A 55,368-nucleotide genomic window follows, 5' to 3' on the forward strand; every position below is an offset into this window, starting at 1 on the left:
AGACCGAGATCCTCACCGCCGCGCTCAACCGAGGCGACGAAGCCCTAAAGCTCGCCCTCGACCGCGCGCTGTCCCGCTCGGCCGCCAGCGACCCTTCCGGCTCCGAGGTGGTCACCGGCCGGGGCCGGAGAGTGTTGACGCGTGCGGAGGTCCGGGGCCTTGCGGGTTCTTACCGGTGCAGCGCCGGTCGTCAGGTGAGGGGGACGCGCCAGGTCAGCCGGGTCCCGTCCCTCAGGGAGGTCCGGCCTCGCGTGTTGCGCGGACCACCGTGTTCGCCCTTACCGGACAGGTCGACGCCGTCGTCCCGGATAGGGTCTGTTCTCCGTAACCCGGGGCCGGCAGATCGCCGGCCGCTTCAAGATGATCACTATGGCTGCGTTCCCCTTGATCCAGTCCTGCCCTGGCCTATGGTGGCGATCATGAGTCTGTGTTCCTCCGATGAGGACTTGCCCGTCCTGGCTCCAGAAGTCGAGCGGAAAGAAGCGTTCGATCTCGCCGGTTACGTTCAGCGGGCCAAGAGCGGTCCTTGTTTCATCTGCGCCATTCTGGCGGGCGCCCCCGGTTACGACTTTGAACAGATCGTCTTCGAGGATGAGCACCACATCGCCTTCCTGGACCGCTACCCCACGATGCCCGGCAAGGTCCTGGTGGCTCCTAAGGCACATGTCGAGCACGTGGTCCGTGACCTCAAGGAGGAGGCATATCTACAGTTGATGCGGACGGTTCGCCGGATCGCTCTGGTTGTTGAGGCGGTTGTTCCCTCCGAGCGCACCTATCTGCTTTCGCTGGGCAGTCAGCAGGGCAACAGCCACCTTCACTGGCACATCGCCCCGCTGCCGCCCGGAACTCCTTACGCGGAGCAGCAGTATCATGCCCTGATGACCGAGAACGGTGTGATCCCCTGGTCGGCACAGCGGGCCTTCGATCTCGCTGAACGTCTCCGCGCGGCCTTGGCCGAGGCCGGCGGAGACGAGTGACCTTCACCAGACACCTGGGAGGCTCCTGACTGGGATGACCACGCGTCCGTGTTGCGTCGTATTCTGCCCCGGTTCGCTACGGCCCTGGTCGGCGGCTTCGTCGAGCCTCTCCTCGGCACGGGGAAGGTTGGACATTGTTTCGGGCGCGGTCAGTGGCGGCGGTGGCCTGCCGACTCGCGATCTTCACAAGCGCTCTTGGGTCCCGGGCCGGACTACCTATCGGGATCCCTTGAAGCCGAACCCGACCGTCCTGGAGAAGTCGTCATGACCATGCCTGAGCACATCGCGACCTGGCGCGACGCTCGCTACGACATGCCCGTCAGTCAGCAGCTGGAGCGCTACAACGAGTTGGCCGCCAAGCACGCGTCGGCTCGCGCCCGGATTGAGCTGGTGGCCCGAGGAATCTATGATCCCGCCCGGCATGGAGCCGATGACCGTCCTGCGCTCACCGTGGCCGAGCACATCGAGTTGCTGGCGCTGGCGGAGTGCATCGCACGCACCGTGCGCCATCCCGCCAACGTCCACCACGCGTTGCTGGCCGGGGTCACCTGGGCCGATATCGCCCGCATTGTCGACTCCGACGAGCTCACCGTTCGGCGGGACTACCAGCAGTGGGCTGACGACCAACATGACCTCAACCGGCACTCCCCCAACCTCGGCATGACCGCCGACGAGCACGTTGCTGCGACCGCCAGAGCTGCGGAGGGGATCAGAGGCACCTTCTGAGCAAACACCGTCGATGGCCCGGATTCGATGAGACGACCTGGGGCGGCAGGTGATTCGGCTTATCGGAACATGGTTGAAAACGGCGTCGATGTGGTGCTGGAGACGGCTGCGAACGAACTGGCGGGCTTCCCGGAATGGTGAACCGATCTGGCGGCTCTCATCACGGGGACGCGTGGTGAACGACATCCGTGCGCGGCCGCTCCCCCGCCGTGGCCACGGCGTGCGATGAACCCGCAGGCCCGCCTCCGGCGCGTGGTGTCACCATCCTGGCGGCTGTACGGATTTTTCCCCTCCCCTTGCCCGGAGGAGACGGCGGTTCGCGCCTGACACCAGAGGTATGCACTCTATAGAGTGAACGTATGCACATTAAGGATAAGCGGACCAGCTTCTCCCACACCAAGGAGCAGGCGGACCAGCTCAAAGAGGCCGCTGACGAGTACGGCGTCACCGTATCCGCCTATATCGGCGAAGCCGTCACCGAGAAACTCCAGCGTGACCGCCGCATGACCGCCTGGCGGCAACTCGTCGGCCACGACCTCGACGACTCCCCCGGCGACGTCCTCGCCCGTGTCCGCACCATGTTCGACCGGATCGAGGAGAGCCACCGTCTGTGAGGTTCTTCGACACCGGCCTCGTCCTGGACCACTCGGCCCTCAACGACTGGCTGAGCAAGGACATCGAGATTGAAGTGATCATCGGCGAGGCCGTCCGTCGCGGGTACCCGATTGTCGTGTCCGCCGTCGCGGCCGCCGAGGCCTCCCGCCAGGCGCTCACCGTTCCGGCTCGCGAGCGTCTGCACGGCCTTCTCTACATGATCGCCCAGCACGTTGACGTGCTCGACGCCGACGATGCCCTCATCATCGGCGGCATGGCGGCCGAGCGCGAGGCCGTCTCCCTTGCCGCCGCCCACACCGCCCACTCGGCCTCCACGCGGGTCACCGCGATCGGCAATGTCACCGACTGGCGCATCATCGCCCGTGACGCGCAGCCCTATCGGCGGTTGTGTCCGCGCATCCCGGTCAACTGGCCATAGCGGGCGAGGGAAGGTGGCGAGACGGCTCAAGGCTCCGCTCCCCCGATTCCTCCGGTGACCATTCGGGCTCCTGGCCCGATCCCTGCTGCGGACGCGCTGCGGGCGCTCGGCGAAAGGCCGCGTGGTCGATGCCGGGCCCGGTCTTCTTTGAGGGGCGGCCCGGGCGCGGGCATTCGTTTACCGTGGGGGATGGACATGATCGGTGATCTGGTGGGCAGGACGGGCGTGCGCGGGGCGGTGGTTTTCCGCGTCGCCGTTTCGCGGCCTCGTCCCTACCGGTGCCGGTGCGAGGTGAGTGGCCGTTTCAGGGCGGTCCGGGCGCGAAAGGGGTGTCGTCGGGATCATGCGGCCGGCTGATCTGAATCGTCTCAGTGTGGGTGAGTGCGCCGACCGTTATGTGGAGCTGGTGCGGGCCAGGACCCTGACCGGTGCGTTGTCGATGTCGACGGCGGAGGTGTACGCGCGTGATGTAACCACCTTTGTGCAGTTGGTGGGCGAGGAGGTGGTTTTGGATGATCTGACGGGTGAGGAGGTGGATGCCGTTCTGCTGGCCTTCGCGCGCAAGCCGGACGGGCGGCGGCGCTCGCAGCCGGAGGCCGTCTCGGGGGCGTTGCAGTCCGCCTCCTCCCAGGCGCGGTTTCGGCGGTCGGTGTCGGCGTTGTTCAAGCACGCGGTGCTGGTCGGGTGGGTGCAGGTCAATCCGATGGCGATGGCGACGGTCACGGCCAAGGAGCGCGGGGGGCTGCGGCCGGAGCGGCGTGCACTGACCCGTGAGCAGGCGCAGGGGCTGATCGGTGCGGCGCGTGACCTGGGCGGCGGGCCTCAGGGGGTGGCGGCGAAGGAGGCGGCGGGCTCGGGGCGCAGGCGTCGTCGTGATCAGAACACCGAGTTGCGCGACGGGCTGATCGTGCTGATGCTGTCGACGATGGGGCCGCGGGTCTCGGAGCTGGTGCGGGCCAATGTGGAGGACTTCTACACCAACGACGGGGTGCGTTACTGGCGGATCTTCGGTAAGGGCGGTAAGACGCGGGACGTGCCGTTGCCCGGTGATGTGGCGCTGGTGCTGGAGGCCTATCTGGCGCGGGGGCGGATCGCCTCCCCCGACAAGGCGTTGCTGCTGTCGTGGCGGGGCCGGCGTCTGGCGCGCGGGGACGTGCAGGCGGTGATCGACCGGGTGCAGCGGGGGGTGGATCCCGATCGGCGTCGTTCGGTGACGCCGCACGGGTTGCGGCACACCACGGCCACTCATCTGCTGGCCGACGCGGTGGACATGGACGCGGTGCGGCGGGTTCTGGGACACAGTGATCTGGCGACGCTGGGGCGTTACCGCGATGAGCTGCCCGGGGAGCTGGAGGTGGCGATGCGCTCGCATCCGTTGCTGCGCGGCCCGGCCGTCCGCGGCACGGGTGCGTCGGGATCGATCTCCGCCGAGGGGGTGCAAAGGTCCGGGCCCGCGGCGTCGGCATAGCCGGCGCCGGGCGGGGTTGTTTTCCGTTGCCGCCGGTGGTGGCGGGGTCAGGCGGCGCGTTCGCCGGCGCACACCTCGGCCAGGACGTCCAGGGAGACCTCGAGGGCGGTGGCGAGCGCGGCGATGGTGAAGAAGGCCGGGGTGGGGATGCGGCCTGTCTCGATCTTGCGGAGGGTTTCGGCGGACAGGCCCGCGGCGGCGGCGACCTCGGTCATGCTGCGGGTGCCGCGTGCCTGGCGCAGGAGCGTGCCCAGGCGGTGGCCTCGTTCGCGGTCAAGTTCGGTCAGCGGGGGTCGCACCATGCGCATGATCCTAGCAAGCGTGATAATAATACCGCTACAGGTGTTGGGGGATGCAGGAGCGTGACGCATGGTGGAGATCAAGACCGTGGCCGAGCTGGACGCGATGCGCGAGGCCGGCCGGGTGGTGGCGCTGGCGCTGGAGGCGGTGCGCGAGCACGCGCGGGTGGGTGTCAGCCTGCTGGAGCTGGACGAGGTGGCCGCGGCCGTCATCTCCGGCGCGGGAGCCAAGTCGGCGTTCCTGGGCTACAAGCCCGGTTTCGCGCCGACTCCGTTTCCCGCGGTGATCTGCGCCTCGGTCAACGACGTGATCGTGCACGGCATCCCCGGCGGCTACCGGCTGCGCCCCGGTGACCTGCTGAGCGTCGACTGCGGTGTCTACCTGGACGGGTGGGCCGGGGATGCGGCGATCAGCTTCGTCGTCGGCCCGCCCCGTCCCGGTGACCTGGAGTTGATCGCGGTGACCGGTGCCGCGCTGGGGGCCGCGATCGCCGCGTGCGTGCCGGGCGGGCGCCTGGGTGACATCGGCCACGCGGTGCACGCGGCGGGGCGGGCGGCCGGGTACGGCATCCCCGAGGACTTCGGCGGTCACGGCATCGGCCGGGCCATGCACGAGGACCCGCACGTGCCCAACCGGGGACGTGCCGGGCGGGGTCTGGTGCTGCGGCCCGGCCTGGTGCTCGCGATCGAGCCGATGTTCGTCGCCGGGGGCGGTGACGGCTACCTGACCGCCCCCGACGGCTGGGCGCTGTCCAGCGTCGACGGCAGCCGGGCCGCGCACGTGGAGCACACGGTGGCCGTCACCGCCGACGGGCCGCGCGTGCTGACCCTGCCCTGAGGGCGCGGGCGTACGGCGTCGATGTCTGATCGATGTCGGCGGGGCCGGGCGGGCCCTCAGGGCAGGCCGGCGGCTCCCCCACCGGTTGCCGTGGCGAGCGGGAGAGTCCGCCGGGGTCGCCTTCGGTTGACCGGCAAGGCCGTCATCGACGTGACCTCGCCGCCGGCCTGCCCCTGCCCGGCGCCCTGCCCGGCGTGGCGCAGGCGAGGCTCAGCGGGCGGGTACGGCGGAGAACTCCCCGAGCCCGTCTTCCAGGTCTTCGAGGGAGGCGGTCCGCTGGTCGAACTGGGTGCGATACAGCTGCGCGTAGCGGCCGCCGGCGGCCAGCAGTTCGGTGTGCGTGCCGCGCTCGGCGACGCGCCCGTTCTCGACGACCAGGATCAGGTCCGCGGTGCGGACCGTCGACAGCCGGTGGGCGATGACCAGTGCGGTCCGCCCGGCCAGCGCCTCGGCCAGGGCCTCTTGCACCGCGGCCTCGGAGGTGGAGTCCAGGTGCGCGGTGGCCTCGTCCAGCACCACCAGCCGCGGCCGGGCCAGCAGCAGCCTGGCGATGGTCAGCCGCTGGCGCTCACCGCCGGAGAGGCGGTAGCCGCGCTCGCCGACCACGGTGTCCAGGCCTTCGGGCAGCGCCGCGACCAGGTCGGCCAGCCGGGCGCGCCGCAGCACATCCCACAGTTCCTCGGGTGCGGCGTCCGGCCGGGCCAGCAGCAGGTTGGCCCGGATCGAGTCGTGAAACAGGTGCCCGTCCTGGGTCACCATGCCCAGTGTCCGGCGGATCGAGGCCGCCGACAGCTCGCGCACGTCCACCCCCGACAGCCGTACCGCGCCGCTGTCGACGTCGTACAGGCGGGCCAGCAGCTGCGCGATGGTCGACTTGCCGGCTCCGGAGGATCCCACCAGCGCGACCAGCTGCCCGGCCTCGGCGCGGAAGGACACCTCGTGCAGCACCGCCTCGCCGCCGCGCGCGTCCAGGGCGGCGACCTCCTCCAGCGAGGCCAGCGACACCTTCTCGGCCGACGGGTAGGCGAAACCGACCTGGTCGAACTCCACGCTCACCGGCCCCTCGGGCACCGCCTTGGCGTCCGGCCTGTCGGTGATGAGGGGTTTCAGGTCGAGGATCTCGAAGACCCGCTCGAAGCTGACCAGGGCGCTCATCACCTCCACCCGGGCGCCGGCCAGCGCCGTCAGCGGCGCGTACAGGCGGGTCAGCAGCAATGCCAGCGCCACCACCGCGCCCGGCTCCAGCTGCCGGCTCAGCGCGTAGAAGCCGCCCAGGCCGTACACCAGGGCCAGTGCCAGCGCCGAGACCAGGGTGAGGGCGGTGACGAACACCGAGCGCACCATCGCGGTGCGTACCCCGATGTCACGTACCCGCCGTGCCCGTGCCAGGAACTCGGCCGACTCCCTCTCGGGGCGGCCGAACAGCTTGACCAAGGTGGCGCCGGGCGCGGAGAAGCGCTCGGTCATCTGCGTGCTCATCGCCGCGTTGTGGTCGGCGGCCTCGCGTTCCAGCCGTGCCAGCCGGGCGCCGACGCGCCGGGCCGGCAGCACGAACACCGGCAGCAGCACCAGTGCCAGCGCGGTCAGCTGCCAGGAGATGCCGATCATCACCGCCAGGGTCAGGGTGAGGGTGACCAGGTTGCCCACGACCCCCGACAGGGTGTCGCTGAAGGCGCGCTGGGCGCCGATGACGTCGCTGTTCAACCGGCTGACCAGTGCGCCGGTGCGGGTGCGGGTGAAGAAGGCGACCGGCATGCGCTGCACGTGGTCGAAGACGGCGCCGCGCAGCCGCAGGATCAGTCCCTCGCCGATGTTCGCCGACATCCATCTGGTCACCAGGCCCAGCGCCGCCTCGGCCAGCGCGATCACCGCGATCAGCCCGGCGAGTCCTGTCACGACGCCCACCGCGGCGCCGGTGACGATCGCGTCGATCACCTGCCCGGCCAGCACCGGGGTGGCCACCGCCAGCACCGCCGAGACGACGCTCAGCAGCAGGAACCAGGCCAGCAGGGCGCGGTGCGGGCGGGCGAAGGCGGCGATGCGCCGCAACGTGGCGGCCGAGAACGGCCGCCGGTCGCGCTGGGCGTTCATCGCGCCGTACAGCGAATGCCAGGCGGCCATTTCCATGCTCATCACACACCACCATGTTTCCTGGGTTCCCGGGTTCCTGGTTTCCCGCGTTTCCTGCGCTCTTGGGGTGAGAGCACCGGTGCGGTCACGGCACGACCCTAAAAGCTGAACTTAAGTTGAGGTCAAGGGCCGTGGTGTTCCGGGCGCTTTCGGCGACGCCTGTGCTCCCCCGGCGCACCGACCGGCCCTGCGCCCCCCTAGGCTGAAGACCGTTGTCCGATCCGCCCGGATATCCCCTTTCCGGATCACCCTTTTTGGGAGAGGTGTACTTCGCTGTGCCGACTCTGCCGCTCACCCTGCGTCTGTTCCGTTACGTGGCGTTCGCCGAGGCGTGTTCGTGGACGGGGTTGCTCATCGGCATGTACTTCAAGTACGTGGCCGCCACCGGTGATCTCGGGGTGAAGATCTTCGGGCCGGTGCACGGCGCCCTGTTCGTGCTCTACCTGGTCGCGCTGCTGGTCGCCGCCCGCCAGGCCCGCTGGAGCCTGGGCACACTCCTCGTCGGCCTGGTGTGCGCGGTGCCGCCACTGGCCACGCTGTGGTTCGAGCGGCGGATGTTCGCCCGCCGCGAACCGGCCACCGTCTGACCCCTCCCGCCTGACCTCACAGGTCCAGGATGGCGCGGGTGGCCGCCCGGCAGCGCCGCGGATCGGCCAGCAGGTCGACGCAGTCGCCGAACTGGTCGATCGCCCCCACCGCAGGCAGCGCCCGCACCCGGGCGTCGGTGATGGCGCCGCTGAGGGCGTCGGCGAACCGGCCGGCGTCGATGACCTGGAAGGGCCGCCGGTGATACGCCCGCAGGCTCCCCTCCAGCGCCGGGCCCACCCCCATCCGGTTGTGCAGGGCCGCCACCCGCCGGTAGACCGCCCCCAGGTGCTCCTCGCGCTCGTGCCACCCGGTGGCCGACACCGCCGCCGACAGGGCCTCTGCCGGCTCGGCCGTACCCGACAGGCGCGCAAAGGCGCTGCCCAGCCATTTGGCGTACGGCGGGTAGCGGCGGCGCAGCAGCAGCACCAGGCGCATCAGATCGCGGGCCAGATCGGCGGTGACCAGCGCCGAGCCCAGGTCGTCGCCGACCTCCCCGCACCGCCCGGGGAAGGCCTCCTGCTGAGCCAGGCGCCTCCACTGCCCGGCCAGCACGTAGCGCTCCAGATCCGGCGGGTACCAGCGCAGCGCGGCACGGACGCGTTCCAGGACATCCAGGCCGTCGTGGAAGACCTCCCCGCAGGTGACCTCCGCCAGTTTCTGCCAGGGGGTCGACAGCCAGTCCAGCATGCTCACCCCCCGCAGCGGGTCGAAGCCGAGCCGCCCGGTGAACCAGGCCGCCGCCTCACCGACCTGCACACCGTGCCCACCGGCACCGGTCACGGCGGTGGGATAGCCGCGGAAAACCTCCGGCAGCCCGCCGGTGACGGCGCGGCGGACCTGCTCGATCCGGTGCTCCTCGACGAAGAGGACCACCCGGGGACCCCAGTCATGGTCGGTGGAGCGTTCGGTGTCGAACGCCAACACCTCGGAACCGGCGCCGATCAGCGCGGCACTGTGCGGCACCTCGGCCACGATCGGCCGCACGACCTGGATGTAGAAAGTACGAGAAAGCTCCAGACCAGGTATGAAACCAGACATCATTTCGTCCACTCTGCCTGCCCAGACCTCGGCCCGCACCAGGTTTTCCCGCCCCTGCCCGGGGATCGGGTTCAGGCGCCGTCCCAGGCACCGCCCAGGGCCGCGGCGGCCAGCGGGCGAAGGCGCAGGCCCAGCCGCCCGTACAGGGCGAGCGCGGTGTGGTTGGCGGTGTCGACCATCAGCGCGGCGCGGCCGTGCGAGGTAAGCAGGTCGCCCAGCGCCAGGCGGCACACCGCCTCGCCGTACCCGGCGCCGCGGCGGCGCGCGGCGGTGGCGACCCCGGCGACGAAGCCCACCTGCGGGCAGGACCAGGCGTCGGCGGCCACCGCGACCAGGTCGCCGTCCTCGTCGCGCACACCCGCCCAGCGGCGTACGCCGGCCACCCCTGGCGCCGCCCACGAGGAGGGCGCCGCGGCCGCGAGCAGGGCGCTCACCTCGCCCTCCTCCTTCGGGGCCAGCCACCGCGCCCGCCCCGGTCCCGCGTTGAGAACGGGGCTGAGCCGGCGGGTGTCCATCCACTCGAAGGTGCCCAGCAGGCGCAGCCTCGATGAGCGGGCGACCACCTGCCCTACCAGTGCCCGGGTGCCCACCACCCGGTAGGAGGGGCCGACCCGCCCCAGCACCCACTCCACCAGCGCGGCCACCTGCTCGGGCTCGCCGCACACCGTCAGGCGGTCGCGGCGGTTGAGATCGGGACAGGCCACCGCGACCGCCTCCCCCAGCGCCCAGGCCCGCACGCCCTGCACCATCCCCTGGGCACCCCACAGCACGAGCGGGTCGCCGGCGCAGGCGGCGGCCACCTCGGCCACCTCGCGCAGCACCCTCGGCGCGCGGCTCAGAGGATCGCCCCGGGCCGGTAGGCGGCCGCCTGCGGGTAGCGGGTCACGACCTCCTCCACGCGGGCCACGACCGCCGCCACCTGGGAGGTGGCCGCGCCGGTGAAGGAGATCGGCTCGCCCAGCAGGCCCTCCAGCGCCGCCCGGTCCAGCGGGAAGCGCTCGTCGGCCGCCAGGCGGGCGAGCAGTTCGTTGCCGCCGGCGCCCTCGCGCATGGCCAGCGCCGAGGCCACCGCGTGCTCCTTGATCAACTCATGGGCGCTCTCGCGGCCCAGCCCGGCCCGCACCGCGGCCATCAGCATCTTCGTGGTGGACAGGAACGGCAGGTAGCGCTCCAGTTCGGCGGCGATCACCGCGGGGAAGGCGCCGAACTCCCCCAGCACCGTCAACATGGTCTCCACCAGCCCGTCGAACGCGAAGAACGCGTCCGGCAGCGCCACCCGGCGCACCACCGAACACGAGACGTCGCCCTCGTTCCACTGGTCGCCCGCCAGTTCCCCGGCCATCGACGCATACCCGCGCAGGATCACCGTCAGCCCGTTGACCCGCTCACACGAGCGGGTGTTCATCTTGTGCGGCATCGCCGAAGAACCGACCTGCCCCTGGGCGAACCCCTCGGTGACCAGCTCGTGCCCGGCCATCAGCCGGATCGTCTTGGCCAGCGAAGAGGGCGCCGCGGCCAGCTGCACCAGCGCGGTGAGCGCCTCGTAGTCCAGCGAGCGCGGATACACCTGTCCCACGCTGGTCAGCCGGTGGGCGAACCCCAGGTGCGCGGCCACCTCGTCCTCCAGCGCGGCCAGCTTGGCCGCGTCCCCGCCCAGCAGGTCCAGCATGTCCTGGGCGGTGCCGACCGGCCCCTTGACGCCGCGCAGCGGGTAGCGGCCGATCAACTCCTCCAGCCGGGCGAACGCCACCAGCAGCTCGTCGGCGGCCGAGGCGAAACGCTTGCCCAGCGTCGTGGACTGCGCGGCCACGTTGTGCGAGCGCCCGGCCATCACCAGCGGTGAGTGCTCGGCCGCCAGCGCCGCCAGTCCCGCCAGCAGCGCCACGCACCGGTCTCGCACCAGCACCAGGCTGTCGCGGATCTGCAGTTGCTCGACGTTCTCGGTCAGGTCCCTGGACGTCATGCCCTTGTGCACCTGCTCGTGCCCGGCCAGCGCGTTGAACTCCTCGATGCGGGCCTTGACGTCATGGCGGGTGACCCGCTCGCGGGCGGCGATCGACTCCAGGTCGACGTGCTCGACGACCTTCTCGTAGTCGCCCACCGCCTCGGGCGGGACATCCACCCCCAGCCGTGCCTGCGCGGCCAGCACGGCCAGCCACAGGCGCCGCTCGGCCACCACCTTGTACTCAGAAGACCACAGGCGGGCCAGCTGCGGTGAGGCGTAGCGGGCGGCAAGGACATTGGGGATACGCGGCTTGGCAGTCACGTTGCGTCAGTATATTCCGCCCGCCCGGCCCGCCCCGCCCAGGGGTTCGAGCCGGGCGGGGCGGGCGGGTCAGGAACGGAAAAGCCGGTCATCGCGCGGTAGGTACCGCGTGATGACCGGCTCACCGGGCTTGCCCCGGAACCTACCCCAGGACTTACTGCCTGGCCGGCGCCAGCTCGTCCTTGTCGTAGACCTTCAGATCCGGCCGCGGGCTCCCTTCCTTGGGGGTACGCCGCAGCCGCTCCTTGAGCCGCTCCACCATCACGTACAGGGTCGGCACCAGCACCAGCGTCAACAACGTCGACGACAGCAGCCCGCCGATCACCACGATCGCCAGCGGCTGGGAGATGAACCCGCCCGAACCGGTCAGTCCCAGTGCCATCGGAATCAACGCGAAGATCGTCGCCACCGCGGTCATCAGGATCGGCCGCAGCCGTCGCCGGCCCCCCTCGATCACCGCCTCCACGATGCCCATGCCCTGCTCGCGGTACTGGTTGATCAGGTCGATCAGCACGATCGCGTTGGTCACCACGATGCCGATCAGCATCAGCATGCCGATCAGGGCCGGCACGCCCAGCGGCGTGCCCGTGGCCAGCAGCAGCCCGATCGCGCCGGTCGCCGCGAACGGCACCGACACCAGCAGGATCAGCGGCTGCACGAAGCTCCGGAACGTCGCCACCATGATCATGAAGACGATCGCGATCGCCGCGAGCATCGCCAGCCCCAGCTGCCCGAACGCCTCGGCCTGGTCGGCGCTGACCCCGCCCACGGTGAAGCTCGCCCCCGCAGGCATCGTCAGCTTGTCCAGCTTCGCGGTCAGCTCGGTGGTCACAGCGCCCAGGTCGCTGCCGACGGCCGTGCCCGACACCGTCGCACTGCGCGCACCGTCGATCCGGGTCACCTGCGTGGGACCGTCGACCTTGGCGACCTCGGCCACCTGCGACAGCCTGACCATGCCCGCCGCCGTCGGCAGCGTCAGCGCACGCACCGCCTTGAGGTCCTCGGGCACCTCACCGGCCCGCAGCACCACCGTACCGGCGCGCCCGTCCAGCGTCAGCTCACCCAGGGACATCCCGCGGAACCGCTGCGCGACCAGCTGCCCGATCTGCGTCTCGGTCAGCCCCCTGGCCGCGGCCTTCTCCCGGTCGACCCGCACCTCGATGCGCTGGGCGCCGGCCTCCAGGTTCGAGCCCACGTCCCGCAGCCCGCCCAGGTCCGCCATCGCCGCGCGCACCGTCTCGGTCGCCGTACGCAGCGTCGCCACATCCGGCGCCTGCACGATCACCTGCAGCTGGTCGGTCGAGCCGCCACCGGGGCCGCCCTGAGAGCCGCCCACGGTGACCTCCCCGACGTCCGAGAGTCCCTTCAGCCGCTCGCGTAGCGTCTCCTGCAACGCCTCGGCGTCGGCGCCCTCCTTGATCGTCACCGAGTAGGAGGCCCGGTCTCCGCCGCCACCGCCGCCGATCGCGCCCTCGAACCCGCCGCCGGCACCCACGTTCACCTGGTAGTCGCGTACCGCATCCAGCGACGTCAGAACCTCCTCGACCTTCTTGGCCGCGGCGTCCGTCGTCGCCAGGTCCGTGCCCGAGGGCATCCGCTGGCTGATCGAGACCGTGTCCTGCCCCGAGGAGTCGATGAAGTTGGTCTCCAGCCGGCCGGCCAGCCCCATCGTCGCGGCGAACACCACCACGCCCACCAGCAGCGTCACCAGCCGCCGCCGGGTGGCGAAACGCAGCACCGGCAGGTACGCCCGCTGCAACGGGCTGCGCAGTTCCTTGGCCTCGGCCTCCTCGCGCACCGCCCGCGCCTGCTCGGGCGAGAGCACCGGCGCCTTCAGGAACCAGTAGGCCAGCACCGGCACCACGGTCAGCGACACCAGCAGCGACGCCAGCAGCGCCACGCTCACCGTGATCGCGAACGGTGCGAACAGCTGCCCCACCATGCCGCCCACCACCGCGATCGGCACGAACACCGCGACGGTCGTCAGGGTTGAGGCCGTCACCGCGCCGCTGACCTCGCGTACCCCCTCCAGCACCGCCTTGCGCTTGGCCTCGCCATAGCCGAGGTGGCGCTTGATGTTCTCCAGCACCACGATCGAGTCGTCGACCACCCGGCCCACCGCGATCGTCAGCGCACCCAGTGTCAGCATGTTCAGCGAGTAGTCACCCACCCACAGTGCGATCAGCGCGATGATCACCGACAGCGGGATGGAGGCCGCCGTCACCAGCGTCGAGCGCACCGACAGCAGGAAGACCAAGATGACCAGCACCGCGAACGCCAGCCCCAGCAACCCCTCGGTCGTCAGGTCATGGATCGACCGCTCCACGTACGGCGCCTGGTCGAAGACCACCGTCACCTGAGAGGAGTCACCGATCGCCCGCACGAAACCGGGTATCTTCTCGCGCACCGCGTGCGAGATCGTCACCGCGTTGCCGTCCGGCTTCATCGTCACCACCACGCCCAGGCTCGGCTGCCCGTTGGTGCGCGTCAGCGAGGTGCCCTCGGCCAGCGACCGCTCCACCGTGGCCACCTCGCCCAGCCGCACCGGCCTGGGGGCCGGCGCCGGGCGCTGAGCCTGAGCCTGCGGGCCCTGCTGGGCGCCTCCCGGCCGCGCCTGCGCCTGCGCGGGTGCCTGCGCGGGTGCCTGCGCCGGCACCGCGGGGGTCAGGTAGAGGTCCTTCAGCTCCTGCAGAGTCGAGACCCGCGTGCCGACCTGCACCGTCAGCGACGTCTTGTCCTCGGTCAGGCTGCCCGCGGGAATCGACTGCCCGTTGGCACGCAGCAGATCGGCCACCGCCGTGGGCGCCAGGCCCAGTAGCGCCAGTTTCCCGAGGTCCGGGGTGATCGTCACCACCTCGTCGCGGGTGCCCGTCACCGTCGCCTCGCGCACTCCCTCGATACCCTGCAGCTCCGGCACCACCAGCCGCTGCAGCCGCTCGGCCATGACCCGCTGGTCGCCACCGTCGCCCACCGCCAGCTGCACCACCGGAATGTCGTCGGTCCCGCCCGTCAGCACCTGCGGGTCGACCTCCGCAGGCAGCTGCGTCTTGATCCGCGACACCGCCTGCTGCATCTTCGAGACCGCGGCGTCGATGTCGGTGCCGTACTCGAACGCCACCTGGATCTGCGCCATCCCCTCCCGGGACGTCGAGGTCACCTTCGTGACACCCTCCAGCCCCTGGAAGCTGTTCTCGATCGGCTCGGTGACCTGTTCCTCGACGATCTCGGGAGAGGCGCCCAGGTAAGGGGCCACCACGAACGCCCCCGGGAACGAGAGCGAGGGCAGCAGTTGTTGCTTCAATGACGGGATCGCAAAGACACCGAACGCGCTGAGCACCAGCGCGATCAGTATGACGAGGCTACGGTTGGCGAGGCTCAACCTGGCCAAGGAGGTCATGGGGGCGGGACTCCTCAATGGATGTCACAACAAGATTCGCCCCAGACTAACACTTCGCCTTATGCGAATATTTAAGGAAGCTTACCGTTCCTGATAACCTTCTCAGGAAGCGAGAGGTGAGCGTGAACGACAACCGCGAACGACTGATCGACCAGATCGGTGCCATCCAGCGCGACCTGGGACGACTGTTCGCCCAACACCGGCCCTCCTCACCCCTCTTCGACTCCAACCTGACCATGCGCCAGCTCAAGGTCGTCATCTTCCTGTCCTGCCAGGACTCCGCCTCCGGCCAGGACCTCGCCGGCCACCTCGGCGTCGGCCTCGGCACCGTCACCGGCATCGTCGACCGCCTCGTCGCCCACGGCCTCGTCGATCGCCGCGAGGACCCCCACGACCGCAGGGTCCGGCGCGTCGGGCTCACCCCCGCCGGCCTGGCCCTGATCGAGCAGATCGCCGACGCCGGCTTCGCCGACTTCCGCCGCATCCTGTACCACCTCGACACCGGCACCCTGCGCGACCTGTCCGACGTCATGGAGAAGATCCAGCAGGCCGCCTCCGCCCTGCAGAATCCTCCACACGAAAAGGTGGGATGATAGGTTCTGTCGCTGTGACCACGCCCATCAACGACCTCTTCTCCCTCGCGGGCCGCACCGCCCTCGTCACCGGCGGCAGCTCCGGCATCGGACGCACCATCGCCCACACCCTCGGCCACGCCGGCGCGGCCCTCGTCATCGTCGCCCGCCGCACCGAACAGCTCACCCGCACCCTCGGCGAACTCCACGACCACGCCATCAGCGCCGCAGCCATCAGCGCCGACCTCGCCGACCCCGCCGACATCACCCGCGTCCGCGACCAGGCCCCCACACTATTCGGCGACATCGACATCCTGGTCAACAACGCCGCCAACAACATCCGCCACCCCATGGCCGACCTCACCGACGACGACTACCACCAGACCATGGCCGTCAACATCACCGCCCCCTACCTCCTCGGCCAGCACTTCGGCCCGCGGATGGCCCGGCGCGGCTGGGGCCGCATCATCAACCTCGGCTCCCAGCAATCCCACCGGGCCTTCGGCGACAGCGGCGCCTACGGCATCTCCAAAGCCGCCATCACCGGCCTCACCCGCTCCCAGGCCGAAGCCTGGTCCCCCCACGGCGTCTGCGCCAACACCATCATCCCCGGCTTCGTCCTCACCCCCCTCACCGAACCCGCCCAGGCCATCCCCGGCCGCGTCGAAGCACTCGCCGCCCGCTCCATGACCGGCCGCAACGCCACCCCGGCCGACTTCGCCGGCATCGCCCTCCTCCTCGCCTCCGACGCCGGCGCCTACATCACCGGCCAGGCCATCTGCGTCGACGGCGGCTTCTCCGTACACTGAACGAGCCACCGGCCCGTCCGGCACCCACACCGGCAGCGAACGGGACCGCCCCCTTCCGGCCTGTCATCTGCCGGTGATCATCCGCCGCAGGCCGTACCAGGCCACCCCCACCGCCAGCATCCCCGCACCGCAGAGCACCGAGACAACCGGCAGAGCCAAAGCCAGCACCACGCAGCCGGCCAGGCCCACCACAGGCACGACGCGGGGCGGGCGACCCTCGCCCGCGGCGAGAGTCCAGGCCGAGGCATTGGCGATCGCGTAGTAGGCGAGAACGCCGAAGGAGGAGAAGCCGATCGCAGCGCGGATGTCCGCTGTCGCCGCGAGCACCGCCACCACGATGCCGACCGCGACCTCCGCACGATAGGGCGCCTTGAAGCGCGGATGCACAGCCGCCAACGCGAACGGCAGATGCCGGTCTCGGGCCATCGCCAGCACGGTGCGCGAAACGCCCAGAATCAGAGCCAGCAGCGATCCCACCGCCGCAACCGCCGCCCCCACCCGGACCACCGAAACCAGCCCGGGCAGCCCCACGGCCCGCACCGCGTCAGCCAGCGGAGCGGTGGCCGCTCCCAACCCCACAGGACCCAGCACGGCCAGAGCGGCCACCGCCACCGCCGCGTACACCACAAAGGTGATCAAGAGGGCCAGCGGAATGGCCAGCGGAATGGTCCGCACGGGATCACGAACCTCCTCACCCAAGGTGGCGATGCGGGCGTAACCGGCGAAAGCGAAGAACAGCAGCCCCGCCGCCTGCAACACACCACCCGCGGTGACGCCCGCGGTGACGTACAGCCGCCCGGTATCCGCCGAGGCCGAGGTGAGACAGACGATCACGACCGCGGCGAGCACCGCGAGCACCACGACGACGATCGCCCGGCTCAGCCAAGCGGCCTTCTGCACTCCGACATAGTTCACCCGCGACCAGCGCCACCACGGCGCCCCCCGCCACCGCATGCGCCTGAGCCGGCCACACATAGGAGCCGACGGTCAGGGCCATCGCCGCGCACGAGGCGGTCTTGCCGACCACGAACCCCCACCCGGCCAGATAGCCCCAAAAATCACCCAGCCGCTCACGGCCGTAAACATAGGTACCTCCCGAGGTCGGACAGCGGGCCGCCAACCGCGCCGAGGACATCGCGTTGCAGTACGCCACCACCGCGGCAACCGCCAGACCGGCCGGCAGCCCGGATCCGGCGGCCTTCGCAGCCGGGCCGAGCGCGGCGAAGATCCCCGCCCCGACCATCGCCCCCAGGCCGATCACCACCGCGTCGAACAGCCCGAGCCGCCGCCGCAACTCCCCCGGGACACCGTCAGCGGCCGACGACCTGTCCATGGCCACACTCACTCCCCATCAACGCCTGGTACCTGTTCCCCGTCCGCCGCCACCCCCGCCACGATCATCGCGAAAGACCCGCACGTCACGGATGTGGCCAGCGGTTTCGCGACCGAGACACCGCCCCACCACCCTCCACCCCATCGACACGGCGAGCCACCCCAACAGGTCTACGGCGCAAGGGACACAGCAAACCAGTGCGCCGACACCCCCCAGCGAAACCTGCCGTGGGGACGCGCACCGCACACCAACCGCCAAGGTCACCGGCCTTCTCGCCCACCGAGGATGCCCACCGGCAGAAGTGACCAGACAAGAACTCCCATACACCACCAGCTCGCACACCACCCACCAACACCCCACCATGATTGAATAACCCCCCGGATCCAACACACCCGGGGACGCTCATGACCACCACCCACCAACACCCCACCAACGCCCGCCGAGCCGTCTCCTACTTCTTCATCCTTCTCGGCACCGCCTCCGGAGCCTGGGCCGCCCGCATCCCCGCCGTCAAACACACACTCAACCTCAGCGACGGCCAGCTCAGCTACGGACTCCTCGCCGTCGCCATCGGACTCATCACCGGCATGCGCTTCGCCGGACACCTCACCGACCGCCTCGGCAGCGCCCGCCTCCTCACCCCCGCCGCCATCGCCACCTCACTGACCGTCATCCCCCCCGGCTACGCCACCACCCTCCCCGCCCTCATCGCCACCCTCTTCCTCTTCGGCCTCGTCAACGCCTCCCTCGACGTCTCCATGAACGCCCACGGCGTCGAAGTCGAACGCGCCTACGGCCGCCCCATCATGTCCTCCTTCCACGGTATGTTCAGCATCGGCGGACTCATCGGCGCAGGCATCGGCGGACTCTTCGCCTGGCTCGACCTCAGCGCCGCCGCCACCCTCACCGCCGTCGGCATCCCCCTCGCCCTCGCCTCCCTGTACGCCCGGCGCCACCTCCTCCCCGCCACCCCACCCCCGGCGGCCACCCACACCACCACCCCACGCCGCGCCCCATGGACCAGCTGGATCATCCTCATGGGAGTCGTGGCCTTCGCCGGACTCGTCGGAGAGGGCGCCGCCAACGACTGGACCGCCGTCTACCTCTTCCAGAACCTCGGCGCCCCCCAGGCCGTCGCCGCCGCCGGATTCGCCGTCTTCTCCACCGCCATGACCATCGGCCGCTTCGCGGGAGACCACCTCGCCCAACGGTTCGGCCCGGTGCGCCTGGTCCGCTACTCCGGGCTCGTCGCCGCCCTCGGCCTCGGCACCGCACTGCTCATCGGCCAGACCCTCGTCGCCTTCGTGGGATTCGCCCTGTTCGGCCTGGGCCTGGCCACCATCGTCCCGCAGGTCTTCTCCGCCGCGGGAAACCACGATCCGGCCCGTGCCGGGCAGGCCATCGCCCAGGTCGCCACCGTCGGTTACGCCGGGCTCGTCGCCGGCCCCGCCATCATCGGCGGCGCCGCCGAACTCATCGGCCTGCCCGCCGCCCTGGGGATTCCCGCCCTGCTCGCGGCCTTCATGGCGGCCTCCGCCGGAGCGCTACGCCACCCGCAATCGTCATGATCGACAGGCAGACGGCCTCTGTCCTTTGGAGGGAGTCTTTAGTCCATTGTAAATGATCTTGAACCCGGCCAGACGCCTTTACAATGTAGATTTATCCGCGTACTCCGGCAACCCCGCCCTCATCGGCTGGGCCGGCGCCCGTACCCGCCGACCCTCCAGCGACCCCCTCCCGCGAACCGATGACGCCCGGCCCCGCCCCACCACCAGCCGCTGGATGTGGGCTGCGCACTCGTCCCTCATCATCGGGTACGGCTACGCCTTCGCGCAGGACAACCTGTGCGTGCTGGCCTCGTGGCTGGTGACGCTGCGGGGCGAGCGATCCCGGTACTTCGGCGCCACGGCCATGTCCGACGACCCGATCCGCCCGGTCACCAACTTCGCCAGCGATGTCTACTACAAGAGCGTCGCGGACTCGGGCGTCGTGCGACGGCTGCTGGCCCGGCCTGCGCCGGTGGGGCCAAGCGACGAGTTGCGCCGCATGGTCGACGGCTATGCCGCGGGATACAACCGCTACCTGGCGGACACCGGCGTGGCGAACCTGCCCGATCCCACCTGCCGGGGCAAGGCCTGGGCCGGCCCCATTCCGGCCGACCGCTGAGTCATCGAGGTTGGCCGGCGTCGGCGATGTGGTCGCGTCGTTCAACCCGGTGTACGGCCAGGGTGTGACGTCAGCGCCGCGGCGAACTTCGACCAGCCGAACGAGTTGGCCCGGGACTCGCCGCTATCTACCAAAGGTCTCTCGGAAACGTTCCATAACTCGCTCGGCCTCAGCCTGGGTGATCTCGATGAGTCGCTCGGTGGTCCCGCCTCGCTCCCATTCCCAGACCACGTTGTCCCTATGCCATCGCAGGTCTTTCTGAAAGGTCTCCTCCACGATCTGCCCATCGGGAAGGACCCGCCGTCGCGCCAGTCCGCCGGGGCGTTCGCGGGTGTCGCCCGAGAGCAGCAACCCGTAGTACGTCACTTGTTCTTCCATGGATCAGTCGTTTCCCTCCAGGGTGGGGATTTGTTTCGCACCGGGCGGTAACAAGACGCCTTCGAAGGCGTCCCCCACTGCTTCTCTTAAAGTAATCCGGTCCGCAGCTTCCAGATATTTATCGTACTCGTACACCTCATGCGTGGCCTCCTTTGCCGATAGGCTCCCCTGAGTGTGAAACTGCAGCTCGAACCGGTGCCCGTCGGGGGCGCGCCAACCGGTGTTGACGCCCTTGTACGCCCTTGGGTCACTCCAGGTCGCACGCTGATAGACCCGATGGAATCCGCGCCGCTGCAATGCGGCAGTAGCCTCCGCAATGCCCATGACGTAGCGATCCTCGCTGAAGGTGAGGGTGTAGCGGATCGCGTCACTTATCTTGCGGACGAGGTCGTCGGGCGTCCTATCGGGGAAACGCTCGATCAAGGACGCCAGCTTTTCCCGGTAGCGGCCGGGACCTTTGAGCACGTACTGCGGGAAGCCCGACAGGGTCGCTTTGAGTTCCTCCGCGATCGCCTGCATCTCTGCTGAAATGGCGGGTTCGGCGGCCCGCGCTCTGTCGAGGGCTTGCTTGGCCTGGTCCTCGGCTTTCTGGGGCAAGGTTCGGGCCTGGGCGGCTGCCGCGCTAGCACGTTTCCTGACCGGTGCGAGCAGTTCATTTATCCTGACCACTGCCTGCGCGGCCTTGTCCGTTGGCGCGTCGGCCATTGGGGTGCTGTGGGATGGGACGGCCGGGCCGACCGGTTGTTGCGGCTTCGTCAGGAGGCCCGGGCGCAGGTCCGAGAGACGCGGTCCGGCAGGCGCGGGGACCGTCGGTTGCGGGATGGGAACTGGGGCGGCCGGCGCGGGAAGCGCCGGCCGCGGGGGCGCGAAGGTCGTGGTCCCGGATGCCGGCGGGGGAGGCATCGGACGCTTCGACGACAGGACGAGGGCGGTTGATGTCGTCGAAGCGGCGGCGGATGGTGTGGGCGGAGCCGGGGTGGCCGGTGGCAGCGCCGGGGTGGCCGTTCGGCCGGACGGAGCGGCCGGGCCCAGGAAGCCGGTCTGGAGAGGAGTACGTGTGCCCGGCGCATAGACGAACCACCCGTCCGCGGTCACACCGACCATCACCGGTCGCCCGCCCATCGACACCTCGGCGGCGGCCCGTATCGTCGCCAACTGCGGAGCCTGGGCGAGCAGATCGGCGCGCGGCGTCGGAAACGTCGTGCTGACCCATGGCCGGCTGAGGACCGGCTGGGCGGCCCCCGCTTCCGCGAACCCTTCCAAGCCGCGCTGAGTCACCCGGAGCACACCTGGTTGCCCGGGCAGGACGATCTCGACGACGCCCGGCGCCACCGTACGCACCTGCGGGCCCAGGTCCAGCCTGACGAGGGCGGTGCTCTCCCGAACCACCAGCGCCGACCCGCGGGGCGCCGGCAGGTGCAACACGCTGACGCCGGCCAGCAGGAGCCCGAGCGCCTCCAGGAGACTTCCGTTGTCGCTCGGCGGGGTGGCCAGCGGCTTGCCGGCGTGCGCGGCACCGCGGAGCTGCTGTCTGCCTCGTTCCCGGTCACGCAGGTCGGCGATCTGGACGACGAAGGCCGTCAGGTTCGCCAGGTAGCCGATCCAGCCCAGCGGTCCGGCCGCGATGCAGAGCACGAGCAGCACCATGTCGAAGATCGCGCGGGCGGCGCTGCGCTTCACGCCGTACGCGTCCCGGATCAGCCGCGCCTGGGGCGAGGTCTTCGACAACCCCAGCTTGCCGAGCGTCTGATCGATCACGATGTCGAACTTGAAGACCAGGTCGGAATCGTCGCGTAGCGCCTCCCGGCTCTTCGTCACATTGCCGAGCTGGGCCTCGGCGTTCTGCCGTAGGAGATCGCCGAGGAATTCCGGGTACTTCGCCTCGATCGCGCCCTTGAACACCACCGGATCCCGCAGGAGCGGATAATCGGTGAGGACACGCTTGATCGCGTCCTCGCCGCCCGGCTCGTTAGGGTCGGTCAGTTTCCGCAACGCCGTGAGGAGCGAGTTGAGCGTGTCCTTGCTCCGGTAGCGCTGTAGTTCCGCCTTGAGGATGCGCTCGCCCTCCTTGAGATCGGTCAGGGCCAGGAGGGTGGCCTGGCGCCGGACCGCCAGGCGCAATTCGCGTACCGCGGTGTCGAACTCTGCCACGCTCTTGAAGTTCTGCGCCTCCAGGTGGCGCATCATCTCCTGCTTGAGCCTCGCCTTGCGCTCCCTGTACCACCCCTTCCACTCGCTGTTGGCGAGGGAGCCGTCGGGGGCCGCCTTGTATGCCGCGATCGCGTCGTACAGGTCGCCGGTGCCTTCCAGCCGGGCGAGGGCGTGGGCCTGCCGGCCGGGGTCGATCGCCGATTCCGCCGCCACGATCCGGGCGTCGCGGTCGGCCGCGTTCATGAGTGCGGTGGTGCGTACGCTGCTGCGCATGTAGCGGTCGAGTGCTTTGCGCGCGTCGGCCCACGACCCCGCGGGAGGGGCCGACGCGGCCTGGACCTCCAGCAGCTCCCAGTCGGTCTCTGTGAGCTGCGCGAGCTGCTCTTGGATCCGCGCCATCTCGCTGCTCTCATCAGGCGAGAACGCGTCGGCGTCCGGCCGCTCCCGGGCCGGCGGCCGGCGGTCGTCGCGTCCGCGCATGCTGAGGTAGCGGCGCATCTCCGGCGAGTCGAGCGCCTCCCGCACGCCCGGGTACGACGTGTCGCCGGGCAAGTCCGCGGCGACGCGCTCGCCCACCACCTCGAATACGAAGTCAGGGACGCCTTCGAAGGTGCCGGGATTGGCCCGATGGTCGGCCGGTTCGATCACGACGCTGTATCGCCGGCCGTTCGCCGCACCCGGTGGGGCGCTCTCGGCCAGGTACCTCTGGAGGACCTCGGGACAGAACCAGCGGGCCGTCGAGCCGGGCTGGGGTTTCGCGACGTACGTCCCCGGCGGGAAGTCGCAGTACCAGCGCACCCGCGATGTGTGCGTGGTGCCGTCGCCCAGGTGGTACACGAGGGCCCGGGCGGCCTTCTGCAGCACGATCTTCCGGATCTGCCGATCGGGCAGCGGCTTGGCGGGATTCCGCGCGCGCCCGGCGGTGACCGTGTCCGGGCGCGGTGCCGCGGGCGTCGCCGCCCGTCCGTCGGGGACCGCGTGCGCCGCCGTGCGCGGGGACGGTACCACTGCGGGCCGCCGGACGTCCGCGCCCTGTGGCGGCGCGGCCGTTCGTTTCACTCCCATGCGGGTCACCTCCACTCGTGCCGGTCAGGTCAGGAACACCGGCGCCGACGGCCCCGGCGGGGTGTTGACGACCGTGACCGTCCGCGTCCAGCCGTCGATCGCGCCGACCAGTGCCTGCGCCTGCGCCGCGGCCGTGCGGCGGGCCGCGACCCCCGCGGCCAGCGCCCCGGCGAGCGCGCTGCCCAGCACGCCGGCCGGGGCCACCGTGACGACTCCGGCGACGGCGGGCGGGCCGGGGAAGGCGAAGCCGACCGGTGGCCGGGACCAGAACGCGACGAACGCGGCGTCCAGGTCGGCGGCGAGCCCGGCGACCGCGCCGCCGTGCGCCGCGGCGAAGGCCTGGGCGAGCCGGTCGACGAGGCCGGCCTCCGCGGCCACCAGCGGGTCGGGCAGCGGGGCGGTGACGCCGGCGCGCGCGTCGGCGGCGTAACGCCGGTAGAGCGCCGCCCACGCCTGCGCGGCCTCGGCGGTGGTCTTCGGGTAGCCGTTGCGGCCGTCGAACAGGGCGGTGAGGCCGTCGGCGAAGGCGATCGGGTTCAGTGGCATGCGCTCACTCCGCCTTCAGGACACTGGTCAGTGACGCCTCGTCGGAGGTCGGCACCGGAGTGGCGGACGGGCCGACGCCGGTGGCGTGGGTGTGCGTGTCGAAGACGTTGCGTACGAACGACTTGGTGGCCAGTTCCTCCACCGCCCCGCCCGCGCCTCGCACGACCACCTCACCCGCCTTGACGGTGATCCGGTCGGAGCCGCCGTCAAGGACCACCTCACACCCACCGGCGGCCCGCACCGTGATCCGCTCGCTGCCGCCGACGTCGGACAGCACGATGGTGTGGCCGGACGCGGTCTTGAGCACGACCGTGTCGGGATAGCCGGCCAGCGCCTCCGCCGGCAGCTCGCTGCGCCCATCCGGCCTTGCCCACCCGCAGCCCGACCACAGCGGTTGCGCCAGATCGCCCTCCACGAACTCCACCCAGACGATGTCGCCGGTCTGGGGCAACGCGAACAGCCCGAGGCCGCGGCCGCCGTACGGGGTCGCCGGCCACGCCCATCCGGGCAGCGCGTCGGCCAGCAGGCTCGGCACCCGTACCCTGAGCCGGCCGAGCCGGTCGGGATCGGACCGGTCGACCACGAAGCCGCGGTACTTCCCCCAGTGTTTGCGCGCGCTCTCCTCGATGAAACGCGCGGTCCGGTCGTCCATGAGCACCTCATCGGGGAATCGGGACGCCTACCCGCAGCCGCTCGGTGTGCAGGTCCGAGGTACGCAGGTAGACGATGTCGACGGTCAGCTCGGCGCCGGCGGCGCCGACCTGCACGCTCTGGACCTCCAGCTGGTCACCGAGGAAGCGCCGCAGCGCTCGGGTCACGGTGAACTCGGTCGTGGCGGCGAGGATCTCGTTGTCCGGGTCGAACACCAGGTCCCGCAGCCCGGTGCCGTACTCGGGCTGGTTCACCCGTTCGCCCGGCGCGGTGAGCAGCAGTTGCAGGATCTTGCCGCGTAACAGCTGGTCGCCCTGCTGGGTGGACACACTGCCGGCGGCGGTGACGCCGAACGGGAAGCCCAGCCCGGCGGGCCGGCCGGCGGGGGTGGCGCGGACCAGCGCCACGGGGACGGTCACCGGCCGCACGGCGACCCGCAGCACGCGTGACGGCAGGGCGGTGAGCTCGCCGCGGCGGGCGACGACGGTGAAGTACACCTCGCCGCCCTGCTCGAAGCCGGACAGCGTGGCCGTCGTCGCGGCGTGCCCGGCCAGTCGGCGGACGCGGAACGGGTCGAGCGGATCCGCGCCGGCGTAGACGTCGAACAGGACGCCTTCCTCCGGATGCGCCCAGCGCAGTTCCACGCTCCCGCCGCCCAGGTCGGCGCCGCGCAGGTCGGCGGCCGACGGTACGGCGGCCATCAGCCGCCCCCGTCGCGGGCGAGCAGCTCGCGCACGGCCCACTGCCGGAACAGGCGCATCCACTCGGCGTCCGGGGTGGCCTCGTCCAGCAGCGCCGCGAGCGGCGCGCCGGCCTCCGGTACGGCCGACGCACGCAGCCGCTCGGGGTCGCCGAGCAGGTCGCGCACCCGGTCCCACTCCGTGGCCGCGGGGCGTTCCCGGAAGGTGACCAGCAGCTCGGTGCCGCTGACCGCCAGCCCTGTCACGGCGGGCGAGACCTCCTGTGCGGCGGCGAGGACCAGGTCCAGCGGGACCCCGTCGGGGTCGTCGCGGCCCCGGACCGCGACCGCCAGCGGCAGGCGTTCGACGTGCCGCCCGGACCCGCCGGGGGATCGCGCGAGCAGCAGGGAAAGCGGGCCGGTCTTAGAGGTCATCGATCAGCTCCGTGCTCTTCTTCAGTTCCAGGACGGTGGCGCGCGCGGCGCCGATGGAAACCGACCCGCTCTGGGCCGACAGGGACGCGACGATCTGTACGGACGTGGGCACGAAAGGGCCGCCGAGCGATTGGAAGGCGGTGTTGACGCCGGAGAACAGGAAGCTGAACGGCAGGTCCACGCCGGTCGTGCGCCGGGACAGGTTGATCACCCGGTCCTCACCCAGGAGCAGGCCGGTTTCCGGGTCGCCGATGGGGTCGGTGATCTCGTCGTTGTAGTAGCCCACCTGGATGGAGAGCTGGCCCGACACCGGCGCCGACAGGAAGATCTCGCCCGACCAGAAGATCACCAGCTTGCTGTCGGGGGACACCGCCGGCAGGCGCGCGCCGCCGAGCAGCACGTCGGCCGCTCCGGTCACCGTGGCGGAGCTCAGCCGCACGTTCACCGTGTGCGTGTTGCCGGCCCTGCTGCGCAGGTCCGTGACATCGGTGATCAGGTCCGGTTCGGGGGCGGCCGGGTTCCGGGTGAGCGTGGCCAGCGCGGCGTAGTGGTGCACGACGCCCCTGGGCCGCTGGAAGCGGAGCTGCTCGATCCGGGTGAGCGGGTCGAGCCCGGCCGCGTCGTCGCCGGGCAGGAACCTGGTGCGGAAGTTCCAGAAATCGCCCGGCCGCAGGTCGCTGCCGCCGAAGCGGACCGCGACGCCGTCGTTGAGCGGCACGGCCGCGGAGATCACCGAGTCGGCGGGGTCGGCCGTGATGGGCACCCGGAACGCGTTCCAGCGCTGCACCATCGGCCGGTCGGCCAGCGCGAACGTGGTGAACGCCAGGACCCGCCCGGCGGCCGGCAGGGCGGCGAGCTGGTCGCCGGTGTGCTGCACGAGCCCGAGCACGTTGCCGACCACCGAATCGACCTGGTGCTCCTCCGCGCCGAACTTCTTGCGGATCAGGATCCGGTCGCCGGGGCGAAACGCGGTCGCGTCCTCCACGGCCACCTGGGTCGAGCCCGGCGGCAGCGGCTCGATCACCCGCTGGATCGTCGCGGCGTTGTCCTCGGACCAGCGGAAGGTCGCTGCGCCGAGGTCGCCGCCGGTGTCGATCTCGACCAGGTACAGGCGGTTGGCCTGGGCGGTGTAGGTGCCCTCGGTGGTGAGCGTGCCGCCGCCGCGGCCGTCCCCGGCCGGCAGTCCGGTGCCCTGCGCGACGCGTACCCGGTGCCGGACCCGGGCGCGGGTGGCCGTGTCGGGGCCGCCCAGGGCGACCTCCCGGATCTCCGGGTCGTCGACGTACGTCACCGGCTCGGTCCACACGTCGAGGTAGACCGTGTCCCGGCGGACCTGCCCGGCGGGCGGGGTGAGCGGCGGGTCGTTCGGGTCCATCTGCCGGGAGTACAGCGTGTCTGCGGCCTGGAGGCAGGTCAGGCCGGAAACGTGCATGCGGGCGGCGGCAGCCGCGTCCGGCACGTCCGGGTTGGCGGTGGACAGCACCTCGACGAGCTGCCGGACGATGGGGGTGGAGGTGGGATCGTTGCCGACCGACTCCACCGCGCGTTTGGTGAACAACATCGCGTCGGCCGCCAGCATCGCCCGTTCGGCGCCGCGGATGACGAAGTCGTTGGCGGCCAGCGCGCGGTGGCGGGCACTGCCACCGACCCGCAGGTCGTCGAAGTCCCAGACCAGCGGTGCGCCCGAGTCCTGCGGGGCCTCGAACCCGTAGGCGCGGATCCGCGTCAGGTTGGCCGGCGTCCCGGTGGGCGTCTCCGACGGAGAGACGCTCAGCTGCGCGGCCTCGTCGGGTGTCGTGCGACCCCGCTCCGGTCCGGTCGCCTGCACTTCGAGGATGAGCTGTCTCGTGGCGGTCCGGTTGGCGGCGTCGGTGACGCGGGCGGTGAAGGCGAACGTGCCGGCCTGTGTCGGGGTGCCCCGGAGGCCGGCCCCTCTGTCCTGCACCGGGCTGGTGGGCAGGGCCAGGCCCGGTGGCAGCGTGCCGCCGGCCACCGTCCAGATGAAGGGGGGCGTGCCGCCGTAGTTGAACAAGGGCTGGGAGTAGAAGTCGTTGCGTACCGCGTTGCGCAGGGTCATGGTGAGGATGCGGAACCGGACGTCCAGCGGGACGACCAGCCCGGGCACCCATACGTCCGGCGGGAACTGCGGGTTGTTCACGATCGGCCACACCGATTTGCCGCCCGCGTCGTCCTCCAGGAAGAACTTCACGGCACCGGCGGTCTTGCGGTTACGCCGGTACCGGAACGTGGCGAGGTCCGCCGCGGACAGGTCAAGGAGGCCGGTCAGCTGCTTGCGGATGGTAACGGTGCCGGGGTGGCCGGACAGGCGCAGGAACCCGCGGTCCCGGTACGGGCGGTCCGTCGCGATGCGCAGCGTGCCCTGCGGCGACGACAGCTGGAAACCGGGCTGCTCGAAGTCGTCGACGAGGTCGCCGGGGAAGTTGAGGAAGAAGCGCCATGACCCGAACAGGACGTCCATCAGCAGGCCGAAGTGGAAGTCCGCGAGCTCGTCGATGTCTGGGGGCACCACGATGGGCGCGATGGCGAAGCCGGTGTCCAGCCCGCCGTCGCCGTGGGTCTCTCGGCCGAGGCGGCGCAGGGCGGCGACGGCGATGTCCTGGCCCTCGTTCCAGTCGGCGTCCAGGATGGGCCGGCCTTGCTGGAGATAGACGCCCAGGTAGTTCTTGAGCTCGTCGAAGCTCTCCCGGGAGATGGCTCGGGACATGAGGGCTACCTCTCAACGCTGGGTCGGCGAGTGTCGATCAGGACCGGCACCACGCCGGCGGGCAGGACCCGGGGCAACCGCCGGGCGAGACTGTCGAAGCGGCGGGCCCGCGTCACCCGGTCAGAGTGGGAGAAGCTGACGCTCACCCGGTGGGCGGCGGTGACGAACCCGGCGGGGAAGCGCAGCAGACCCCGGTCGGGGTCGATGACGAGGCGGCCCGCCGGCGCCGGCGCGGCGATGTCGCCGAGGCCCGGGGTGAGCTGCGCGGTCACGTCCACTCCGTCACGGGCCACCCGCCAGCCCCGGTCGGTGCCGTGGAAGGCGGACAGCGGCACGCCGAGGCGCACGGCGGTCCGTACGGGCGTGCCGTCGAACCCGTCGACCAGCTCCGCCGGATCGCCGTCCGCCGTGCACAGCAGCACCTCGGGCGGCTCGTCGGGGGGCCGGGTGGCGGTGACGTCCTCCGCCCTGGCGGTCGGCGCGGTCAGGTAGTCGACCCGGACGCCCCGCCCGGCCACGCCGAGCGCGACCGGGTCGAGCAGGATGCGGCCGAGCTGCGGGTCGACCGCCACGTTCGTGGCCGACAGCGGCAGCGCGCCGCCGCCGGGACGGCGCGGGGCGGCGAAGTCGCTCAGGTCCGCCGCGAGCACGCTTACGACCGGGCGGAACTCCGGGTCGGTGATGTCGAGGCCACCGATCCGGATCGCGAAACCGCGTGACGTGCCGCAGAACAGCGACTCGGCGCCGTCCAACGCGGCTCTGGTGAGCGGCGCCCCGTCGAGCCCGTCGAGCAGCTGCAGCCGTACGCCCCGCGCGTCCGCCGGGTCGAGCGGCCGGTCGTCAAAGGTGAGCCGGCCGCCGTCCGTGCCGGGCGGCAGCGAGTTGGGGCGCCGGTCGGTGGCGACGCGAGCCGGCGTGACGAACAGCCCGAGGTTGTCGAAGTGGGCGCGGCCGACGGTGTCGGTGACCCCCCGCGGCGCGCGCATGTCGAGCACCGCCGGCACCGGGTCGTCCCCGCGGCCGAGCCTGGTCAGCGCGAACGGGTCGGCGACCGGCGCGGTCCGGGCGGCGACGTGTCCAGGCTCCAGGACGTGGAAGGAGACCCGCAGGTCGCCGGCGAGGACCGGCGGGCTCACGATCCGGAACCTGCCGAGCTCGGGATCGACCGCGATCTGCCGGTCGCCGAGCGTCAGTGGCGCGCCGGCCGGGGTCCGGGGGCGCTCCGGGTCCGTCAGGTCGGCGGCCAGCGAGGTCCATGGCGCCGGGCCGGTGAACAGGTCCACGCCACCGCGGCTGACGGTGAACCTGCCCTCCACCCCGGCGTAGGTCGCCTCCTGGCCGGTGAGCGCGGCCCGGGTGATCGGGTGTCCGGTGAGCGCGTCGAAGAGCGGTCCGGCCGTCCCGTCCGCGCGGAAGGTGAAGTCGCCGCTGCCGGGCGGCTGCTCGGCGACAGGCCGCTCCCGCAGCCGGTGCACCGGATTGACCGTCTCCACGTGCGGGAGCGTGGCGACGTGGGCGGAGAAGTCGACCAGGTGCACGCGCCAGCCGGTGAGCGACTCCGCGGCACCGCGCACGAGGTCGGCGGTTCCCTTGCGCCGGTATCCGCTGATCGCGTCGCGGACCTGGTCGCGTTGTGCCCGTTCGGGCAGGGTGGTGTCCACCTCGGCGCCGACGAGCGCGCCCAGCAGCGGGATGAACTCGGCCCGGCAGGCCGCCAGCGTCTGGTCGTCCCGCAGCCGCCTGATCGAGGCGTGCGTCTCGGCCAGCGGCCCGGCCAGGATCTCCAGGAATCGCCGCAGGTCGCCGGTGACGTCCTTGTCCCGATAGAGGCCGGGAAGGTGGGCCATGAGCAAGTCGGCGTCGATCGTCATCGCCCACCTCCCAGCGGCACGACCGCGATCGTGCCCGCGAACGCCAGCTCGTGGTCGGCGATCGGCACGTCGGCGAACTCGGAGCCGCCGGCGGGCCGGTCCCGGCGGCGCAGTTCGCGCAGCAGGACGAACTCCACGCCGTCGAGCGGGAACAACGCCGAGAAGACCTCACCCGCGCGCACCGGGCGGCCGAAGTCCTGGGCGGAGAACGACAACAGGCCGGCGAGCAGCCCGCGTACCTCCTCGACCGCCTGTGACCGGCTCGCCTCGGCCGTCAGGTGCACCTCGACCGTGATGTCGATGGGCACGTAGGCGGGATCCAGCACCTCCACGCCGGCCATGCGGTTCACCGGCATGCGGGACTCCAGCCGCCGCGCGACCGTCGCGCGAAGGTCGTCGGAGGGCGGCGGGGGCGGCACGGTCAGCGGGTTCTCGGGCGCGATGAAGACCTGCACGACCTTGTAGCCGCCACGCAGCCCGACCCGGGCCCTGGCCTTGCCGACGCCCTCGACGCCCGCCGCGAGCAGCTCGTAGTCCTCCAGGGTGACCGCGCGCTCCTGCGCGATGACCGAGCCGGGGCCGGCGATCTTCGCCTCCTCGATGGACTCCCGGTCGGCGCCGCCCTCGGCCGCGAACGGGTTCGTCACGGCGGCGACCGCGGCCAACGAAGTGGGCACGGTGAGGACGTCCGGGCCAACGTTGCCCACGACGCCGAGGCCGATCCGGTAGCGGGCCCGGACCTCGGCCCCGGCCGTCGGCACGCTACCCCGCGCGCCGGTGCCGAACACCACGGTCATCACGTCGTTCTCGTCGATCTCGGTGGTGTAGTGCAGGTCGGCCGGGCCGCTCGCGGACAGGCTCTCCACCTGCCGCCACGGCGCCCCGTCCACGCGTACCTCCAGCTCGGGCCGGGACCTGCGGCGGCGGGTGTCCTCCGTGCGCAACAGGTGGGTCACCGGGGTGCGGGCCAGGGTGAAGCGCTGGCCGGGCGTGCCGTCGGCGACGTAGACCGGCTCGTCGGCCACCGTGACGCCGTGGGTGGCGACGATGTTGTTGCCGCGCAGCACGGTCGCGCCTGGCTGGAACGACGCGGGCAGCGGCGGGAGCCAGCTGATCTCGTCGTCGCCGCTCACCAGCCGGCGCACGCCGGTCACGGTGAGGGGCGGAGAGCGGCGCGGGCGGGCCGGTTGCGCGGGCCGTTCCTCCAGATAGACGCGGTATCCGGGGACGAGCCGGTGCGCGCCGGGCGGCAGCTCGACCGCGGCGGTCCCCGCCGGGAGCGCCGGGATGGCGGCGAGCGGGATCTCGTTGTTGGCCGGGCGCAGGCTGAACGGCTGGATCACCTCGAACGTGACCTCCGCCTCACCGGGCCGTCCGGCCGTGCGCACCTGGAACGGCAGCTCGTCGGGGCCGACGTCGAGGTCGGTGGTGACGTCGACGTGGACGACGGCCGAGGCGGCGAGCCCTGGGTCGATCTGGTAGCCGATCAGGCGCAGCAGCTCCGTCACCGAGCGCCGCTGGGTGGCGGTGGCCAGGAACGCCTCGTTCGCGACCCGGTCCTGGTAGTAGCTGAGGATGTCGGCCACGTAGGCGACGAGCTCGATGAGCACGACACCGAAGTCGGCCTCGCCGCGGTCGGTCCAGTCCGGCAGCAGCAGCGGGATCTGGTTGAGCATCCCCTGCTTGAAGCCCTCGTAGTCCTTGGTGACGTAGTCGATGCGGGGCTGTCGGCCGGTCATCGCCGTCCTCCCGGCAGGACGGTGCCGACCTGGCGGCCGGGCAGCACGCGGTTGCCGTCCGTCCGGCTCTCGGTGTCGAGGCCGGGCGGGATCGGTTCCAGACCAGGCGGGGCGAACTGCTCCGTGCCGGTCACGCCGAGCGCGTTGCGGTAGGCCTCGAACGACTGCCGGTACCCGTCCACCGTGAACGTGTGCCCGACCCGCACGACGTAGTAGGTGCCACTGTGGCGCTCGCCGACCGCCTTGATGACCACCGGGCGGCCGGGGCGCAACACGCTGCGGTACGCCCGGGAGTCGATCTCGCCGTGCACGGTGACGAACCGGCTGGCCCGGGTGTGCGCGGCGCGCAGCCAGGACTCCATTTCGGCGGGGGAGGCCGGCGCCCGCCGGGTCACCAGGAAGTCGCCGTCGGGCAGCCCCGCCCGCAACTCGCGGAGCGTGTCCGCGCCGAGCCGCTGCTCGGGCAGGTCCTCCAGCGTCTTGACGTCCTCCTGCTTGCTGACCGGGTCCACCCGCCGGATCTGCGGCGCGGTGGCCGGGGTGCCGTCGACCTGGACCGTGAGCGAGGCCAGGTTCGCCTCCCGGCCGAACCCGAACGCGAGCAGCTTCTGCGGCGTGCCGCCCACGTTCGGGCTACGGAAATAGCCGACGCCGGCCCGTACCCGGCATTCGAAGCCGTTGCGGGCGGCGAGCCGGCGCAGGAACTGGATGTCGGTCTCGTACTGGACGGTGATGGCGACCTGCTCGGTGTGCTGCACGAGGGTGTCCTCCACTTCCCAGCTCAGGCCGTAGGAGTCGAACACCGCCTGGGCGATCTGGTGGTCGGCCCTGTTCGGCCAGGGCCGCCGCCGTTCCTGCAGGTTCATCAGGGCGCTGGCGTCCATGCCCGACACCTCCAGGTAGGGGTCGTCGTCGACGGTGAAGCTCACCGTGGTGTGCGTGAGGTAGCCGTCGAACAGGATCTGGGCGGCGGGCGGGTATCCGGCCTCGACGGTCAGCCGCCGCCACACGCCGAACCTGGGGTCGTCTATGTAGGTCCAGGTGCCGTCCAGCCGCCGGGTGACCGCCATCCGGAGGCGGACCACGTCGGCCTGGTCGACGGACTCGTCCACGCCGATCTCGATAATGTCGGGCACCAGGCCGTCCTGGGGCCTGCCGTCGATCCGAAGGCGCACGATCTCTCTGATCACCGCGGGGCCGTCCGGTCGCGCGGGATCCGGATGCGCCGGCCCGGGCGCATGAGCCGGAACGGGTCCAGCTCCTCCGGGTTCGCGTCGAGGATCAGCCAGTACTTCTGCGGGTCGGAGTAGAAGCGGGCGGCGAGGTGGTCCAGTCGTTCGCCGTCCAGCACGACGTACTCCAGCACGCCGGGCGTGCGCGGGACGCGGCGCGTGACCAGCGTCCGGCGCCGCGTGCCGTCGGGATCGGCCACCTCCACCACCTCGGTGGCCGCGTAGCGGGATCCGGGAAAGAGCATGGCGCATCACCTACCTGGGAACGATCGATCGGGCGAGGTCGGGCGCGCCGGCACCACGCGCGTTCAGCGCCGCCAGCAGGGTGCGCTGGGCGAGCGTGTACCGCTGGAACAGGTTGCCGCCGCTGAGCACCTGGAGCGTCACACCGACGATCACCCGTGCCGGGCTGAGGTTCGCGTTGTACTCGACCTCCTCGATGTTCAGGTAGGTCAGCCGCACCGGGAACAGCCGCTGCCGACCCCACACGAAGATCAGCACCGGGGTCACCAGCCGATCACCGAACCCGAAGTCGGAGGTGAAACCGACCACGCCGCCGAGCCGCGTCTCCGACCGCGGAGTGATCATCAGTTCCAGGGCGGACAACGCGGGCAGCACCCCGTACTCGGCCGCGACCGGGTCGCCGCGCTCCAGCGCGTCCGTCGCGTCCAACCGGATGTCCATCGACATCGTCTCCGGTTCCGTCACCGTGTTCTGGGCCTCCAGGCTCTGGTCGTCGGGCGTGCTCTCCTCCCGGCCCCGCCGGGACGGCGGCGCGGGGATGCGGACGCTCCTGCGCCGGGTGAGCGTCTCGGGGTTGAACTGGAACGGCACGATCAGCGGCGGCGTCGCGAACAGGTCGGTGTCGACGAGGGCACCTTTCAGTAACTTGGGCTGGTTGGACAGACCGGTGGCCACCGCCGTCACCTCCCCGCCCGCTCGGTGATCGCCGCGGCGATCGTCCGCGCGATCCGGGCGGCCAGCACCCGATCACTGGCGGCGGCGTCCACGCGTACCTGAAGGTGCGCGATCCGGCCGGGGCCCGGGCCGGGAGTCCCGGCGGCGACTCTCGCGAGGGCCGCCACGGCCAGGGCGCGGGCGCGAGCCGGATCGCAGGCCGGCATCTCCACGCGGACGACCACCCGGCGCACCCTCATCGCGCCACCCCCGATGCGGGGAAGGGCTTTCCCATCCGTTCGTACTCCCTTCTGGTGGCCAGCAGCAGGTGCCCGGCGTCCATGCGCCCGCCGTCGTCCGCCGCCAGGAACGCCGCGTTCCACACGATCTTGCGGATGACCCCGCCTGGCACCTTGAACTGCCGGGCCATCCGGGTGAGGTCCAGGTCGGCGGTCACCGGCAGCTCGCCGGGCAGGTGGCGGCGCCAAATGGCCAGCCGGGCCGCCTCGTCCGGGAACGGGAAACTGATCGACACCCGGAGGCGGCGCTGGAACGCCTCGTCGATGTTCTGGGCGAAGTTCGTGGCCAGGATCACCACGCCCGCGTACTCCTCGATGCGTTGCAGCAGGTAGCTGACCTCGATGTTGGCGTACCTGTCGTGCGCGTCGCCGACCTCCGAGCGTTTGCCGAACAACGCGTCCGCCTCGTCGAAGAGCAGGATGGAGCCGGAGCGCTCTGCGGCGGTGAAGACTCGCGCGAGGTGTTTCTCCGTCTCGCCGATGTACTTGCTCACCACGGTCGACAGGTCTACTTTCACCAGGCCCATGCCCACGGCCGCGGCGACCACTTCGGCGGCGAGGGTCTTGCCGGTGCCGCTGGGGCCGAGGAACAACGCCTGCACGCCGTGCCCCAGCGCGGTGCGCCGGCCCAGGGCCCACTCGTCCAGGACCAGGCCCCGGTGACGTACCTGGGCGCACAACTCCCGCAGCTGTTCCAGCACGTCGGCGGGCAGGATCAGGTCATCCCAACCGGTCCGGGGGGTGAGCGGCCGGGCCAGGCCGTCGAGAGCGGCGCGCGACGGCGCCCGGCAGGCCCACAACAGGTCCTCGTAGGCCGGCTCGTCGCCGCCGGCTGCTCTGGCCCGGCCGCGGGCCAGCCGCACCGCGTCGGCGACCTCGCCGGGGGTGGATGGGAAGTGCGTGGCCAGCGCAACCATCTGCTCGGCCGGCAGCCCGGGCATCGCCCGCTCCCAGACGGTACGGCGCTGCCGATGGTCCAGTGCCGGCGGCTCGAACGGCAGGAACGTGATGTGCGTCGGCAACGACGGCCCGGGCAGCCACAACCGCTCGGCCTCGGTACAGGTGAACCACGACGCATCCGGCAGGAGCCCCTCCAGCGTGCGCAGGTGCGCCGCCGCCCGGGGGTCGTCCAGCAACGCGTCCAGCCCGGACAGGTACACACCGGCCCCGCCCAGCGCCGCCTGCCGGTACAGCAGGCGTAGCCCGTCTGCCAGCGGCAGTTCGCCGGACTGCGACAACGCCAGCAGTTCGCCGGCGTCCGCGTGCAGCAGGCCGACGCCGAGGCGACGGCACGCGGCCAGCGCCACCCGCCGGCCCTCGGAGGCCAGAGGACCGTGGAAGTGCGCGACGATGCGCCCGGTGTCGTCCGCCAGGAGCACGGCGAGCCGATCGACGGCGTCCCCGTACGGCCAGGCCGCTGGGTCGGCGGCGGGCAGCGGGCGCAGCGCGGCGTCGATCCGGCCGTCCTCCCACCGGTGCCCGGTGATCAGCGCGAGAATGCCGGGATCCAGGGCGATGCCATGGCCCGGCCGGTGCGCCGCGCCGTTGTCCGCCGGGCCGGCCAGGCGCCAGCGGAAGGCTGCCGCCTGCGGGTCGAGCAGTGCGCCGCCGTCCACCGGGCAACGCCGGTCGAAGCCCGCGACGGCTGTCACCAGGCGCGCACTGGGCCGCCATCGGGTCGCGTCGCCGTGGAGGTGACCGTAGAGCTCGCCGTAGCGGGGGTCGATCTCGGGGGCGGCGCAGGCGACCAGCAGCAGTTCCTCCTCGGGAGTCAGCCCGAACAGGGCGCTGAGCCGGGGCAGGACCAGCGGGCTCCCATGCTCATGGCCGGCCTCGACCCGGGCCACCAGGTCCTGCCGGGCCTGCCGGACCGACTCTGGCGAGTCGAAGGGCTCTCCGTCACCTTCGGCCGCCCACCCGGGTCCGGCTGGCGCTGTGGTGTTCACCAGCGCCAGCAGCGCCCGGTCCAACCAGGCCAACTCGGCCGCGAGGTGCTGCCGGCTATCGGCGAACGGTGGTGCGGTCGCGCTCACCGCGTCACCTCGACCCCGAGGCGTGTCGTCTCGACCGGGCGCGCCACCGGCGTGCGGCCGCGCGCGGGCACCGGCGCGTAGGAGACCTCGTAGACGGCGGACAGCCGGAAGTCCTTGGTCAGCGCGGTCCAGACCTTGCTCAGCTCCTCCACATCGGCGCAGTGCAGGGTGACCTTCACCTCGCCCTGCCGCAGACCGGGCTCCAGGTGCTCCTGCGGGACGATGGGATGCTCGTGCAGGACCCGCATCGCCTCCGCCATGATCGTCTGGGAGTCCGCCAGGCCGAACTGGCCGTCCAGCGGGGTGTAGCTCGTCAGCAGGTAGTACAGGTTGAGCACCAACGGCGGGGTGACCAGCCGGCCGGGATCGTCAGGCGCGATGGCGGGCAGCTGGTTGCGTAGTTGCGGATGGGGGCGGAGCCAGTAGAGGAACAGGTTCACGCGGGACTGCTGGGAGCTGGTGTCTGCCGGAGAGAGCAGCGTGACGGGGCTCGCCGGGGACATCTCGGCCTCCAGCAGGTTCTTCAGCGACTCGCTCACCTGGCCGATCACGGTTTCACCACCTTTCGACATAGTGACGGGCGGCCGGGTCCCAGGCGCCCGCCCGCGACGGCGTCGCGGGCGGCGGTTCCGGGTGGTGCGGGGCCGCGGGGGCGACGATGTGCACCTCGAGGTGCTCGATGGTCAGCCCGGGCTCGGGGTCCGTGGTTGCCGCCACAGGTGCGGCGGCCTGGCCCGGACCGGTGTCGCCGGTGGTCCGGGCGGCGAGGTGCGGCCCGGTCGGCGGCGGGGGAATAGCGGTCGGCAGGTGGGCGGGATCCGCGGGTGCCGGGTGGGCGGCGGTTTCCGGCGGAGGCGCCGCCGGGTGGTGTCCGGCCGGCGGGTGCTCGGCGAGCAGGCGGCGGCCGAGGTCGCGCCAATCGGCTTCGAGGTCGTCGCGGGTGCCCTGCGCGGCTGGTGGGGGTGGCATGGTCCCGGCGGGCGGCGGAACCGGCTCCGGGGCGAAGGCGGCCGGCTCGGCGGAACGGATGCCCGCGTCGCGCAACGACACGGGTTTCGCGGCGCCCGCTTCCGGCGCGATCAGCGGTGTGCCGCCGGTCTGGGGGGCCCTGGCGGTCTCCGCCGCCGGTGGCGAGGCCGCTGCCTCGACGGGCGCAGGGCCCGCGTCGGCTCCGGGCAGCGGACCGGGGCCGGCGGTCGCCGTCGGTAGAGAGTCCGCCCGCCGTGCGGGCGGCCGTCCGGCGGGTGAGGGTGCGGGGACCTCCCGTGCCGCGGGCCTGCTGGGGCAGTCCGCCACGTGGCCACCGGGGGAATCGGCCGCGTATGCGCCGGGGGAAGTGACGACGGCCGGGGGCCTTCGCCGCACCGGGGCGGTGAACGGGTGTTCCGGCTCCTCGCCGGCTGGTCGCGAATGGTCGGCGCCGGCGGGCCATGGAAGCACCTCGGCCGGGACGAATTCCGTCACCTCTAGGGGCTCCACCGATTCCGCCGGGTCCAGGCCGGCGCCGCCGGCCGCCGCGGCGAGGCGGCGGGTGCCCCGTTGGAGCAGATGTTGAAGAAAGGACGACATCTGCGAGCCCCTACCCCGCCGGCGCCGGTTCGAGCTGGTCCAGCAGCCGCCGCACGTAACGCCGCCGGCGCGGCCGGGGCATGGCCAGGATCTCGCTGAGCGGCCAGTGGTAGTACAGGCTCAGCAGGTGCACGTCGCGGTCGAACTCCGGCCGACGCCGCATCATCTCGGCCAGGAACGCCAGGATCGGGTCGAACCCGGCGCTGAACTCCCGCCCGCACGCGGGGCACGTGACGTCGAACTCCCGTTGCACGAGCGCCGAGTGCGCCCGTAACCGCTCGGCCAGCGCCTCCCGTACCTGTGGTGAGGAAAGCGCCGGGGCCGCGTCACCGGTGCCGAGCACGCAGCGCCCCAGCAGCGTGGCCGCCAGTTCCTCCTCCGTCGTGTCCTCGGGACAGTCCCGGCCCAGAGCCTCCAGGTCGGCCCCGCGCGGCAGCCGGAACCGCAGCCGGATCGCGTCCGGGCCGTCGTGTGAGGCGAACCGGTACTCCGGCCGCTGCGGCCGTTCCTCCACCGGCAAGGCGTCCAGTGCGAAGTCGACGTCCATCCGGGCCGCGCACGCCGGTCGCGGGCAGGCCAGCACCAGCTCCACGCGGTTGCCGAAGGTCAGCCGCCACAACCGCAGGATCAGCCATTCGCGGTCGCCCACCGGCAGTTGCCCGACCATGTCGTTGGTGGGCGCCGCCGGGCCGATGCGGCTCACGCACCGCGCGAGCAGTCCCGTCACCACCTCGGACTCCAAGCTCGTGAGCGGCAGCGCGTACAGCCATTCCTCGTCCTCGCCCCGTACCGGACGGACGTCGGCCTCCTGCAGGCAGGCGCCGGCGGCGTCCAGCAGCCCGGCGGGCAGCCGGACCGTCGTGTCCGCCGTCATCACAACTCCGTGGGTTCGGTCACCGAGACGTCCCGCTGCCAGCCCTCGTTCTGCACCACGATGTGCTGGATCGCCACCGCGTTGGCACCGGCGTCGAGCTCGGGCAGCGCCTGGTACTCCGACACCCAGCAGCGGAACAGTGTGTACGAGATCGCCTTCTGCCCCGCCTCGTTATAGACGTCGATGATGATGTCCTTGCGGAACCCCTTGAGTGAGCCGGCCGCGTCGCCCTGGAAGTTGTGCACCAGGTTCGCCCAGCTCTCGAAGGTCGTGTCGTGCGTGACGCCGGCCTCCAGCGTGACCGGCTCGTAGCGGGTCTTGCCCGGCAGCTGGCGGCTGGTGCTGGGGTCGCCGGCCTCCCGCCACTGCGTCACCTCCGTCGTACGGCGCAGCGCGCTGCACTTGCTCAGGCCCGCCACGTACTGGTTGTCGATCTTGATACGGAACTTGAAGTTGCGGTACGGGTCGAACCGATGGGCGTTGACGGTGAACTTGGCCATGCGGTATCTCCTCAGTTGCCCACGGTCTGCTGGCTGATCCGGATGACGACGAACTCCGCGGGACGCAGCGGGGCGAAGCCCACCAGCACCGTGACGATGCCGGCGTCGATCTGTTCCTGGGGATTGGTCTGCGCATCGCACTTGACGAAGAACGCCTTCGCCGGCGTGTCACCTTGGAACGCTCCCGCACGGAACAGCGTGGTCATGAACCCGCCGATGTTCAGCCGCAGGCTCGCCCACAGGTCCTCGTCGTTCGGCTCGAACACGGCGAACTGGACGCCGTTGGCGATGCTCTGCTCCAGGAAGATGGCCAGCCGCCGGATGGGGATGTAGCGGTAGGCCGGGTCCGAGACGGTGGCGAGGGTGCGGGTGCCCCACAACACGATGCCGGAGGAGGGGAAGAAGCGGATGGCGTTGACCCCGGCCGGGTTCAGCACGTCCTGGTCGGCGTCGCTCAGCTGGCGGGCCAGCCCGACCGCCCCGACGACGTTGGCTTCCGTGCCGGCCGGCGCCTTCCAGACGCCGCGTCGCGAGTCGATCCGCGCGTACACCCCGGCGGCGAAGCCCGACGGCGGCACCAGCATCGGATCCGGCCCCGTTCCCGCCGGGTTCACCGTGGACAACCACGGGAAATACACGGCCCCGTACGAGCTCTTGACGGTGAGGCCGTCGACGAACGCCCGCGCCGAGTCCCGGGTTTGCACCGACGACGGCAGGTCGCCGATGAAGAAGCAGTCGCCGCGCTGCCGGCAGTAGCCGCTGCCCGCGTCGATGACCTGCTTGCTGCCGATCCCGGGGACCGCGACGATGTTGACGTCGCGCACCGGGTCGAGCAGTTTCAGCGCCTGGAGGTAGTCGGGGTCCTGCGGTGTGGTCCCGTCGCTGCCCGCCGTCACTTTCAGCGTGGCGCCGCCCACGATCCCGTCGCCGAGCAGGAAGGTGCCGCCCGCGGGCCGCAGCACCGCCGCGCCAGTGGTCTCGGACCCGCCGTTGGTCGTGCCCAGTCTGAGCAGCGCGGCGGCGTTGCCGTCGGGTGCGTTGACCACCTGGACGGACGAGCGCCTGCCCGGAGCGCCGGAGGTGAGGGTGTAGAGATTGTTCTCAAACTTCGCCTCGAACTGGCTGTACGCGGCGGCCGGTGTGCTACCGCGCAGCGGGGTCAGCTGCCGGACGGCGGCCTGGATCGCGGCAGCGATCTGGGCGCCGGCACTGGCCGGATCGGCGAGCACGATCGGCTGGAGGCCGTCACCGTTGAGATTGATCTGCAGCCGGCGCAGCTCGGCCGGCAGTGTGGTCGCCGGGCCGGCGCCGGAGACGCTCCTGCCGGGGTCGGTGGTGTCGTCGGCCGGGTCCACGCTGACCCGGACCAGCCGGGAGCGGGCATTGACGGCGTTCTCCGCGAAGTTCGGCGCGTCGGGATTGACGCTCAGGTTGTCGAACGTCTCGGTGACCACCCCGCCGCGGCGGACCGCGAGAGCGAACTCGTTGCCGGGGTCCTGCGTGCCGGCCGTGACCACGACCTCCAGATCGTTGGCCCACTTGCCGGCGCCGGCGGCGGCGACGATCAGGGTCCGGGCCGGAGGGCTCTTGCGGTCGCCGATCTCCACGCTCGCGGTCTGGGCGTTCGCGGCCACCCGGACGACGTACAGCCGTGTTCCGCCGTTGTTGAAGAACTGCAACGCGGCGTGGGCCAGGTAGCTGTCATTGAGGAATCCGCCGAAGCCGGCCTGGAACTCGATGAAACTCGTGACCAGCCGGGCGTGGTCCAGCGGGCCTGTTTCCGCCTTGCCGAGGAACGCCGCCGTCGAGGTGCTCACGCCCTCGATCGGGCGGACCCCGCTCGGCACCTCTTCGAGATATACGCCGGGATGCAATCGCTCCATCTGATTTCCGTCCTAGTCGTCAACTCGCCGGGGATTCTTCGTCCTTCTTGGCGCGGCGGCGCTCTCTGCCGCGCCCCGGGTCGGCCTCGGCCGGGTCGAGCATCACCCGGCCCCGCTCCTGGAGCAGCCCGAGCCACTGGTTGCCACCGGTCTCGAACTCCTCTATCGGGCCCGAGCACTCCCCGGGCGCTAGATGCACCGTGGTCCCGCTGTTCAGCTCCACGGAGACGAGTCCGTCCCAGACGTTTGTGATGTGCACGGACATGTACGCGTTCCCTCCCTAGGGTTTGGTTCATAGGTGTTTGGCCCTATAACTGTGGGCGTTCCAATCCGTTCCATCCCGTTCCATCGCAAACAAGGAGGTCCTACGCCACCCATGGCGGGACCGGCAGAAACCGCCAGCCGGGCGCATCGAGCTCAACAAGCAGCGGCGAGATTGCAGCGGTGTTGGAAGTCAGGTTGGGAGTGCCCCCGAGCAGGTTGTCAGCGCCCAGCACCCGCTCGCGGTCGGCCAGGGCGGCCTTCGTACAGGGGCGGCCCGGCCCCGGAGCGGTGATGTCACCCACGATGTCGGTGTCGAAGGCCGCCCGGTGCCGTGACCTCGTTGAGCCGGTAGACCCCGTCGCCAGTCGAGCGAGACGTGAAGGTCGCAGTGCGGCAACAGGACAAGGTCGAACACGGATGTACTCCTGATGGTCGGCTGAGGGCCGCTACCCGGTAAGGCGTTCCACCCCCCGTTCCCTTCGCGAAGGCGATGTACGGAACGCGCCAGGTTCGCCCCTCGAACCGGTCGGCAACCCTTTTCCCTACATGCCGTTCCATCCGGTTCCATTGGATGGAACGGCATGCGTCGTGATATGGCGGGTGCGCGCAGTCCCCCGATGAGCTCGTCGGGTGGTCTTGGGTTCGGTGGCGCGTTCCTTCCGACATGTCGGGGAGCGCGCCGGAGGCTGGGACGAGGACTGCGGTCCTGGTGAGGGCGTAAGGACGGCCTCTAGGGATCCTTCTTGCATGCGGATCGCGGAGGGTGTTCCACCCTGTTCCATTCAGTCCACAGGTGGACATCTCGGGTCTTGCGCCGACTTTGGCGATGGGCCACGATACGGGTCTTCACACGGTCGCAGTTAGCTTTCATTGTGGACCTGGGGGCCTGTGCTGCCGATTTTGCCGCAGCCGGTGGGAGCACTGAGCGGGATTGTGAAGGCGCATCCGTGTGCTGTCTCAGGGGGTGTCGTGACCACGGAGGAACTGCCGTCGGCGTACGGTGGGATGGGCTTGGATGACGTACTGCTGAAAGGAGAGTTCGCGCTCCACACCAGGGGCGATCTGCGGCTCAGCAGGCGACTGCTGGATGAGGCCTACCGCGAGGCGGACCGGCAGGGGGACGGCCCAAGGTTGGCCCGCGCGGCGTTGGGGCTGGGCGGTGTCTGGGTTCATGAACACCGCGCGGCAGCGGAGGCGGGGGTGGTCCGTGCCCGTCAGCTCCACGCTCTGAGCATGATCGATCCGCGATCATCACTGGCACTTCGCCTGCGCGTCCGACTGTGCGCGGAGGACGATTACCGCAGCGGCCGACATGACCGGATCCTTGAGATCCTGGCGCAGGTCAGAGGCGCGGGTGACCCTGTGGCGCTAGCAGAGGTGTTGAGCCTGGCCCACCACTGCGTTCTCGGTCCGGCAGATGGCGCCACCCGTCTGGAACTGGCCGAGGAACTGATCGGCCAAGCTGCTCATACGGCCCGCCGCGGGGATCTGTCGATGGGCCTGATGTGGCGAACCGCTGATCTGTTGATGGCCGCCGATCCACACGCCGAGCGCAGCCTGACAGAGCTGCGTTCCGTCCTGGCGGGAGGCGAACACCTGGCGGTCGGGTTCGTCGCCAGCGCCATGGAGGTCATGCTCAGCATCCGCGCGGGCCGATTCGCGCAGGCGGAGTCGATGGCGGCCACGTGCGCGGAGCGCGGGGACCTGGCAGGGGATGTCGATGCGCTCGGCTGGTACTGCGAGCACCTGGGCACGATCCGGTGGTATCAGGGCCGTATCGGTGAACTGGTAGAAGTGATCTCCGATCTGGCGCATTCCCCCATACACAGCGCTGTGGACAGCACCTATCTGGCCGCCTTGGCCGTGGCCGCCGCCACCGCAGGAGAGCACCGATTAGCCGTCCACATGCTGGCGCGCGTTCTCGGCCGGGATCTGTCTGATCTCCCCCACTCCAGCAGTTGGCTCCTCACGATGTACTGCGTTGTCGAGGCGGCATATCTGCTTCACGACAGCGAGGCCGCCGCCCGCGCATACACTCTGCTCAGCCCGTTCGCCGATCTCCCGGTCATCAGCAGCCTTGGCGTCACCTGTCTCGGGTCTGTCCACCACTCCCTGGCCACAAGCTCCCTCACAGTCGGCGATGTGGATCGTGCCATTGACCATTTCCGCAAGGCCATCCGTGTCAACCAGGCGCTGGGCCACTGGCCTGCGGCCGTCCTGTCCCGGTGGCGACTCGGACACGTGCTCGCGCGCGGACAGAGGTCAGGCCACGGCGAGGCCCGACGGGAGTTGGCACGGGCTGACCAGGAGGCGCTCAGTCTCGGCATGGTGTTGCCCCCGGAGAAGGATCCGCCCGCCGAGGATGCGGTGGCCATCTGCACCTGCAGACGTCGGGGGCGTGCGTGGCAGATCGAGCTTCAGGGTCGGACCGTGGTAGTCGAGAACCGCGTCGGGATGCGGCACCTGGCGACTCTTATCGCCAACCCTGGCCGGGAGATCCCCGCAACCGACCTAGCCGTTGGGGCGGGCCCGGTAGCTCACGATTCCTTCTCATCCCAGCCGATCATGGACGCCGTAGCGAAGCGCACGTTCACAGATCGGTTGGCGCAGCTGGAGGCGGAGATCGACGACTCCGATTCGATGAACGACCTCGAACGCGCCACGTCGTTACGCCGCGAACGCGACTGGCTGATCGATGAGTTGACTACCACCACCGGTCTCAAAGGACGGATGCGCGAGTTCACCGGTAGCGACGAACGGGCCAGGGTCGCGGTGAGCAAAGCGGTCAAGCGGGCGATCAGTCGAATCATGGAGATCGATCCAGTGGTCGGCGCGCACCTGGTCGACACCGTGGAGACCGGGCAACGCTGCTGTTATCGCCCTCGGTTGGACAGGCGCGGCGCCTGACGTCCGAGGTCCGACCGCAGTGCGTGCTCAGCCCGTGCCGGAGCCAACGGCCCGCGGGGGCGAGCGATCGATTCCGACCCCATCTGCGACCTCTCGACCGCGATAACCGTTTTCAATAGTGTTGGGATGACGGCACGGGGCTCGGCGGGTCTGGTTGAAAATTCTCATGCCGAAACGGCAAGAACCCTCTCGGGTTGCGGTTCCGGGTCCCGGCCTCGCGGCAGGTGGGTGAGCGCGGATGGTTCTGTCTGTGTCTAGCGGCAGCGTTTGTCGACGAGTTTCAGCAACACCCCTGATCCACGTCGTCCGGCACGAACCCCAACCATGGCAAGGTGCACAACGCGACGGCAAGCCCAAGGCGGTCCACCGGTCCCCGGCCGCGGCCGGGATCGATGAACGCGAGATCCGCCGGGGTCAACGTGAAGAACCGGAACAGTTCCTCCCGGTCGATCTCGGGGAACCTCCGTAGTGCCCAGTTCCTGGTCCGCGAACACCCGCGTCGCCGACCGGCTACCTCCTGCCAGAGCCCGAAGATCCCCGGCTCAGGAGCCTATCGGGCTATATCCGCCCGATTTTCCGCGAGTACTACGGCAACCCCTACTTCGGCCCCAAGGCGCTCAAGACCTTCCGCACGGCGGAGGCCGCCTGCGCCGGTGACGTACCCCGATGGACCCCGAAGCAGCCCCGGGGTCCATCAAGGGCCTTCAGCCCGTGGGCATGTCGCGCCGGCTGAGACCGACCAGGCCGACCGCGACGAGAACCGCCGCGGAGACGGTCATGACGACCAGCGGCAGGATCGCCATCTGCCCTCCGGGGAGTTGCGGCACGTGCTGGAAGATCGACAGGTTGATCACCCACTGGTCGAGCAGCAGTTCCTGGGCGGCCCAGCCGAGCACCATGGTGCCCAGCAGCACGGCGAACGTGCCCGCGACCAGGCGGGGCAGCAGGCCGAAGAGCGCGAAGGCGAGCCCGGTGAACACCCATATCGCGGGGAGTTGCACGAGCGCGGCACCCAGGAGGCGGGGCAGCTCGCGCCCCACGGCGCCCGTGTTCAAACCGTGCGTCAGCCCGGCGACCGACCCGAACGCCAGCACCCCGAGCACCGGCCCGAGCAGGGCGAAGGCGAGGTGGCTGCCCGCCCAGCGCAGCCGGTCCACCGGCGTGGCCAGCAGGGGCTCGGCCCGTCCGTCGCGCTCTTCGTTCCTGAGCAGCAGCGCCGCCTGCACCGCAAAGATCGAGCAGATCAGGCCGAGCATGGTCATCATCGGCGCGACAAACTGGTCGACGAGCGTGCCGGGGCCGCCGAGGCGGGCGAGCACCTCCCGTGCGGTGGAACCGCTGTTCTCCATCAGCGCGCCGAGGCTCTCCGATATGGCTCCGACCGCGAGCCCGACCAGGGCGAGCCCTGCGGTCCTGCCTACGAGCGGCCCCCGGTGCAGCCGCCAGGCCAGTGCCAGCGGACTGCGCAACCCAGGCGCGGCGTCGGCCGGCCCCGGGCGGGCCTGGAACATGCCGTTGCCGAGGTCGCGCCGCGCCGACAGCGACACGGCCAGCGCGGTGAGCGCGGCGAACCCGGCGACCACGAGCGCCAGGACCCACCAGCTCTCCCCGCTGTACGGCCGCAACTCCTCGGACCAGCCGAGCGGCGACAACCACAACACCCACGCGGGCCCGTCGCCGGACTGCACGCCGACGTCGCCGATGCCGCGCAGGATGACCGCGACGCCCACGGCGGTGAGCCCGATCGCGCGCGCTCCCCCGGCGCCGGTCGTGAGCTGCGCGGCCACGGCGCCGATCCCGGCGAACAGCCAGCCGGCGGCCGTGAACCCGAGCCCGAGCGCCAGCGAGCCGGCGACCGGCAGATCCTGGCCGATCAGCGTCAGCGCCGACAGCAGGCCCAGGACCAGGCCGGCCCCGCAGGTGACGATCAGGGCCGCGGCCAGGTCCGCGTGCCGGGAGACCGCGGTGGCACCGACCAGTTCACGCCGCCCCGCCTCCTCTTCCGTACGCGTGTGCCGGATGACCGTGAGCAGGGCGAAGATCGCGACCAGGCAGGTGAGGACCCCCGAGCGCCAAGCGACCAGCTCGCCGAGGCTCGACCCCTTCAACGCGCCGTAGACGACGGTGAAGGCCCTGGTGTGGACGCTGGTCTCGTAGTAGTCCTCACGGGCCTCGGCCGTGGGGTACGCGCCGTTGAACGCGCCGACGAACACCACCGGGACCGTGACGCAGAAGACGGTCCACAGGGGCAGCAGCACCCGATCGCGCCGCAGCGCCAGGCGGATGAGCTTACCCGCGCCGTCGAGCGCGTTCATCGGGCCGCCCCCGCGTGCTTGCTCCTGGTGCTCGCCTCCGAGCGGTCGTAGTGCCGCAGGAACAGCTCCTCCAGCGTCGGCGGCCGGCTGACCAGGCTGCGCACGCCCATCTCGGTGAGGCGGCGCAGCGCCGCGTCCAGCGCGGTGGCATCGACGCTGAAGCGCACCAGCCCGCCGTCGGTACGGAGGCCGTACACGCCAGGCAGGCCGGCCAGTCTGTCCGGCGGGCTCGCCAGCTCGGCCTCGACGAACGTACGGGTGAGGTGGCGCAGCTCGGCCAGGGTGCCGCTCTCCACGGTGCGGCCGTCGCGGACGATGGTGACACGGTCGCAGAGCGCCTCGACCTCGGACAGGATGTGGCTGGACAGCAGCACGGTACGGTCGCCGGAGCGCTGCACCTCCTGGACGGTCTCCCTGAACACCGCCTCCATCAGCGGATCCAGGCCGGAGGTCGGCTCGTCGAGGATGAGCAGTTCGGCGCCGGAGGCGAGCGCGGCGACCAGCGCCACCTTCTGGCGGTTGCCCTTGGAGTAGGTGCGGCCTTTCTTACGCGGATCGAGATCGAAGCGCTCGATCAGCTCGTCCCTGCGCCCCCGGTCAAGGCCCCCGCGCAGCCGGCCGATCAGGTCGATGGCCTCCCCGCCTGACAGGTTGGGCCACAGGGTGACGTCGCCGGGCACGTACGCCAGGCGGCGGTGCAACTCGCTGGCCTGCGACCAGGGGTCTCCGCCGAGCAGCCGGGCGGTGCCCGTGTCGGCGCGCATCAGGCCCAGCAAGATCCGGATCGTGGTGCTCTTGCCCGCGCCGTTCGGTCCCAGGAATCCGTGTACCTCGCCGGTCCCGACGACGAGGTCGAGGCCGTCCAGTGCCCGGGTCGGGCCGAACGACTTGACCAATCCTGCCACGGTGATGGCATCGATCTCAGCCATGGTTGGCGTCCTCGCATTGTGAAATGGGGTTGGTGAAATGGGCTCGCCACCGTGTCGAGGGCGCGGTCGATCGCGGCGCCCTCCGCGAGGGAGCATGGATGTGGAGATCGATGGGGAGCTAGAAGCGGTAGACGAAGACCGCGTTGCCCATCCTGGACAGCGACGCGCTCACCGCGGTCACAGGTGCCGCCGGGCGGCGAGGACCTCGGGGAAATCGATGTCGTACCAGTCGGCGGTGGGCGGCGGGGTGATGCGGAGCACCCGGCTGTCCAGGCCGACCGCGTCGGGGTGGCGGGCCAAGAACCGCTGGGCGATCTCGCCCAGTTTCCTGGCCCGGTGCGTGATGTTGATCGCGGAACTCGGGGAGATGCGGAACTTCCGGTAGTCGTAACCGGTCTTCCGCACGATCTCGTCGGCCAGCGCGTCGCCCAAGATCGGGTTGGGCAGGCGGTTATCCAGCGCCCTGCCGCACAGCGTCGACCACAGCGTGGCCTGCAGCGGCGTGAGGGCCGGAACGGTGACGGGCATCGGTCATTCACCTCTTTTCTGCTGTGAGGCTTCCCACGCGGCCTCGGCGGCCTTCAGTGGCGTGTCGTTGGTGTACAGCCCGCGGGTGGTGAGTTCGAGCATCGGCGTCACAAGGCGGTGCAGCACCTCGGGACCGAAGCTCTCGTAGCCGAGCGAACGCGTCAGAGGCGGTGCCATGGTGAGCAGGGCCACGCTCATCGCCACCTGCCACACCGCCATCGCCCTGATGTCCTTGAACGGGTGCATGGTCCCGTCGGCCACCCCTGCCCTGAGCACGGCTTCGGCCTCGGCCACCAGGGTGTCCACGAACGTGGTCGCCGCCGGTGAGTCCTCTTCCATCGCGCGTGCCATGTACTGGACGTGCAGCACGTACTCCTCGGGATCGGCAAGGTATTCGCGGAGCAGGTCCTGCATGCCCTCGGGGCGGGCGTCGTGCGTGTGCTGGACGAGGTTGCGCAGGACGTACTCGTCGCAGACCCCGCGCAACCCCTCCTTGCTGCCGAAGTGGTGGATGACCAGGGCGGCGCTGACGCCTGCCGCCGCGGCGATCGCGCGCAGGTTCGTCTTCTGGAAACCGTCGCGGGCGAACAGGGCTATGGCGGCGTTACGGATCTTGGCCTGGGCGGTCAGGTCCGACGAGGATGGCCGACGAGCTGAACACATGGTCATTATACTAAACACGTGTTCAGTCTTACGGCAAGGGGAAGGGATGGCCGCTATGCGCGCAGTAGGCGTCCAGAGTCTCCAGATCTTCTGGGCTTTCGGCCATGCGGGTGATCGAGGCCACGTCGGTGTTGTCGCGTGCGGCGTCCTGGGGTATCTCGGCCAGGAGCGCCGGGGCGCCCAGGTCGTCGTAGCGGATGACAGGTTCGCGTGGGGTGGTGAGGTCGAGCGGAAGCCTCGACTGTACGGCGACGACACGGATCGGCAGGTCGTCGGTGAATCCCAGGAGCCGAGGCGCCCGGGCTCTGGCCGCCTCCTCGCCGCCGGAGCCGATTGCCGGTTCGACGGCAGGTCTAGGTCGGAGCGGCACCGTCAGCGAAGTGCAGCAGAACCATCTCGACCAGTGCGGCGACGTCGGCGTCGACCATCGGCTCGCCGGTCATGCCCATCCGGTGGAGCAGGGTTCCGACGACGACGTCGATGAAGAACAGGACCCGGTTCTCCGGCTCGCCGAGCGCGTCCTGGAGCGCGAGCCGGTACGGGTCCTGCAACTGCGCGGACAGGACCTCGCGCAGAGCCGGATCGCTGACGGCGTCACTGAACACGCCTGCGAAAGCGTCGCCTACCCCGGGCTCGCCGACCTTCGCCGCAATCCAGCGGATGGCCGATGACATGAGCTCGGCTCGATCGGCGCCCTCCAGCGGCACCGGGCCGAACGCGTCAAGGAGGCAGTCCACGATCAGCGCGCCCTTCGACGGCCAGCGACGATAGATCGTCGTCTTCGCGATGCCGGCCGCGGCGGCGATGCGGTCGACAGTGGCACGTGCGTAGCCGAGCTCGTGGACCGTGCTCAGTGTTGCGGCGAAGACCACGGCGTTGACGCCGGAGCGCGGGCGACCGGGTGGTCTGGCAGATGTGGTCGCTCGGGTCATGCCCACACGATAACCTATTGCGCTACGATCGGTATCGATACTTGCGGTAGCGAAACTATCCGGCCGAGGAGAAGGCATGAGCGAGGTCACCGGTACGGAGCGGCCGCCGCTGGGCGTCCGGTTGCTGCACGCCCTGGGAAAGGAGCCGGACTGGCTGGCGATGACAGCCGAGGAACTGGTCGCCTTGCGCGACGCGGTGAACCGCAAGCGGGCATCCCGTCTGGCGCGGGTGATCAGCGGGTTTCCGGACCGCGGCGCCGCGATCCAGTGGCAACAGGTGGCGCTGCCCGGCCGCGAGCTCCCGGTCCGGGTGTACCGGCCCTCGCCCGGGCGCGGCGGCGAAGGCGGCGACCGGGCCGGCCTGCCGCTCGTGCTCCACGTGCACGGAGGCGGCTTCGTGGGCACGGCGGTGCAGAGCGACTGGGTGAACAGCCACCTCGCCGCGCGGCTGCCCGCGGTCGTCGTCTCGGTCGAGCACCGCCTCCTCGCCCCGGAGACTCCGCTGTCGGCGGCCGTCGACGACGGCTGGGACGTGCTCCGGCACGTGGTGCAGCACGCCGCGCAGTGGGGAGTCGACCCGGCGCGGACCGCCGTCTTCGGCGAGAGCACCGGCTCGATGGTCACCGCCCTGGCCGCGATCCGGGCCAGAGAGTCCGGCCTGCTCCTGCGGGCGCAGGTGCTGGTCAACCCCGCTGTCGACCTGACCTCGACGGGGTTCGACCACGCCTCGATCAGCCGGCACGCCCACAGCCCGACCCTCACCGTGACGCAGATGCGGCTGTTCCAGCGGCTCGCCGTTCCGCCGGGAACCGATCCTCGTGCGCTGTCGCCGCTGTATGCCGACGACCTGAGCGGGCTGGCCCCAGCGCTCGTGGTGGTGCCGACCATTGATCCGGTGGCCGATCACGGCCGCTGTTACGCCGAACGACTGCAAGCGGCCGGGACGCCCGCGCGGCTCACCGAATATCCCGGAGCGACGCACGCGTTCCTCAGCATGCCGGGCGTGGTGCCGCACGCGAAGGCCGCGCGGGCGGAGATCGTCGAGTTCCTCCGAGGGGCCCTTGCCGGGTGACGGGTCCCGGCCTGCCGGTTTGTGTTCCACATCATCGCCGCCATGGACGAGATGACCGCGGGTCGATCGACACAGTCGGTGGGCCGGCCCGGGAATACGACCATCGGCTCCACTGCGGGCCTGGTCGCGACGAGATCGACGAAGACGGGAGAGCGATGACAATCACCGACCTTGCCGAGGTGAGGGGACGGTCCGCACCACCACCATCAGCTGCCGATTCCGCGGCGGGGCAGAGCCTGGCAGGGCTGCTGCGCCCTCATCTGGGGAGCTTCGCCGCCGTTGTGGTCCTGCAGGTGATTGGCGCTGTCGCGGGTCTGGCACCGCTGCTGGCGGTCGTCGAATTGGGTCCTACGCTGTTGTCGCCCGGCCCGATCGATCACGGTCATGTCTGGTTCATCGTGATCGCGGGTGCGGTCGGCTTGTTCGTCCGACTGCTGTTCACGGCCGCCTCGTCCGGACTCGGACATGTTCTCGACGGCCAGGTGCAACTGTCGTTTCGCCGGCAACTGGCCGCGCGGCTGGGACGCGTACCGATCGGCTGGTTCTCCCGGCGCCGGACCGGCGAGCTGGCCAAGGTGGTGGGGGAGGACGTGAGTGCCGTGCACCCGTTCATCGCCCACACCCCCGGCGAGCTCGTCGCCGCGTTCGTGGTGCCGCTGGTGTCGCTGGTCTACTTGTTCACCGTCGACTGGCGGCTCACGCTGATCACGCTGATCCCGGTGGCGCTGGCAGTGGCGCTGGTCCCCCTGATGATGACCCCGACCCGGCTGCGCGAGCAGGAGGAGTTCGATGCGGCCATGGGACGGATCGCGAGTTCCGTCGTCGAGTTCGTACAGGGCATCTCGGTGGTGAAGGCGTTCGGCGGAGCCCAGCGCTCCCACCACAGATTCCGCACGGCCACGGACGATTTCGTCGGCACCTTTCTGCGGTGGGTGCGCGGTATCTCCGGGATCGCCGCGGGGATTTCGAATGCTGCTGCGCGTGCTGGGACACGAGTACGCCCAGCCGGTGCGTCGCACCGTGGCCCTGATGACGACGACCGCGGTGGTCGAGGGTTTGTCCTACGCCCTGCTGGTTCCAGTGCTGCGGTCACTGTTCGGGAGCACCCCCGGAGATGCCTGGCCCTGGCTGATCGCGTTAGGGGCCGCGGTCGCGGTCTACGCGGTGCTGCGCTATGTCAGCGATCTGTCCGGTTTCCGCGTCGGGACCACGCTGTTGCTCGGTATGTATCACCGTCTCGGCGATCATCTGGCTCGATTGCCCATCGGCTGGTACAGCGCAGGCCGCGTCGGGGAGGTGTCCGTCCTGGCCAGCCGTGGCGTCCTGCAGGGGATGAGCGTGATCGCGCATCTGCTGGCACCGTTCATCTCCGCCTGTGCCACTCCCCTGACGATCGTTGTCGTGATGCTTGCCTTCAACGGGCACATGGGGCTGGCCGCGTTGGTCGCCGTACCGATCGTGGCGGCGATCCAGATCTGGACGGGACGCTCGATGGCCGCCACCGATGCGGAGCGCGCCGAACGCGACCATGAGGCCACCGCGCGAGTCATCGAATATCTCCAGGCCCAGCCGGTGCTGCGAGCCGGCGGCCGGACCGTCGAACGCTTCCGGTCGCTCGACGACTCACTGCGGGAGGTCCAGCGCGCGTCCCGCCGTTCCACGCTGTCGGCGCTGCCCGGCGTGTTGGGCTTGACGCTCACGGTGCAGGCGATGTTCACCGTGTTGCTGGTCCTGGGCGCCTACCTCGCGCTCGGCGGGAATGTCGGTGCGGCAGAGATTTTGACGATTCTTGTGCTGGCCGCCCGCTGCGCGGATCCGCTGCTGTCGCTGGCGGATATCGGTGGCAAACTCCGCGGCGCACGTTCCGAGTTGGCGAGATGGGCATGTCGACCGGACTGCGAGAGGGATTCGTTCCCGAGCAGCCGCGGACTCCCGTGACCACGACCGACACGACGCTCGGAGCATGGGCCTGGGCCGAACTCCGTCCTGTCCTCGATACCGCCGACGAGCTTCGCTCGGCGCCGCCCGTGGCGGTGGCCCGGATCGCCGATCGGCTGAACTTGGAGCCGCGTGTCCTGTTCTCCACCCCGTCGGCCTAGTTTCGATGAAATGCCTTTACTGCCAGCACGGATGGGACGAGGTGTTCGCGCGGCTCGTACACCCGATCGATACTCAGCTCGGCGTCGATGAACGCGTTGATCAAGTCGGGCAGCGGCACGTGGCTCATCCCCACCCGGTCCCGGACCCCGCCTTCACGCCACCACGGCGAGCGCTTATGCCGGCCCCTGATCCGGTAGGTGGGATGGATGACCACCGCTCCGTCCTGACGGAGCTCGACATGCGGGCCGTTGAAGCAGGGATGCACGCCGTAGAACAACAGCAAACCACCCGGAAGCAGCACGCGAGCCGCCTCTTTCAGCAGTCCGGCGAAGTCACCGATATCGGTAGAGACCCACAGCGCGGTGACGGTGCCGAAGGTGTCCGCGGCGAACGGGAGCATCGTCGCGTCGCTCTGGAGGAGCGGAGCGCGGTCCCTGTGGCGGGCCAGACGCAACTGGTCGGCTGAACGGTCGAGACCGACGACGCTCCGGCCGGTCGATCGGATGGTGTCGAGGTACAGGCCAGTGCCGCAGCCGACGTCCAGGCATAGGCCTTCTCCAGGACCGAGAAGATCGACTATCCAGTCGACGTTGGCGGCGGCACCGGGCCCGATGTAGTCGTCGTACCACTCGGCATGGCCTTCGTAGCGCGCGGTCATGATTCATTCATACACGGAGAATCCAGCCGTTCATGGGCTCTCAGCTCGAACCTCCCCCTCCCGTGCCCGCCGGTCGGACGCCGCTATCCGCTGGGTCTCCCGCCCGCGAAGGTCTTGCCAGCGGGGTGGCTGTCCTGTCTCGTCGATCATGGGGCCATGCTTCTGAGACGGCCAACCGGGCTCCCGCTTGCCGTTCGGGACTGGTGACACATTGCTCTGTTCGTGGCCTCGCCGACGGTGAGGGGTGGACCTTGCCCTTGGGTGAAGGCGCAGCATCGTGGTGCCGGTCGTCCTGGCCGGTGCGAGGAGGGTTGGGTGTGGGGCTACTGACGATCGGGGCGTTCGCCCGGGCTACGCGATTGTCGCCGAAGGCGTTACGGCTGTACGACGAGCTCGGGTTGCTCCGGCCGGCTGCGGTGGACGGGGAGTCGGGGTACCGCTTCTACGATCCGACGCAATTAGAGCGGGCCCGGTTGATCGCGTGGTTGCGGCGGCTGGGCATGCCGCTGGCCCGCATCCGCCAGGTATGCGACCTGGAGCCGCATGCGGCGGCCGAGCAGGTCGCCGACTATTGGGCACAGGTCATGGCCGACACCGCTGTACGCGAACAACTCGCCACCTTCCTCGTCGACTACCTGTCAGGAAGGGGTGGCGCTGTGGAAGACGCAGAAACCATGATCGGGATCCGCTACGCGGCACGGTCGGAGTCGGGGCTGGTTCGCACGAGCAATGAGGACGTCGCCTACGCCGGCGCTCGGTTGCTGGCGGTGGCCGATGGAATGCGCGGGCCGGGTGGGAATCTCGCAAGCATGGCGGCCATCGACGCCCTCAAGCCGTTGGAGACGAAGGCCGTACCTGCCGGTGACCTTCTCGGCGCGCTCGCCGATGCGATTGGTCAGGCCGACCGGGCGATTCGCGGCATTGCCGAGTCGGCACTGTCCGGTGAGGCGGTCACGACGCTGACCGCGATGCTGTGGTCTGGCTCCCAGCTGGCGCTGGTGCACATCGGTGACACGCGAGCGTATCTGCTGCGCGACGGCGAGATCTTCCAGATCACCCACGACCACACCTACGTGCAGTCGCTGGTCGACGAAGGCCGCCTCAGCCCCGAGGAGGCCGTCTCGCATCCGCAACGCTCATTGCTGGTCCGTGCACTCACGGGCACAGGCCGGTCCCAGCCTGACCTGTCGCTGCATACGGCCGTGGCCGGCGACCGCTACTTGCTGTGCTCCGACGGGCTGGCCACCGTCGTTGCGACAGAGTCACTGCGCGGCGTACTGAGCGGCACGGGCGCCCCCGAGCAGGTCCTCGATGAGCTGGTCAGGCTGGCATACGACGCGGGCGCCCCGGACAACATCGCTTGCGTGGTGGCTGATGTGGTGACGCTGTGAGTGGAAGGTGAGCGCGTCGGCTGTACGCTCTTTGGGCGCGTACACGCTCGACCGGCGTCCCCTGGCGATCCCCGCCTACCGGCGGTTGTGGGTCGCCTCGGCCACCTGCGCGGTCGGTGGCTCGTTCAGCGTGGTTACGGTGCCGACGCAGCTGTTCACCTTGACCGGCTCGTCCGCGACCGTCGGCGCCGCGGCCGCAGTGTCATTCGGTGCTTTGGTGATCGCGTCGCTGTGGGTCGGAACCCTCGCCGACCTCATGGACCGGCGACGGCTGCTGCTGGCCGCTCACTGTGGCCTTGCGCTGACCTACGCGGCGCTGTGGGCTCAGGCCGCCCTGGGAGGCCGCTCTGTCGCCGTCCTGTTGGCGTTGGTGGCATGCCAGGGACTGACCTTCGGGGCGATCATGGTGACGATGGGTGCAGCGGTGCCCCGCCTCGTACCC

At 70.7% G+C, this 55,368-nt stretch carries 53 protein-coding genes and 2 pseudogenes (1 of these 55 only partly in view); 18 read left to right on the forward strand and 37 right to left on the reverse strand.

All coding sequences use genetic code 11. The features are described 5' to 3' along the window. Window positions 1-419 precede the first annotated feature (419 nt). From ACWD3H_RS26135 to ACWD3H_RS26155, 5 genes are all read left to right on the forward strand, one after another. A complete protein-coding gene (locus tag ACWD3H_RS26135; protein WP_451956866.1) occupies window positions 420-977 on the forward strand; it encodes an HIT family protein in 558 nt (185 codons plus the stop codon). Window positions 978-1,241: 264 nt separating this feature from the next. Beyond that, a complete protein-coding gene (locus tag ACWD3H_RS26140) occupies window positions 1,242-1,703 on the forward strand; it encodes a hypothetical protein (protein WP_355567650.1) in 462 nt (153 codons plus the stop codon). A gap of 359 nt (window positions 1,704-2,062) precedes the next feature. Beyond that, window positions 2,063-2,317: a hypothetical protein gene (locus ACWD3H_RS26145; RefSeq protein WP_451956867.1), complete on the forward strand. Its 255-nt coding sequence runs from the start codon at window positions 2,063-2,065 to the stop codon at window positions 2,315-2,317. Then, window positions 2,314-2,736 (forward strand): hypothetical protein, encoded by a 423-nt coding sequence (locus ACWD3H_RS26150; RefSeq protein WP_355567644.1) that lies wholly within the window; start codon window positions 2,314-2,316, stop codon window positions 2,734-2,736. The genes ACWD3H_RS26145 and ACWD3H_RS26150 overlap by 4 nt, the downstream gene beginning before the upstream one ends. Before the next feature lie 373 nt (window positions 2,737-3,109). After that, entirely contained in the window at window positions 3,110-4,204 is a 1,095-nt protein-coding gene (locus ACWD3H_RS26155; protein ID WP_451956868.1) for a tyrosine-type recombinase/integrase, read from the forward strand. A gap of 47 nt (window positions 4,205-4,251) precedes the next feature. On the opposite strand, the gene ACWD3H_RS26160 is transcribed toward ACWD3H_RS26155, so the two are convergent. After that, complete coding sequence (locus ACWD3H_RS26160) at window positions 4,252-4,506, reverse strand: helix-turn-helix domain-containing protein (protein ID WP_355567638.1); 255 nt, start codon at window positions 4,504-4,506, stop codon at window positions 4,252-4,254. 67 nt (window positions 4,507-4,573) lie between these two features. On the opposite strand from ACWD3H_RS26160, the gene map reads away from it, so the two are divergent. Further along, window positions 4,574-5,341: a type I methionyl aminopeptidase gene (gene map / locus ACWD3H_RS26165; protein WP_355567634.1), complete on the forward strand. Its 768-nt coding sequence runs from the start codon at window positions 4,574-4,576 to the stop codon at window positions 5,339-5,341. A gap of 210 nt (window positions 5,342-5,551) precedes the next feature. Here map and ACWD3H_RS26170 read toward each other — a convergent pair whose 3' ends face one another. Beyond that, window positions 5,552-7,474, reverse strand: a complete 1,923-nt coding sequence (locus ACWD3H_RS26170) for an ABC transporter ATP-binding protein (protein ID WP_451956869.1) — start codon at window positions 7,472-7,474, stop codon at window positions 5,552-5,554. 272 nt (window positions 7,475-7,746) lie between these two features. Between ACWD3H_RS26170 and ACWD3H_RS26175 the strand changes: the two genes are divergently transcribed. Next, window positions 7,747-8,058, forward strand: coding sequence for a DUF3817 domain-containing protein (locus ACWD3H_RS26175; RefSeq protein WP_355567628.1), 312 nt, complete (start codon window positions 7,747-7,749; stop codon window positions 8,056-8,058). A gap of 16 nt (window positions 8,059-8,074) precedes the next feature. Here the strand turns inward: ACWD3H_RS26175 and ACWD3H_RS26180 are convergent, their stop codons facing one another. From ACWD3H_RS26180 to ACWD3H_RS26195, 4 genes are all read right to left on the reverse strand, one after another. Further along, complete coding sequence (locus tag ACWD3H_RS26180; protein ID WP_451956870.1) at window positions 8,075-9,100, reverse strand: DUF4037 domain-containing protein; 1,026 nt, start codon at window positions 9,098-9,100, stop codon at window positions 8,075-8,077. A gap of 68 nt (window positions 9,101-9,168) precedes the next feature. Further along, window positions 9,169-9,906 carry a GNAT family N-acetyltransferase gene (locus ACWD3H_RS26185; protein ID WP_451956871.1) on the reverse strand — a complete coding sequence of 246 codons (738 nt, stop codon included), beginning with the start codon at window positions 9,904-9,906 and terminating at the stop codon, window positions 9,169-9,171. Between the two features lie 26 nt (window positions 9,907-9,932). Continuing rightward, window positions 9,933-11,363: an adenylosuccinate lyase gene (gene purB, locus ACWD3H_RS26190; RefSeq protein WP_350929855.1), complete on the reverse strand. Its 1,431-nt coding sequence runs from the start codon at window positions 11,361-11,363 to the stop codon at window positions 9,933-9,935. A 154-nt stretch (window positions 11,364-11,517) separates the two neighbouring features. Further along, window positions 11,518-14,760, reverse strand: a complete 3,243-nt coding sequence (locus tag ACWD3H_RS26195) for an efflux RND transporter permease subunit (protein ID WP_451956872.1) — start codon at window positions 14,758-14,760, stop codon at window positions 11,518-11,520. Between the two features lie 116 nt (window positions 14,761-14,876). Between ACWD3H_RS26195 and ACWD3H_RS26200 the strand changes: the two genes are divergently transcribed. Continuing rightward, window positions 14,877-15,353 (forward strand): MarR family winged helix-turn-helix transcriptional regulator, encoded by a 477-nt coding sequence (locus ACWD3H_RS26200; RefSeq protein ID WP_451956873.1) that lies wholly within the window; start codon window positions 14,877-14,879, stop codon window positions 15,351-15,353. Window positions 15,354-15,367: 14 nt separating this feature from the next. After that, window positions 15,368-16,141, forward strand: coding sequence for an SDR family NAD(P)-dependent oxidoreductase (locus ACWD3H_RS26205; RefSeq protein ID WP_355630757.1), 774 nt, complete (start codon window positions 15,368-15,370; stop codon window positions 16,139-16,141). A 63-nt stretch (window positions 16,142-16,204) separates the two neighbouring features. Here ACWD3H_RS26205 and ACWD3H_RS26210 read toward each other — a convergent pair whose 3' ends face one another. Further along, window positions 16,205-17,056, reverse strand: coding sequence for an APC family permease (locus ACWD3H_RS26210; protein WP_451956874.1), 852 nt, complete (start codon window positions 17,054-17,056; stop codon window positions 16,205-16,207). A gap of 115 nt (window positions 17,057-17,171) precedes the next feature. After that, window positions 17,172-17,474, reverse strand: a pseudogene (locus ACWD3H_RS26215) (amino acid permease); the annotation flags it as partial. A 404-nt stretch (window positions 17,475-17,878) separates the two neighbouring features. On the opposite strand from ACWD3H_RS26215, the gene ACWD3H_RS26220 reads away from it, so the two are divergent. Both ACWD3H_RS26220 and ACWD3H_RS26225 read left to right on the forward strand, forming a co-directional pair. Beyond that, a complete protein-coding gene (locus ACWD3H_RS26220) occupies window positions 17,879-19,042 on the forward strand; it encodes an MFS transporter (protein ID WP_451956875.1) in 1,164 nt (387 codons plus the stop codon). A 214-nt stretch (window positions 19,043-19,256) separates the two neighbouring features. Then, window positions 19,257-19,640 carry a penicillin acylase family protein gene (locus tag ACWD3H_RS26225; RefSeq protein WP_451956876.1) on the forward strand — a complete coding sequence of 128 codons (384 nt, stop codon included), beginning with the start codon at window positions 19,257-19,259 and terminating at the stop codon, window positions 19,638-19,640. 123 nt (window positions 19,641-19,763) lie between these two features. Here the strand turns inward: ACWD3H_RS26225 and ACWD3H_RS26230 are convergent, their stop codons facing one another. The 21 genes from ACWD3H_RS26230 to ACWD3H_RS26330 all read right to left on the reverse strand — a co-directional run bounded on the left by ACWD3H_RS26230 (window position 19,764) and on the right by ACWD3H_RS26330 (window position 41,733). Then, window positions 19,764-20,018 carry a hypothetical protein gene (locus tag ACWD3H_RS26230; RefSeq protein ID WP_451956877.1) on the reverse strand — a complete coding sequence of 85 codons (255 nt, stop codon included), beginning with the start codon at window positions 20,016-20,018 and terminating at the stop codon, window positions 19,764-19,766. Between the two features lie 3 nt (window positions 20,019-20,021). Continuing rightward, window positions 20,022-23,234, reverse strand: a complete 3,213-nt coding sequence (locus tag ACWD3H_RS26235; protein ID WP_451956878.1) for a hypothetical protein — start codon at window positions 23,232-23,234, stop codon at window positions 20,022-20,024. Between the two features lie 24 nt (window positions 23,235-23,258). Continuing rightward, a complete protein-coding gene (locus tag ACWD3H_RS26240; protein ID WP_451956879.1) occupies window positions 23,259-23,780 on the reverse strand; it encodes a hypothetical protein in 522 nt (173 codons plus the stop codon). A 4-nt stretch (window positions 23,781-23,784) separates the two neighbouring features. Then, window positions 23,785-24,432, reverse strand: coding sequence for a phage baseplate assembly protein V (locus ACWD3H_RS26245; RefSeq protein ID WP_451956880.1), 648 nt, complete (start codon window positions 24,430-24,432; stop codon window positions 23,785-23,787). A 7-nt stretch (window positions 24,433-24,439) separates the two neighbouring features. Further along, window positions 24,440-25,132: a GPW/gp25 family protein gene (locus ACWD3H_RS26250; protein ID WP_451956881.1), complete on the reverse strand. Its 693-nt coding sequence runs from the start codon at window positions 25,130-25,132 to the stop codon at window positions 24,440-24,442. After that, window positions 25,132-25,545 (reverse strand): hypothetical protein, encoded by a 414-nt coding sequence (locus ACWD3H_RS26255; protein ID WP_451956882.1) that lies wholly within the window; start codon window positions 25,543-25,545, stop codon window positions 25,132-25,134. Before ACWD3H_RS26255 ends, ACWD3H_RS26250 begins: the two co-directional genes overlap by 1 nt. Then, on the reverse strand, window positions 25,535-28,270 hold the full coding sequence (locus ACWD3H_RS26260; protein WP_451956883.1) for a putative Ig domain-containing protein: 2,736 nt from the start codon (window positions 28,268-28,270) through the stop codon (window positions 25,535-25,537). Before ACWD3H_RS26260 ends, ACWD3H_RS26255 begins: the two co-directional genes overlap by 11 nt. A gap of 5 nt (window positions 28,271-28,275) precedes the next feature. Further along, window positions 28,276-30,141, reverse strand: a complete 1,866-nt coding sequence (locus ACWD3H_RS26265; protein WP_451956884.1) for a phage tail protein — start codon at window positions 30,139-30,141, stop codon at window positions 28,276-28,278. Further along, a complete protein-coding gene (locus ACWD3H_RS26270) occupies window positions 30,138-31,880 on the reverse strand; it encodes a putative baseplate assembly protein (RefSeq protein ID WP_451956885.1) in 1,743 nt (580 codons plus the stop codon). The genes ACWD3H_RS26265 and ACWD3H_RS26270 overlap by 4 nt, the downstream gene beginning before the upstream one ends. Continuing rightward, window positions 31,877-33,055: a phage late control D family protein gene (locus ACWD3H_RS26275; RefSeq protein ID WP_451956886.1), complete on the reverse strand. Its 1,179-nt coding sequence runs from the start codon at window positions 33,053-33,055 to the stop codon at window positions 31,877-31,879. The genes ACWD3H_RS26270 and ACWD3H_RS26275 overlap by 4 nt, the downstream gene beginning before the upstream one ends. Window positions 33,056-33,066: 11 nt before the next feature. Beyond that, a complete protein-coding gene (locus tag ACWD3H_RS26280) occupies window positions 33,067-33,357 on the reverse strand; it encodes a hypothetical protein (protein WP_451956887.1) in 291 nt (96 codons plus the stop codon). Between the two features lie 10 nt (window positions 33,358-33,367). Beyond that, a complete protein-coding gene (locus ACWD3H_RS26285) occupies window positions 33,368-34,030 on the reverse strand; it encodes a hypothetical protein (protein WP_355564011.1) in 663 nt (220 codons plus the stop codon). 5 nt (window positions 34,031-34,035) lie between these two features. Continuing rightward, entirely contained in the window at window positions 34,036-34,269 is a 234-nt protein-coding gene (locus ACWD3H_RS26290) for a hypothetical protein (protein WP_451956888.1), read from the reverse strand. Next, entirely contained in the window at window positions 34,266-36,341 is a 2,076-nt protein-coding gene (locus ACWD3H_RS26295; protein WP_451956889.1) for an AAA family ATPase, read from the reverse strand. The genes ACWD3H_RS26290 and ACWD3H_RS26295 overlap by 4 nt, the downstream gene beginning before the upstream one ends. Continuing rightward, window positions 36,338-36,892, reverse strand: coding sequence for a DUF4255 domain-containing protein (locus ACWD3H_RS26300; RefSeq protein WP_355564002.1), 555 nt, complete (start codon window positions 36,890-36,892; stop codon window positions 36,338-36,340). The genes ACWD3H_RS26295 and ACWD3H_RS26300 overlap by 4 nt, the downstream gene beginning before the upstream one ends. Before the next feature lie 4 nt (window positions 36,893-36,896). Further along, window positions 36,897-37,805, reverse strand: coding sequence for a hypothetical protein (locus ACWD3H_RS26305; RefSeq protein ID WP_451956890.1), 909 nt, complete (start codon window positions 37,803-37,805; stop codon window positions 36,897-36,899). A 115-nt stretch (window positions 37,806-37,920) separates the two neighbouring features. After that, window positions 37,921-38,784, reverse strand: a complete 864-nt coding sequence (locus ACWD3H_RS26310) for a T4 family baseplate hub assembly chaperone (protein WP_451956891.1) — start codon at window positions 38,782-38,784, stop codon at window positions 37,921-37,923. Then, complete coding sequence (locus tag ACWD3H_RS26315; protein ID WP_355561476.1) at window positions 38,784-39,284, reverse strand: phage tail protein; 501 nt, start codon at window positions 39,282-39,284, stop codon at window positions 38,784-38,786. Before ACWD3H_RS26315 ends, ACWD3H_RS26310 begins: the two co-directional genes overlap by 1 nt. Window positions 39,285-39,295: 11 nt before the next feature. Continuing rightward, the gene (locus ACWD3H_RS26320) at window positions 39,296-41,167 is read right to left on the reverse strand and encodes a phage tail sheath family protein (RefSeq protein ID WP_451956892.1); all 1,872 of its coding nucleotides are present in this window, start codon (window positions 41,165-41,167) and stop codon (window positions 39,296-39,298) included. A 19-nt stretch (window positions 41,168-41,186) separates the two neighbouring features. Further along, entirely contained in the window at window positions 41,187-41,432 is a 246-nt protein-coding gene (locus tag ACWD3H_RS26325; protein WP_355561468.1) for a hypothetical protein, read from the reverse strand. Window positions 41,433-41,532: 100 nt separating this feature from the next. After that, the gene (locus ACWD3H_RS26330) at window positions 41,533-41,733 is read right to left on the reverse strand and encodes a hypothetical protein (protein WP_451956893.1); all 201 of its coding nucleotides are present in this window, start codon (window positions 41,731-41,733) and stop codon (window positions 41,533-41,535) included. 667 nt (window positions 41,734-42,400) lie between these two features. On the opposite strand from ACWD3H_RS26330, the gene ACWD3H_RS26335 reads away from it, so the two are divergent. Then, window positions 42,401-44,338 (forward strand): hypothetical protein, encoded by a 1,938-nt coding sequence (locus ACWD3H_RS26335; RefSeq protein ID WP_451956894.1) that lies wholly within the window; start codon window positions 42,401-42,403, stop codon window positions 44,336-44,338. Window positions 44,339-44,618: 280 nt separating this feature from the next. Here ACWD3H_RS26335 and ACWD3H_RS26340 read toward each other — a convergent pair whose 3' ends face one another. The 7 genes from ACWD3H_RS26340 to ACWD3H_RS26370 form a co-directional block, all read right to left on the reverse strand. Beyond that, window positions 44,619-44,873, reverse strand: coding sequence for a DUF4158 domain-containing protein (locus tag ACWD3H_RS26340; protein WP_451956960.1), 255 nt, complete (start codon window positions 44,871-44,873; stop codon window positions 44,619-44,621). 169 nt (window positions 44,874-45,042) lie between these two features. Continuing rightward, a complete protein-coding gene (locus tag ACWD3H_RS26345; RefSeq protein WP_451956895.1) occupies window positions 45,043-46,653 on the reverse strand; it encodes an ABC transporter permease in 1,611 nt (536 codons plus the stop codon). Then, window positions 46,650-47,582 carry an ABC transporter ATP-binding protein gene (locus ACWD3H_RS26350; RefSeq protein ID WP_451956896.1) on the reverse strand — a complete coding sequence of 311 codons (933 nt, stop codon included), beginning with the start codon at window positions 47,580-47,582 and terminating at the stop codon, window positions 46,650-46,652. The genes ACWD3H_RS26345 and ACWD3H_RS26350 overlap by 4 nt, the downstream gene beginning before the upstream one ends. Window positions 47,583-47,759: 177 nt before the next feature. Then, window positions 47,760-48,110, reverse strand: coding sequence for a class I SAM-dependent methyltransferase (locus tag ACWD3H_RS26355; protein ID WP_451956897.1), 351 nt, complete (start codon window positions 48,108-48,110; stop codon window positions 47,760-47,762). Window positions 48,111-48,113: 3 nt separating this feature from the next. Then, the gene (locus tag ACWD3H_RS26360) at window positions 48,114-48,773 is read right to left on the reverse strand and encodes a TetR family transcriptional regulator (protein WP_451956898.1); all 660 of its coding nucleotides are present in this window, start codon (window positions 48,771-48,773) and stop codon (window positions 48,114-48,116) included. Window positions 48,774-48,801: 28 nt separating this feature from the next. Continuing rightward, the gene (locus ACWD3H_RS26365; protein WP_451956899.1) at window positions 48,802-49,143 is read right to left on the reverse strand and encodes a hypothetical protein; all 342 of its coding nucleotides are present in this window, start codon (window positions 49,141-49,143) and stop codon (window positions 48,802-48,804) included. After that, a complete protein-coding gene (locus tag ACWD3H_RS26370) occupies window positions 49,127-49,705 on the reverse strand; it encodes a TetR/AcrR family transcriptional regulator (RefSeq protein ID WP_451956900.1) in 579 nt (192 codons plus the stop codon). The genes ACWD3H_RS26365 and ACWD3H_RS26370 overlap by 17 nt, the downstream gene beginning before the upstream one ends. Window positions 49,706-49,781: 76 nt before the next feature. Here ACWD3H_RS26370 and ACWD3H_RS26375 point away from each other — a divergent pair, with 76 nt between their 5' ends. The 4 genes and pseudogenes from ACWD3H_RS26375 (at window position 49,782) to ACWD3H_RS26390 (ending at window position 52,876) form a co-directional block, all read left to right on the forward strand. Continuing rightward, window positions 49,782-50,777, forward strand: a complete 996-nt coding sequence (locus ACWD3H_RS26375) for an alpha/beta hydrolase (RefSeq protein ID WP_451956901.1) — start codon at window positions 49,782-49,784, stop codon at window positions 50,775-50,777. A 155-nt stretch (window positions 50,778-50,932) separates the two neighbouring features. After that, window positions 50,933-51,634: pseudogene (locus ACWD3H_RS26380) on the forward strand (ABC transporter transmembrane domain-containing protein); the annotation flags it as partial. A 112-nt stretch (window positions 51,635-51,746) separates the two neighbouring features. Next, a complete protein-coding gene (locus ACWD3H_RS26385; protein WP_451956902.1) occupies window positions 51,747-52,715 on the forward strand; it encodes an ABC transporter transmembrane domain-containing protein in 969 nt (322 codons plus the stop codon). Further along, window positions 52,712-52,876 carry a hypothetical protein gene (locus tag ACWD3H_RS26390; protein ID WP_451956903.1) on the forward strand — a complete coding sequence of 55 codons (165 nt, stop codon included), beginning with the start codon at window positions 52,712-52,714 and terminating at the stop codon, window positions 52,874-52,876. Before ACWD3H_RS26385 ends, ACWD3H_RS26390 begins: the two co-directional genes overlap by 4 nt. Here ACWD3H_RS26390 and ACWD3H_RS26395 read toward each other — a convergent pair. Continuing rightward, window positions 52,873-53,535, reverse strand: coding sequence for a class I SAM-dependent methyltransferase (locus ACWD3H_RS26395; protein ID WP_451956904.1), 663 nt, complete (start codon window positions 53,533-53,535; stop codon window positions 52,873-52,875). The two genes, ACWD3H_RS26390 and ACWD3H_RS26395, sit on opposite strands and share 4 nt — an antisense overlap. Window positions 53,536-53,852: 317 nt before the next feature. Between ACWD3H_RS26395 and ACWD3H_RS26400 the strand changes: the two genes are divergently transcribed. Next, entirely contained in the window at window positions 53,853-54,926 is a 1,074-nt protein-coding gene (locus ACWD3H_RS26400; RefSeq protein WP_451956905.1) for a MerR family transcriptional regulator, read from the forward strand. Between the two features lie 31 nt (window positions 54,927-54,957). Then, window positions 54,958-55,368: the beginning of an MFS transporter gene (locus ACWD3H_RS26405; RefSeq protein ID WP_451956906.1), read on the forward strand. It continues 912 nt past the right edge of the window; only the first 411 of its 1,323 coding nucleotides appear in the window; its start codon is at window positions 54,958-54,960; its stop codon lies beyond the right edge, outside the window.

The sequence above is a fragment of the Streptosporangium sp. NPDC002607 genome (assembly GCF_053592655.1).

What these genes read in the sequence shown, in the direction of transcription:
- ACWD3H_RS26135 (WP_451956866.1), top strand. Translation starts at nt 420, where the DNA reads ATGAGTCTGTGTTCCTCCGATGAGGACTTGCCCGTCCTGGCTCCAGAA.
- ACWD3H_RS26140 (WP_355567650.1), top strand. Translation starts at nt 1,242, where the DNA reads ATGACCATGCCTGAGCACATCGCGACCTGGCGCGACGCTCGCTACGAC.
- ACWD3H_RS26145 (WP_451956867.1), top strand. Translation starts at nt 2,063, where the DNA reads ATGCACATTAAGGATAAGCGGACCAGCTTCTCCCACACCAAGGAGCAG.
- ACWD3H_RS26160 (WP_355567638.1), bottom strand. Translation starts at nt 4,506, where the DNA reads ATGGTGCGACCCCCGCTGACCGAACTTGACCGCGAACGAGGCCACCGC.
- map (WP_355567634.1), top strand. Translation starts at nt 4,574, where the DNA reads ATGGTGGAGATCAAGACCGTGGCCGAGCTGGACGCGATGCGCGAGGCC.
- ACWD3H_RS26170 (WP_451956869.1), bottom strand. Translation starts at nt 7,474, where the DNA reads ATGAGCATGGAAATGGCCGCCTGGCATTCGCTGTACGGCGCGATGAAC.
- ACWD3H_RS26180 (WP_451956870.1), bottom strand. Translation starts at nt 9,100, where the DNA reads ATGATGTCTGGTTTCATACCTGGTCTGGAGCTTTCTCGTACTTTCTAC.
- ACWD3H_RS26195 (WP_451956872.1), bottom strand. Translation starts at nt 14,760, where the DNA reads ATGACCTCCTTGGCCAGGTTGAGCCTCGCCAACCGTAGCCTCGTCATA.
- ACWD3H_RS26220 (WP_451956875.1), top strand. Translation starts at nt 17,879, where the DNA reads ATGACCACCACCCACCAACACCCCACCAACGCCCGCCGAGCCGTCTCC.
- ACWD3H_RS26225 (WP_451956876.1), top strand. Translation starts at nt 19,257, where the DNA reads ATGTGGGCTGCGCACTCGTCCCTCATCATCGGGTACGGCTACGCCTTC.
- ACWD3H_RS26230 (WP_451956877.1), bottom strand. Translation starts at nt 20,018, where the DNA reads ATGGAAGAACAAGTGACGTACTACGGGTTGCTGCTCTCGGGCGACACC.
- ACWD3H_RS26235 (WP_451956878.1), bottom strand. Translation starts at nt 23,234, where the DNA reads ATGGGAGTGAAACGAACGGCCGCGCCGCCACAGGGCGCGGACGTCCGG.
- ACWD3H_RS26240 (WP_451956879.1), bottom strand. Translation starts at nt 23,780, where the DNA reads ATGCCACTGAACCCGATCGCCTTCGCCGACGGCCTCACCGCCCTGTTC.
- ACWD3H_RS26245 (WP_451956880.1), bottom strand. Translation starts at nt 24,432, where the DNA reads ATGGACGACCGGACCGCGCGTTTCATCGAGGAGAGCGCGCGCAAACAC.
- ACWD3H_RS26250 (WP_451956881.1), bottom strand. Translation starts at nt 25,132, where the DNA reads ATGGCCGCCGTACCGTCGGCCGCCGACCTGCGCGGCGCCGACCTGGGC.
- ACWD3H_RS26255 (WP_451956882.1), bottom strand. Translation starts at nt 25,545, where the DNA reads ATGACCTCTAAGACCGGCCCGCTTTCCCTGCTGCTCGCGCGATCCCCC.
- ACWD3H_RS26260 (WP_451956883.1), bottom strand. Translation starts at nt 28,270, where the DNA reads ATGTCCCGAGCCATCTCCCGGGAGAGCTTCGACGAGCTCAAGAACTAC.
- ACWD3H_RS26265 (WP_451956884.1), bottom strand. Translation starts at nt 30,141, where the DNA reads ATGACGATCGACGCCGACTTGCTCATGGCCCACCTTCCCGGCCTCTAT.
- ACWD3H_RS26270 (WP_451956885.1), bottom strand. Translation starts at nt 31,880, where the DNA reads ATGACCGGCCGACAGCCCCGCATCGACTACGTCACCAAGGACTACGAG.
- ACWD3H_RS26280 (WP_451956887.1), bottom strand. Translation starts at nt 33,357, where the DNA reads ATGCTCTTTCCCGGATCCCGCTACGCGGCCACCGAGGTGGTGGAGGTG.
- ACWD3H_RS26290 (WP_451956888.1), bottom strand. Translation starts at nt 34,269, where the DNA reads ATGAGGGTGCGCCGGGTGGTCGTCCGCGTGGAGATGCCGGCCTGCGAT.
- ACWD3H_RS26310 (WP_451956891.1), bottom strand. Translation starts at nt 38,784, where the DNA reads ATGACGGCGGACACGACGGTCCGGCTGCCCGCCGGGCTGCTGGACGCC.
- ACWD3H_RS26315 (WP_355561476.1), bottom strand. Translation starts at nt 39,284, where the DNA reads ATGGCCAAGTTCACCGTCAACGCCCATCGGTTCGACCCGTACCGCAAC.
- ACWD3H_RS26320 (WP_451956892.1), bottom strand. Translation starts at nt 41,167, where the DNA reads ATGGAGCGATTGCATCCCGGCGTATATCTCGAAGAGGTGCCGAGCGGG.
- ACWD3H_RS26325 (WP_355561468.1), bottom strand. Translation starts at nt 41,432, where the DNA reads ATGTCCGTGCACATCACAAACGTCTGGGACGGACTCGTCTCCGTGGAG.
- ACWD3H_RS26345 (WP_451956895.1), bottom strand. Translation starts at nt 46,653, where the DNA reads ATGAACGCGCTCGACGGCGCGGGTAAGCTCATCCGCCTGGCGCTGCGG.
- ACWD3H_RS26350 (WP_451956896.1), bottom strand. Translation starts at nt 47,582, where the DNA reads ATGGCTGAGATCGATGCCATCACCGTGGCAGGATTGGTCAAGTCGTTC.
- ACWD3H_RS26355 (WP_451956897.1), bottom strand. Translation starts at nt 48,110, where the DNA reads ATGCCCGTCACCGTTCCGGCCCTCACGCCGCTGCAGGCCACGCTGTGG.
- ACWD3H_RS26360 (WP_451956898.1), bottom strand. Translation starts at nt 48,773, where the DNA reads ATGTGTTCAGCTCGTCGGCCATCCTCGTCGGACCTGACCGCCCAGGCC.
- ACWD3H_RS26370 (WP_451956900.1), bottom strand. Translation starts at nt 49,705, where the DNA reads ATGACCCGAGCGACCACATCTGCCAGACCACCCGGTCGCCCGCGCTCC.
- ACWD3H_RS26375 (WP_451956901.1), top strand. Translation starts at nt 49,782, where the DNA reads ATGAGCGAGGTCACCGGTACGGAGCGGCCGCCGCTGGGCGTCCGGTTG.
- ACWD3H_RS26385 (WP_451956902.1), top strand. Translation starts at nt 51,747, where the DNA reads ATGCTGCTGCGCGTGCTGGGACACGAGTACGCCCAGCCGGTGCGTCGC.
- ACWD3H_RS26395 (WP_451956904.1), bottom strand. Translation starts at nt 53,535, where the DNA reads ATGACCGCGCGCTACGAAGGCCATGCCGAGTGGTACGACGACTACATC.